The 57,671-nt window shown below is 43.6% G+C and carries 47 protein-coding genes and 5 tRNA genes (2 of these 52 cut by a window edge); 19 read left to right on the forward strand and 33 right to left on the reverse strand.

Annotation, left to right across the window (positions count from 1 at the left end):
* The 11 genes from PNC201_RS11620 to PNC201_RS11670 all read right to left on the reverse strand — a co-directional run.
* On the reverse strand, positions 1 to 1,896 hold the 5' portion of the coding sequence (locus tag PNC201_RS11620) for a SurA N-terminal domain-containing protein (protein WP_102057139.1). It extends 15 nt beyond the left edge of the window; the window shows 1,896 of its 1,911 coding nt (coding positions 1-1,896); the start codon lies at positions 1,894 to 1,896; its stop codon lies beyond the left edge, outside the window.
* Positions 1,897 to 2,069: 173 nt separating this feature from the next.
* Complete coding sequence (hupB, locus tag PNC201_RS11625; RefSeq protein WP_010371157.1) at positions 2,070 to 2,342, reverse strand: nucleoid-associated protein HU-beta; 273 nt, start codon at positions 2,340 to 2,342, stop codon at positions 2,070 to 2,072.
* 216 nt (positions 2,343 to 2,558) lie between these two features.
* A complete protein-coding gene (lon, locus tag PNC201_RS11630; RefSeq protein WP_102057140.1) occupies positions 2,559 to 4,916 on the reverse strand; it encodes an endopeptidase La in 2,358 nt (785 codons plus the stop codon).
* Between the two features lie 293 nt (positions 4,917 to 5,209).
* On the reverse strand, positions 5,210 to 6,493 hold the full coding sequence (gene clpX / locus PNC201_RS11635) for an ATP-dependent protease ATP-binding subunit ClpX (protein WP_010606725.1): 1,284 nt from the start codon (positions 6,491 to 6,493) through the stop codon (positions 5,210 to 5,212).
* A gap of 122 nt (positions 6,494 to 6,615) precedes the next feature.
* Entirely contained in the window at positions 6,616 to 7,233 is a 618-nt protein-coding gene (clpP, locus tag PNC201_RS11640) for an ATP-dependent Clp endopeptidase proteolytic subunit ClpP (RefSeq protein WP_010606724.1), read from the reverse strand.
* A 333-nt stretch (positions 7,234 to 7,566) separates the two neighbouring features.
* A complete protein-coding gene (gene tig, locus PNC201_RS11645) occupies positions 7,567 to 8,871 on the reverse strand; it encodes a trigger factor (protein ID WP_010606723.1) in 1,305 nt (434 codons plus the stop codon).
* A gap of 277 nt (positions 8,872 to 9,148) precedes the next feature.
* Positions 9,149 to 9,225: transfer RNA gene (locus PNC201_RS11650), tRNA-Pro, on the reverse strand.
* A gap of 21 nt (positions 9,226 to 9,246) precedes the next feature.
* Positions 9,247 to 9,323 (reverse strand) — tRNA-Pro (locus PNC201_RS11655).
* Between the two features lie 19 nt (positions 9,324 to 9,342).
* Positions 9,343 to 9,418, reverse strand: a tRNA-His gene (locus PNC201_RS11660).
* A gap of 24 nt (positions 9,419 to 9,442) precedes the next feature.
* A tRNA-Arg gene (locus PNC201_RS11665) sits at positions 9,443 to 9,519 on the reverse strand.
* Between the two features lie 41 nt (positions 9,520 to 9,560).
* Positions 9,561 to 9,637, reverse strand: a tRNA-Pro gene (locus PNC201_RS11670).
* A 419-nt stretch (positions 9,638 to 10,056) separates the two neighbouring features.
* Here PNC201_RS11670 and folD point away from each other — a divergent pair.
* Positions 10,057 to 10,911: a bifunctional methylenetetrahydrofolate dehydrogenase/methenyltetrahydrofolate cyclohydrolase FolD gene (gene folD / locus PNC201_RS11675; RefSeq protein ID WP_102057141.1), complete on the forward strand. Its 855-nt coding sequence runs from the start codon at positions 10,057 to 10,059 to the stop codon at positions 10,909 to 10,911.
* A 93-nt stretch (positions 10,912 to 11,004) separates the two neighbouring features.
* Here the strand turns inward: folD and PNC201_RS11680 are convergent, their stop codons facing one another.
* The 4 genes from PNC201_RS11680 to PNC201_RS11695 all read right to left on the reverse strand — a co-directional run bounded on the left by PNC201_RS11680 (position 11,005) and on the right by PNC201_RS11695 (position 15,380).
* Positions 11,005 to 13,494 (reverse strand): hypothetical protein, encoded by a 2,490-nt coding sequence (locus PNC201_RS11680; protein WP_158299118.1) that lies wholly within the window; start codon positions 13,492 to 13,494, stop codon positions 11,005 to 11,007.
* 61 nt (positions 13,495 to 13,555) lie between these two features.
* Positions 13,556 to 14,062 (reverse strand): hypothetical protein, encoded by a 507-nt coding sequence (locus PNC201_RS11685; RefSeq protein WP_102057143.1) that lies wholly within the window; start codon positions 14,060 to 14,062, stop codon positions 13,556 to 13,558.
* Positions 14,063 to 14,105: 43 nt separating this feature from the next.
* Positions 14,106 to 14,603 (reverse strand): hypothetical protein, encoded by a 498-nt coding sequence (locus PNC201_RS11690; protein WP_102057144.1) that lies wholly within the window; start codon positions 14,601 to 14,603, stop codon positions 14,106 to 14,108.
* Between the two features lie 18 nt (positions 14,604 to 14,621).
* The gene (locus tag PNC201_RS11695; protein ID WP_102057145.1) at positions 14,622 to 15,380 is read right to left on the reverse strand and encodes a hypothetical protein; all 759 of its coding nucleotides are present in this window, start codon (positions 15,378 to 15,380) and stop codon (positions 14,622 to 14,624) included.
* Between the two features lie 387 nt (positions 15,381 to 15,767).
* On the opposite strand from PNC201_RS11695, the gene PNC201_RS11705 reads away from it, so the two are divergent.
* Positions 15,768 to 16,223: an IS4/Tn5 family transposase DNA-binding protein gene (locus PNC201_RS11705; RefSeq protein ID WP_102057147.1), complete on the forward strand. Its 456-nt coding sequence runs from the start codon at positions 15,768 to 15,770 to the stop codon at positions 16,221 to 16,223.
* A gap of 85 nt (positions 16,224 to 16,308) precedes the next feature.
* Here PNC201_RS11705 and PNC201_RS11710 read toward each other — a convergent pair whose 3' ends face one another.
* The 3 genes from PNC201_RS11710 to prmB all read right to left on the reverse strand — a co-directional run bounded on the left by PNC201_RS11710 (position 16,309) and on the right by prmB (position 18,887).
* Positions 16,309 to 16,740, reverse strand: coding sequence for a hypothetical protein (locus tag PNC201_RS11710; RefSeq protein ID WP_102057148.1), 432 nt, complete (start codon positions 16,738 to 16,740; stop codon positions 16,309 to 16,311).
* A gap of 66 nt (positions 16,741 to 16,806) precedes the next feature.
* Positions 16,807 to 17,904 carry a chorismate synthase gene (gene aroC, locus PNC201_RS11715; protein WP_010606720.1) on the reverse strand — a complete coding sequence of 366 codons (1,098 nt, stop codon included), beginning with the start codon at positions 17,902 to 17,904 and terminating at the stop codon, positions 16,807 to 16,809.
* 47 nt (positions 17,905 to 17,951) lie between these two features.
* On the reverse strand, positions 17,952 to 18,887 hold the full coding sequence (prmB, locus tag PNC201_RS11720) for a 50S ribosomal protein L3 N(5)-glutamine methyltransferase (RefSeq protein WP_158299143.1): 936 nt from the start codon (positions 18,885 to 18,887) through the stop codon (positions 17,952 to 17,954).
* A gap of 96 nt (positions 18,888 to 18,983) precedes the next feature.
* Here prmB and smrB point away from each other — a divergent pair, with 96 nt between their 5' ends.
* Positions 18,984 to 19,535, forward strand: a complete 552-nt coding sequence (gene smrB / locus PNC201_RS11725) for an endonuclease SmrB (RefSeq protein WP_102057150.1) — start codon at positions 18,984 to 18,986, stop codon at positions 19,533 to 19,535.
* 236 nt (positions 19,536 to 19,771) lie between these two features.
* Complete coding sequence (locus tag PNC201_RS11730) at positions 19,772 to 20,014, forward strand: hypothetical protein (RefSeq protein ID WP_045990797.1); 243 nt, start codon at positions 19,772 to 19,774, stop codon at positions 20,012 to 20,014.
* Positions 20,015 to 20,432: 418 nt separating this feature from the next.
* On the opposite strand, the gene PNC201_RS11735 is transcribed toward PNC201_RS11730, so the two are convergent.
* The 3 genes from PNC201_RS11735 to PNC201_RS11745 form a co-directional block, all read right to left on the reverse strand.
* The gene (locus PNC201_RS11735; RefSeq protein WP_010371125.1) at positions 20,433 to 21,038 is read right to left on the reverse strand and encodes a peroxiredoxin; all 606 of its coding nucleotides are present in this window, start codon (positions 21,036 to 21,038) and stop codon (positions 20,433 to 20,435) included.
* Positions 21,039 to 21,358: 320 nt separating this feature from the next.
* Positions 21,359 to 22,072 (reverse strand): fatty acid metabolism transcriptional regulator FadR, encoded by a 714-nt coding sequence (gene fadR, locus PNC201_RS11740; RefSeq protein WP_010371123.1) that lies wholly within the window; start codon positions 22,070 to 22,072, stop codon positions 21,359 to 21,361.
* A 573-nt stretch (positions 22,073 to 22,645) separates the two neighbouring features.
* On the reverse strand, positions 22,646 to 24,403 hold the full coding sequence (locus PNC201_RS11745) for a winged helix-turn-helix domain-containing protein (protein ID WP_102057151.1): 1,758 nt from the start codon (positions 24,401 to 24,403) through the stop codon (positions 22,646 to 22,648).
* Positions 24,404 to 24,548: 145 nt separating this feature from the next.
* Here PNC201_RS11745 and PNC201_RS11750 point away from each other — a divergent pair, with 145 nt between their 5' ends.
* The 3 genes from PNC201_RS11750 (at position 24,549) to PNC201_RS11760 (ending at position 27,075) form a co-directional block, all read left to right on the forward strand.
* A complete protein-coding gene (locus tag PNC201_RS11750; RefSeq protein ID WP_102057152.1) occupies positions 24,549 to 26,048 on the forward strand; it encodes an amidohydrolase family protein in 1,500 nt (499 codons plus the stop codon).
* 199 nt (positions 26,049 to 26,247) lie between these two features.
* On the forward strand, positions 26,248 to 26,757 hold the full coding sequence (gene dsbB / locus PNC201_RS11755) for a disulfide bond formation protein DsbB (protein ID WP_102057153.1): 510 nt from the start codon (positions 26,248 to 26,250) through the stop codon (positions 26,755 to 26,757).
* A 12-nt stretch (positions 26,758 to 26,769) separates the two neighbouring features.
* On the forward strand, positions 26,770 to 27,075 hold the full coding sequence (locus PNC201_RS11760) for a hypothetical protein (protein WP_017216140.1): 306 nt from the start codon (positions 26,770 to 26,772) through the stop codon (positions 27,073 to 27,075).
* Positions 27,076 to 27,126: 51 nt separating this feature from the next.
* Here PNC201_RS11760 and PNC201_RS11765 read toward each other — a convergent pair whose 3' ends face one another.
* On the reverse strand, positions 27,127 to 27,435 hold the full coding sequence (locus PNC201_RS11765; protein ID WP_102057154.1) for a ComEA family DNA-binding protein: 309 nt from the start codon (positions 27,433 to 27,435) through the stop codon (positions 27,127 to 27,129).
* 270 nt (positions 27,436 to 27,705) lie between these two features.
* Between PNC201_RS11765 and PNC201_RS11770 the strand changes: the two genes are divergently transcribed.
* Complete coding sequence (locus tag PNC201_RS11770; RefSeq protein ID WP_010606713.1) at positions 27,706 to 28,020, forward strand: YebG family protein; 315 nt, start codon at positions 27,706 to 27,708, stop codon at positions 28,018 to 28,020.
* A gap of 94 nt (positions 28,021 to 28,114) precedes the next feature.
* On the opposite strand, the gene PNC201_RS11775 is transcribed toward PNC201_RS11770, so the two are convergent.
* From PNC201_RS11775 to PNC201_RS11790, 4 genes are all read right to left on the reverse strand, one after another.
* Positions 28,115 to 29,305, reverse strand: coding sequence for an amino acid aminotransferase (locus PNC201_RS11775; RefSeq protein WP_010606712.1), 1,191 nt, complete (start codon positions 29,303 to 29,305; stop codon positions 28,115 to 28,117).
* A gap of 179 nt (positions 29,306 to 29,484) precedes the next feature.
* Positions 29,485 to 30,150, reverse strand: a complete 666-nt coding sequence (locus tag PNC201_RS11780) for a GAF domain-containing protein (protein WP_102057155.1) — start codon at positions 30,148 to 30,150, stop codon at positions 29,485 to 29,487.
* A gap of 127 nt (positions 30,151 to 30,277) precedes the next feature.
* On the reverse strand, positions 30,278 to 31,936 hold the full coding sequence (locus PNC201_RS11785) for a fused response regulator/phosphatase (RefSeq protein WP_102057156.1): 1,659 nt from the start codon (positions 31,934 to 31,936) through the stop codon (positions 30,278 to 30,280).
* Between the two features lie 21 nt (positions 31,937 to 31,957).
* On the reverse strand, positions 31,958 to 32,263 hold the full coding sequence (locus PNC201_RS11790) for an STAS domain-containing protein (RefSeq protein WP_010371095.1): 306 nt from the start codon (positions 32,261 to 32,263) through the stop codon (positions 31,958 to 31,960).
* 143 nt (positions 32,264 to 32,406) lie between these two features.
* Here PNC201_RS11790 and PNC201_RS11795 point away from each other — a divergent pair, with 143 nt between their 5' ends.
* Positions 32,407 to 32,736, forward strand: coding sequence for a translation initiation factor (locus tag PNC201_RS11795; protein ID WP_017216143.1), 330 nt, complete (start codon positions 32,407 to 32,409; stop codon positions 32,734 to 32,736).
* 40 nt (positions 32,737 to 32,776) lie between these two features.
* On the opposite strand, the gene PNC201_RS11800 is transcribed toward PNC201_RS11795, so the two are convergent.
* Positions 32,777 to 35,740, reverse strand: coding sequence for a bifunctional diguanylate cyclase/phosphodiesterase (locus PNC201_RS11800; protein ID WP_102057157.1), 2,964 nt, complete (start codon positions 35,738 to 35,740; stop codon positions 32,777 to 32,779).
* Between the two features lie 371 nt (positions 35,741 to 36,111).
* Between PNC201_RS11800 and pheA the strand changes: the two genes are divergently transcribed.
* Positions 36,112 to 37,266 carry a prephenate dehydratase gene (gene pheA / locus PNC201_RS11805; RefSeq protein ID WP_102057158.1) on the forward strand — a complete coding sequence of 385 codons (1,155 nt, stop codon included), beginning with the start codon at positions 36,112 to 36,114 and terminating at the stop codon, positions 37,264 to 37,266.
* A gap of 314 nt (positions 37,267 to 37,580) precedes the next feature.
* Here pheA and PNC201_RS11810 read toward each other — a convergent pair whose 3' ends face one another.
* The gene (locus PNC201_RS11810) at positions 37,581 to 40,421 is read right to left on the reverse strand and encodes a discoidin domain-containing protein (RefSeq protein ID WP_102057159.1); all 2,841 of its coding nucleotides are present in this window, start codon (positions 40,419 to 40,421) and stop codon (positions 37,581 to 37,583) included.
* A 144-nt stretch (positions 40,422 to 40,565) separates the two neighbouring features.
* Complete coding sequence (locus PNC201_RS11815) at positions 40,566 to 43,550, reverse strand: TonB-dependent receptor (RefSeq protein WP_102057160.1); 2,985 nt, start codon at positions 43,548 to 43,550, stop codon at positions 40,566 to 40,568.
* Positions 43,551 to 43,934: 384 nt separating this feature from the next.
* Here PNC201_RS11815 and PNC201_RS11820 point away from each other — a divergent pair, with 384 nt between their 5' ends.
* Together PNC201_RS11820 and PNC201_RS11825 are read left to right on the forward strand one after the other, a co-directional pair.
* On the forward strand, positions 43,935 to 44,681 hold the full coding sequence (locus tag PNC201_RS11820) for a copper homeostasis protein CutC (RefSeq protein WP_010606704.1): 747 nt from the start codon (positions 43,935 to 43,937) through the stop codon (positions 44,679 to 44,681).
* Entirely contained in the window at positions 44,678 to 45,538 is an 861-nt protein-coding gene (locus PNC201_RS11825) for a BadF/BadG/BcrA/BcrD ATPase family protein (protein WP_102057161.1), read from the forward strand. Before PNC201_RS11820 ends, PNC201_RS11825 begins: the two co-directional genes overlap by 4 nt.
* On the opposite strand, the gene PNC201_RS11830 is transcribed toward PNC201_RS11825, so the two are convergent.
* Positions 45,518 to 46,252: an AraC family transcriptional regulator gene (locus PNC201_RS11830; protein WP_102057162.1), complete on the reverse strand. Its 735-nt coding sequence runs from the start codon at positions 46,250 to 46,252 to the stop codon at positions 45,518 to 45,520. The two genes, PNC201_RS11825 and PNC201_RS11830, sit on opposite strands and share 21 nt — an antisense overlap.
* Positions 46,253 to 46,409: 157 nt before the next feature.
* On the opposite strand from PNC201_RS11830, the gene PNC201_RS11835 reads away from it, so the two are divergent.
* From PNC201_RS11835 to PNC201_RS11865, 7 genes are all read left to right on the forward strand, one after another.
* The gene (locus tag PNC201_RS11835) at positions 46,410 to 47,570 is read left to right on the forward strand and encodes a Gfo/Idh/MocA family protein (protein WP_102057163.1); all 1,161 of its coding nucleotides are present in this window, start codon (positions 46,410 to 46,412) and stop codon (positions 47,568 to 47,570) included.
* A 7-nt stretch (positions 47,571 to 47,577) separates the two neighbouring features.
* Positions 47,578 to 48,633 (forward strand): sugar phosphate isomerase/epimerase family protein, encoded by a 1,056-nt coding sequence (locus PNC201_RS11840; RefSeq protein WP_102057164.1) that lies wholly within the window; start codon positions 47,578 to 47,580, stop codon positions 48,631 to 48,633.
* Between the two features lie 14 nt (positions 48,634 to 48,647).
* Positions 48,648 to 49,865, forward strand: coding sequence for an MFS transporter (locus PNC201_RS11845; protein ID WP_102057165.1), 1,218 nt, complete (start codon positions 48,648 to 48,650; stop codon positions 49,863 to 49,865).
* A 53-nt stretch (positions 49,866 to 49,918) separates the two neighbouring features.
* On the forward strand, positions 49,919 to 50,614 hold the full coding sequence (locus PNC201_RS11850; RefSeq protein ID WP_102057166.1) for a 3-keto-disaccharide hydrolase: 696 nt from the start codon (positions 49,919 to 49,921) through the stop codon (positions 50,612 to 50,614).
* Between the two features lie 2 nt (positions 50,615 to 50,616).
* Complete coding sequence (locus PNC201_RS11855; RefSeq protein WP_010606697.1) at positions 50,617 to 52,296, forward strand: GMC family oxidoreductase; 1,680 nt, start codon at positions 50,617 to 50,619, stop codon at positions 52,294 to 52,296.
* Positions 52,296 to 53,045, forward strand: coding sequence for a gluconate 2-dehydrogenase subunit 3 family protein (locus PNC201_RS11860; protein WP_010606696.1), 750 nt, complete (start codon positions 52,296 to 52,298; stop codon positions 53,043 to 53,045). The genes PNC201_RS11855 and PNC201_RS11860 overlap by 1 nt, the downstream gene beginning before the upstream one ends.
* Positions 53,046 to 53,113: 68 nt before the next feature.
* The gene (locus PNC201_RS11865) at positions 53,114 to 53,971 is read left to right on the forward strand and encodes a sugar phosphate isomerase/epimerase family protein (RefSeq protein ID WP_102057167.1); all 858 of its coding nucleotides are present in this window, start codon (positions 53,114 to 53,116) and stop codon (positions 53,969 to 53,971) included.
* 953 nt (positions 53,972 to 54,924) lie between these two features.
* On the opposite strand, the gene PNC201_RS11870 is transcribed toward PNC201_RS11865, so the two are convergent.
* The 3 genes from PNC201_RS11870 to PNC201_RS11880 form a co-directional block, all read right to left on the reverse strand.
* Positions 54,925 to 55,788: an AraC family transcriptional regulator gene (locus tag PNC201_RS11870; protein WP_102057168.1), complete on the reverse strand. Its 864-nt coding sequence runs from the start codon at positions 55,786 to 55,788 to the stop codon at positions 54,925 to 54,927.
* Positions 55,789 to 56,009: 221 nt separating this feature from the next.
* Positions 56,010 to 57,329 carry a tetratricopeptide repeat protein gene (locus PNC201_RS11875; RefSeq protein WP_233525167.1) on the reverse strand — a complete coding sequence of 440 codons (1,320 nt, stop codon included), beginning with the start codon at positions 57,327 to 57,329 and terminating at the stop codon, positions 56,010 to 56,012.
* A 253-nt stretch (positions 57,330 to 57,582) separates the two neighbouring features.
* Positions 57,583 to 57,671, reverse strand: the end of a protein-coding gene (locus PNC201_RS11880) for a tetratricopeptide repeat protein (RefSeq protein ID WP_102057169.1). It continues 109 nt past the right edge of the window; 89 of the gene's 198 nt are visible here — the last part of the coding sequence; its start codon lies beyond the right edge, outside the window; the stop codon is at positions 57,583 to 57,585.

A 57,671-nucleotide genomic window follows, 5' to 3' on the forward strand; every position in this document is an offset into this window, starting at 1 on the left:
GACCTGTAACTGTGGTCTTTTCACTTCAGACTTAGCTTCAAGTGCTGCTAGTAGCTCAAGATAGTTTTTGTTTGCATAAGAAGCCGTGATTGACTGCTTCTGCTGCGCATCAACTTTGCCATCAACTTCAGGCGTGGTTACAGACTTCAGCACCACAAATGCCGAGTCACCATTACCAAGCTCTACAAGTGCAGATTCTGTTTCTGCTACACCAGGCTGAGGCAATTTAAATGCTTCTGCTGCGATAGCTGGCGGTACGTCGTAGCTACGACGCTTAAGCTCAGTCACGCTTTTCACTTCGATATTTTGTGCTTTGGCAATCTCAGCTAAAGTAGAACCACCTTGTAGTTGCTCAAATAGTGACTGTGCTTTCTCTGCAATTAATGTCGACGCTTTTTCATTGCTCAACTGCGTTTTGATCTGCGCGCTGACTTCCTCAAGTGGCTTCGTCGCTGCCGCTTTATGCTCAGCAACACGAACCACCACGATATGCTCTGGTGCAACTTCTAACACTTCAGAGTTTACGCGGTCTTCTAGCAGCTCTGGCGTGAAGATAGTATTGCTTATCGCTGGTGAATTCAGTGGCTCAGGAAGCGCATTACGACTTACCAGCTCAGTTGATTTGATTTCAACGCCAGCGGCTTCAGCAGCGTCTTGTAGCGAGTCAGCCATTTCAAAAGCAAGTTCAGCTACACGGGTTTGCTTTTGATAGAACGCATCGATCTTAGCTGCTTTTTCAAGCTCTGCACGAAGGTTGTCTTTTACGTCTTCAAAAGATTGCGCTTGTTGGCGTTGAATGTCCGTTAGCTTGATAATGTGAAAACCAAACTCAGATTCAACCACTTCAGATACATCACCTACCGCGGCAAGAGCAAATGCTGCATCTTCAAACGCCGGATCCATCATGTCCCTTTCAATCCAATCTAGATCACCGCCAAGCTCAGCGCTCACCACGTCGTCAGATTTTTCTTCTGCAACAACGGCAAAGTCAGCACCGTTATTCAATTCAGCCAGAATTTCATCTGCTTTTTGTTTAGCGGCTTCAGCATCTTCGCTTGCATCAACAAGAATGTGTGACACGCGGCGTCTTTCAGGTTCAAGATATTGGTTTTTTTGCTCTTCGTAATACGTTTTTAACGCTTCCTCAGTAACTGGTTCTGCAGGCGCTAAATCTTCAGCTTTTAGCTCGATATAGTTAACCGCCACCAATTCTGGAGCTTGAAACTGAGTTTGATTCAAGTCGTAATAGTTCTGAACTTCTTCATCTGATACTGACACTTCATCTTTCACCAACTCTTTGCTTAATACCGCATAGTCGATAGCACGAGTTTGTTGCTGTAGCGCAATAGATTGCTGAAGTTCGTTTTTCAGTACAAAATCAGTGCCAGCAACTGCAGAGATTAACTGCGCACGAGTCATCTCGTCACGAAGATATTCACGGAAGCTATCTGGCTGGAAGTTCATTTGACGGATAACTTGTAAGTAACGGTCGTTACTGAATTCTCCACCAATTTGAAAATATGGCATTTCAACAATCGCTTTTTTAACCTGCTCATCGCTCACACGAAGACCAAGCTCTTTAGCTAATTGAGTTTGTAATTCTTGTTGTACTAATTGATCAACAACACCTTGGCGAATTTGCGCCATATAATTAGGATCGGCTGCAATCTGTGCAAAGTATTCGCCAAACTGTTGCTCTAGTCGTGCGCGTTCATTTGAGTAAGCACGAGAAAACTTGGTTTGTGAAATCTTTACTCCGTTCACTTCTGCGACAGGCTGCTCTGTGGTTTGACCTAGGTAACCACCGATCCCTGCTAACGCAAAAGATAAGATGACTAAACCTAATACGATTTTAGCCGCCGGGCCTTGCGAGCCTTCTCTGATCTTTTCAAGCATTTATTGTTTCTCTTATCTAAGTCAAAGCACTAAAGCACTTTGTGTTTGCTAGATTTGGGTTAAGCATTACACCAATCAGATTAGTGATGGTATAAAAAAAGCGTATCTTAGCAGATACGCCTTTTATCTTGAAGCAGTTCGCGATGACTCTGCACCGCCTAATTCAAATTGAATTAGTTTACTGCGTCTTTAAGCGCTTTACCCGCTTTGAAAGATGGGATGTTAGCTGCTGCGATTTGAATAGTCTCACCAGTTTGTGGGTTACGACCAGAACGTGCAGCACGCTCGCGCACTGAGAAAGTACCAAAACCTACAAGTGCAACAGAGTCACCGTCTTTTAGTGCACCCGTTACAGACTCAATGAATGAATCTAGCGCACGACCAGCAGCCGCTTTAGAAATGTCAGCATCAGCTGCGATTTGATCGATTAATTGAGATTTATTCACAATATCATCCTCTTCCATAGTTATTGTCAAAAGTTACTTCTTACTGGTAACTTTTGCTATTCATTTAGAGACATCACAGCGACTCTCTAATTCTCGAAATCTTTCTCAAGCCTAGTGATTACGGGGCTTCCGAACCAGTAGGCTTGAATACAGTGCCTAACTTAACACACCTTTTAGATTTGAAAAGCCTTTTCACTCAATTTTTTGGCTTTTTTCTTAGTTTTTTTGCGATTCCACACTAAAACTGTCTATTGGGTGCGCTAACGCCAGTGATAATACCTCATCAATCCATGACACCGCATGAATATCAAGCCCTTCAAGAACATTCTCAGGAATTTCCTTTAAGTCACGCTCGTTCTTTTTCGGTATTAAAACTCGTTTAATTCCACCACGGTGCGCTGCCAATAATTTCTCTTTCAGACCACCGATAGGCAGAACTTCACCACGCAAGGTTATTTCACCTGTCATCGCGACATCTGCACGTACTGGATTGCCAGTGAGGCTTGACACTAAGCCCGTTACCATCGCAATACCGGCGCTCGGACCGTCTTTCGGCGTTGCACCTTCAGGAACATGAACATGAATATCACGTTTCTCGTAGAAATCGTCATTAATGCGTAGTTTGTCAGCACGGTTGCGCACAACCGTCATTGCCGCCTGAATTGACTCTTGCATCACATCGCCCAGCGAGCCGGTGTAAGCAAGTTTGCCTTTACCTGGTACTGCCGCACATTCGATAGTGAGTAAGTCACCCCCTACTTCCGTCCATGCAAGCCCGGTAACTTGACCAACTCTATCGCCGTCTTCCGCCTTGCCGTAATCGTGACGTTGTACACCTAAGAAGTCTTCAAGATTTTCTTGGTTAATCGCAACTTGCTTAACATTTTTATCTAGCAAGATGTTCTTAACGGCTTTTCGGCACAACTTAGAAATTTCGCGCTCTAGATTACGTACACCCGCTTCACGCGTGTAGTAGCGGATAATGCCAATGATCGCACTGTCTTCTATATTGATTTCAGACTCTTTTAATCCATTGCGTTTCACTTGCTTTGGAATTAAGTGCTGCTTGGCAATATTTAGCTTTTCGTCCTCGGTGTAACCAGAAAGGCGAATGACTTCCATACGGTCTAATAATGGACCTGGAATGTTAAAGCTATTAGAAGTCGCAACAAACATAACATCAGACAGATCGTAGTCCACTTCTAAATAGTGGTCTGCAAAGTTGCTATTTTGCTCTGGATCTAACACTTCTAGTAGAGCCGATGCAGGATCGCCACGCATATCCGATGACATCTTATCGATTTCATCCAACAAGAAAAGCGGGTTCTTTACGCCAACTTTCGACATGCTTTGGATCAATTTACCCGGCATTGAGCCAATATAAGTTCGTCTGTGTCCGCGAATTTCAGCTTCGTCGCGCACGCCACCGAGCGCCATACGTACGTACTTACGGCCAGTCGAACGCGCGATAGATTGACCTAAACTGGTTTTACCAACGCCTGGAGGACCAACCAAGCATAATATAGGACCTTTAAGCTTATTGGTGCGCTGCTGTACCGCTAGATACTCGATAATGCGGTCTTTCACTTTCTCAAGACCATAATGATCGGCATCTAGTATCTTTTGTGCACCAGCTAGGTCTTTTTTCACCTTTGAGCGTTTTTTCCAAGGTACATTGATCATCGTCTCAATGTACGAGCGCACAACTGTCGCCTCTGCAGACATAGGTGACATCATTTTAAGTTTGTTAAGCTCTGAAAGCGCTTTTTCTTCCGCTTCTTGCGGCATATTCGCTTCGCTAATACGCTTTTTCAGGGCTTCAAATTCGTCAGGAACATCATCCAGCTCACCAAGCTCTTTCTGAATAGCTTTCATTTGCTCATTCAGATAGTACTCTCGTTGGGATTTCTCCATTTGCTTTTTAACGCGTGAGCGGATCTTCTTCTCTACTTGAAGTAAATCGATCTCGCCTTCCATCAACGCCATCAAATACTCGAGACGCTCAGTCACATCGTTAATTTCTAGCACCTTTTGTTTTTCAGGTACTTTAATTGGCATATGAGCAGCCATCGTATCCGCTAAGCGTGCAGCTTCATCGATACCCGATACCGAAGTTAGTACTTCTGGTGGGATCTTTTTATTTAGCTTCACATAGCCTTCGAACTGGCTAATTGCGCTGCGAACTAATATGTCTTGCTCTTGCTCATCCACATCCTGAGATGGAATGTACTGAGCTTGCGCCAAGAAATATTCGTCTGTAATTAGAAACTCATCTATTTTTGCGCGTTGAGTACCTTCAACTAGCACTTTCACTGTGCCATCAGGTAGTTTGAGTAACTGTAGTACCGTTGCAATGGTACCAGTCTGATAGACATCATCAGTGCTTGGGTCATCAACTGAGGCGTCTTTTTGCGCAACTAAAAAGATTTGCTTGTCATTGTCCATCGCAGCTTCTAGGCATTTTATTGATTTTTCTCGACCTACAAACAGCGGGATCACCATATGCGGATACACCACTACATCGCGTAGCGCTAGCACAGGAATTTCTACTCGATCCGTTCTTTCAAGCGTCATTATGTTCTCTTCGCACTTCAATTAATTTTGGGAATACTGAGCTATATGGGGATAACGCAGATAAAGTTCAATAGTTTATAGTAATCCGCATCAAGTAGAGATCAATTTAACGTATAAAAAGCTTAGTTTTGACACTCAATTTACCGTGGTGAAATGTATGAAATATTCACCCTAAAAACTTGTCTCGCTATTGCCCTTTATTGTTATAGCAATTTGACTATATTGGTTTCTATCTGATGTGGACTAAGAAATAAAAAGGAGCGCTAGGCTCCTTTTTTCAATCTCATACTGAGCTATTCAGACGCCGCCTTTTCTTTACCGTTATTTTCGTAAATCATAATAGGGTCTGATTCGCCTTTGATCACCGTTTCATCAATGACGACTTTACTCACTTCTTCTAGTGAAGGAAGCTCATACATAGTATCAAGCAGTACGCCTTCGACAATCGAACGCAGACCACGGGCACCCGTTTTACGCTCCATCGCTTTATGAGCAATCGCTCGTAGCGCATCTTCACGGAATTCAAGGTCAACACCTTCCATCTTAAATAGCGCCGCGTATTGCTTAGTGAGTGCATTTTTCGGCTCATTTAGGATTTCAATTAGTGCTTCTTCGTCCAGTTCAGTCAAAGTTGCAACTACAGGCAAACGACCAATAAATTCAGGAATTAAGCCGTACTTAACTAAATCTTCAGGCTCTACGTCTTTAAACGTTTCGCTTAATGAGCGCTCAGAGTCTTTAGATTTAACTTCAGCACCAAACCCAATTCCGGTATTTTTTGTACTGCGCTGCTCGATGACTTTATCTAAGCCTGCAAACGCACCACCACAGATAAACAAGATCTTAGAAGTATCTACTTGTAAAAACTCTTGTTGCGGGTGCTTTCTACCACCTTGTGGCGGAACAGATGCAACCGTGCCTTCAATCAGTTTTAGTAGTGCTTGTTGTACACCTTCACCTGACACATCACGGGTAATTGATGGGTTGTCAGATTTTCTTGAAATTTTGTCGATTTCGTCAATGTAAACAATACCACGCTGTGCTTTCTCAACGTCGTAATCACATTTTTGCAGAAGCTTTTGAATGATGTTTTCAACATCTTCCCCCACATAACCGGCTTCGGTTAATGTCGTTGCATCTGCCATGGTGAACGGAACGTCAAGTAAACGTGCAAGCGTTTCCGCTAGAAGGGTTTTACCACTACCCGTTGGACCAATTAGTAGAATATTACTCTTGCCAAGTTCTACATCACCTTTACCACCTTGGTTACGCAGGCGCTTGTAGTGATTATAAACCGCAACAGACAAGACTTTTTTAGCGTGGTCTTGACCTATCACATAATCATCTAAGTGATTTCTGATCTCTTTTGGCACAGGTAATTTATCAGACGCGTCATGCTTAGGCGCAATATCTTTGATTTCTTCCCTAATGATGTCGTTACAAAGTTCAACGCACTCGTCACATATATAGACAGATGGACCGGCAATTAACTTACGAACTTCATGCTGGCTCTTACCGCAAAATGAGCAGTAGAGTAGCTTGCTATTCTTATCGCCGTCTGTTGGAGTGTCTGACATTCAGCTACCTCATTCAATTGCTGTTATCTCTAGATAACATCGTATTTCTTTTAACTATACCAAAGAAATTTGGCTTTGGCACAGTAGAAGCCAATGAATTCAATTCATCGGCTAATTCATAATCACTTAAGCTCTCGACGAGAGTGAACCGCATCAATCAGACCATATTCTAACGCTTGATCTGCAGTCATAAAGTTGTCTCGGTCTGTGTCATGCGCAACCACATCATAAGGTTGACCGGTGTGATCCGCCATTAAGCGATTCAATTTTTCTTTGATCGCCAAGATTTCACGAGCATGAATTTCAAAATCAGAAGCCTGACCTTGGAAACCACCTAAAGGTTGGTGGATCATCACACGCGAGTTCGGCAAGCAATAACGTTTACCTTTAGCACCGCCAGATAGCAAAAATGCTCCCATACTCGCAGCCTGACCAACACAAACCGTACTAACGTCAGGCTTGATAAAGTTCATCGTGTCGTAGATTGACATTCCAGCAGTCACAGAACCACCTGGCGAGTTGATATACAAGAATATATCTTTGTCAGGGCTTTCTGATTCCAAGAACAGCATCTGCGCCACAATTAGATTGGCCATATGGTCTTCGACTTGACCTGTTAAGAAAATAATACGGTCTTTTAACAGTCGTGAGTAAATATCATAAGAACGCTCGCCTTTAGCCGTTTGCTCCACGACCATAGGTACTAACGCATTGATTGGATCGATCATACCATCATTCATGTTTTTTATTCCTTATTAGCACAGAATCTATTGCCTATTCGCAGCAACTTTCATTGGACTTAGCGCGGTCCATAAAAACATTCTGTGATCGGTGTTTAGGCTAATACTTTTTTGAGCGAATTGAAACGAGTAGATATAACTGTATCAGTAATACTCAACGAAACCTGACTCGTAAAATAAGTATAGCTAATAAAATAAGCCATGCCTCAAGATATAAGTACTTAATGCTTCAATATCAAGGCTTAAAAACAAAAATGGCCCGAATTCTCTATTAGAGTAACTCGAGCCATTTAAACTTCAGCTTAGCTGTAAGTCAATGATTTCTTCAAAGACTTATTGAGCAGCCTGTGGATTCATGATGTCGTCGAATGACTTTTCAACATCAGAAACAGATGCAGCAGCAAGTACAGCTTCAACTGCTAGCTCTTCCATCGCAACGTTGCGCATTTGCTGCATTAGTTGATCGTTTGCTTTGTAGTATTCAACTACTTCACTTGGATCTTCGTATGCAGAAGCAACTGTATCGATTAGTTCAGCAACTTTATCTTCATCAACTTTGATGTCGTTCGCTTTGATCACTTCACCTAGTAGTAGGCCAGTTTTCACGCGAGTTACCGCTTGCTCGTGGAATAGCTCTGCAGGAAGCTCAGGCATGTTTTGAGCGTTGCCGCCAAAACGTTGTGCTGCTTGTTGACGAAGTGCGTCGATTTCTTGGTCGATTAGCGCTTTTGGCACTTCAACTTCGTTAGTTTCTAGAAGACCTTTGATCGCTTGATCTTTCACGTTAGCTTTAACCGCTTGGTTTAGCTCACGCTCCATGTTCTTCTTAACTTCTTCTTTAAGTGCGTCAACACCACCTTCAGCAACACCAAACTTAGTTGCGAACTCGTCAGTTAGTTCAGGAAGCTCTTGAACTTCAACTTTCTTCACAGTGATTGTGAATTGAGCCGCTTTACCTTTTAGGTTTTCAGCGTGGTATTCTTCAGGGAAAGTTACGTCAGAAACAACTTCTTCACCTGCTTTTTTACCAACGATACCGTCTTCGAAACCTGGGATCATACGACCTTGACCAAGCTCTAGAGGGAAATCTTCAGCTTTACCGCCTTCGAACTCTTCACCGTCGATTGTACCAACGAAATCAACCGTTACACGGTCTTTTTCGCCAGCTGCAGCATCACTCTCAGTCCAAGAAGCGTGTTGCTTACGAAGCGTTTCAAGCATGTTCGCTAGGTCTTCATCAGTGACAGAAACTGCAGGTTTCTCAACCGCGATTTTGTCTAGATCTTTAAGTTCAACTTCTGGGTATACTTCAAAAGTTGCATCGAATTCTAGATCTTTACCTGCTTCTAGTGACTTAGGAGCAAAAGATGGTGCGCCTGCAGGGTTGATTTTCTCAGCAATGATTGCTTCGATATAGTTACGCTGCATCAGATCGCCAGCAACTTCTTGACGTACAGCCGCGCCGTAACGCTTAGTGATGATTGACACTGGAACCTTACCAGGGCGGAAGCCATCGATACGCTGTGTTCTTGACAGTTTTTGTAGGCGTTTTTTAACTTCAGTCTCAACGTTCTCTGCAGGAACGGTGATGGTCAGACGGCGCTCAAGGCCTTGAGTCGTCTCAACAGAAACTTGCATGATTTACCTCAATCTTCATTTTTGGGCGACAAAGCGCCTTCCTTACTAACAAGACAACCATCATGCTTTTTATGGGCCTTCGGCTAAATTGCCAAACTCTCCGTTGCATGTGACGCTTGTTGCCTGCCCTACGGGCACTACGTTAATTAATAGACGCGGCATTATAACCTATTCAACGACGGAGTCGAGCAATCAGGTTAAATAATTAGGCATATTGGTGCTAATTGATTAAAAGTTAGTAAATTTGAAATAAAGGACTGAAATACTAGAGAGAAAGTGGTCGGCGATGCAGGATTTGAACCTGCGACCCCTTGGACCCAAACCAAGTGCGCTACCAAGCTGCGCTAATCGCCGAACATATATATTTTGTAGAAGTGGTCGGCGATGCAGGATTTGAACCTGCGACCCCTTGGACCCAAACCAAGTGCGCTACCAAGCTGCGCTAATCGCCGACTAATTTTGGTATGTAGATGGGGCGACTGATGGGACTTGAACCCACGACAACCGGAATCACAATCCAGGGCTCTACCAACTGAGCTACAGCCGCCACTACATGTGGATTAAAATAAGATGGCGCACCCTGAAGGATTCGAACCTTCGACCGACGCCTTAGAAGGGCGTTGCTCTATCCAGCTGAGCTAAGGGCGCAAACTCGTAAACATCTTCATGCTACATTCTTATTTTAAAAGTGGTCGGCGATGCAGGATTTGAACCTGCGACCCCTTGGACCCAAACCAAGTGCGCTACCAAGCTGCGCTAATCGCCGACTGTGACCTTGGAGAACTAAGAACCTTTTTATCGGTGAGTCCTCGTTGGCAACGGGGTGCATAATAGTGATTTGCCCGAAGTAGGTCAAATATTTTTTTTAGTTTTTGTTTCAACTGCCTAATTTTGCCACAAATTGTTGATAAAACAGCTGACTTAAACAATTTTTGAGCGGTTCTTGTAGAACCGATCATGAAAACCTTTGCTTTTACGCAATGCAAACTTGGCGGGCTGGCTGTTTTTTGAGAAAATAGCGGGCAAATGTCCTCCTTTGTTGTAACTAAAGGGACATATAAATAGAGCGACCCCATTTTCATCTTTATTAAGCAATCATTTCATCAATACATGAAAGTGCTTGTATAGAAGAATTTAAAGGCTCTATCATCGTTCAAGTTTTTTAACCCTTAATATAGGTCAATCATGACGGCAAACATCATTGATGGCAAAGCTATCGCGAAACAAGTTCGTTCTACTGTTGCACAACGAGTTCAAGACAGACTAGCGCAAGGTCTAAGAGCGCCAGGCTTGGCTGTGGTATTAGTAGGCCAGGATCCCGCGAGCCAAGTTTATGTTGGTTCAAAGCGTAAAGCCTGTGAAGAAGTCGGATTTGTTTCTAAATCTTTCGACTTACCAGGTGACACAAGCGAAGAGCAATTACTTGCGCTTGTTGATGAGCTTAATGCAGATCCTGAAGTTGATGGGATCTTAGTACAATTGCCGCTACCTGAAGGCCTAGACGCAGAAAAAGTGTTAGAGCGTATTGATCCTCATAAAGACGTCGACGGCTTTCACCCATATAACGTAGGTCGTCTTGCCCAAAGAATGCCAGCACTGAGACCTTGTACGCCAAAAGGGATCATCACCCTACTCGACTCTACCGGTGTGCGTTATAAAGGCATGCATGCTGTTGTGGTTGGTGCTTCAAACATCGTTGGTCGTCCTATGTCGCTAGAACTATTACTTGCCGGTTGTACTACAACCGTTTGCCATAAATTTACGCAAGACTTGGAAGCTCACGTTCGTCGCGCCGATCTATTAGTTGTGGCGGTTGGTAAACCTGAGTTTATTCCAGGCGACTGGGTTAAAGAAGGCGCGATTGTCATCGATGTAGGCATTAATCGCTTAGAATCTGGCAAACTGGTAGGTGACGTGCAATACGACATCGCAGAACAAAACGCGAGCTTCATTACCCCAGTGCCAGGTGGTGTGGGCCCAATGACCGTCGCGAGCTTAATCGAAAATACGCTAGAAGCGTGTGAAAAATATCACAGTTAGCATATGTTAAAATAGCACTTAGCCGCCATAACTGTGCGGCTTTTTATTATTCAATGAAAACTAGCCACTCTAAAAATAACACTGACAATACTCTTATTTTTCCGCTTCAAACAACTTAATCTGAGCTAAGTAAACAATATAATCCTGTGCCAAGTTTGTATCAATCACTTGTTCACAACCGCTGCATTGTAAATCTTGATCTTGTAAATACTGCTCTGGCACCCTCATTAAGTACTTCCCCTGCTTCAATCGGTCAATAATTATGAAGCCATCTTGTTCTGTAGATACTTTTCTAATCATCTTACCGTCATTGATATCAACGATTTCCATTGGTACGTATCCGCTATTTCTTTGCTTTATTCCATTCACTGAATATTTCAATACTTCACCTTCGGCTTCGTAGACTTGATAAAAAGGTAAAGCGACGTCAATAACTCCACCAGGGTGGGACTCTAGCTGCACACTTGGAAAAGCTGATACTAAAAAAGGATTATCTAGCGCTTCCGCATCCACTTGAAATAAGATTGGATCATAAGCATCAATGCCCACTAAGTATGATTTCTCTCCGTCAAAAAATTCTTTTGGTCGCTGATTTGCTGTTCTAAGCTTTACTCCGTTTAATAAAGGTTCTGATAACTCCTTATCCCATAAGCCGTTATAGTTTTCATCTAAAAATGCAAAGTTGTTAACCAGGCTACCTCGTCGTAGTGAAGAACTACTCAAAGTTGCGATCGGATCTTTCCCATGGAACGAAAATGAAAGGCTTAATGTTGCAACTGTGTCTCCTTGAGTACTATGGGATAACGCTAGACTCAACGCCGCAGTATTAAACGATTTTGCAACTCTAAATTTTGCAGTCGTATCATGTCGATTACTATCGTGACGGAGTGAGGCTGAAATATTATAACCTTGCATATAGCGATTATAGGACAAAGTAAGCTGATCATTGGCCTGATTTTGAAACTCTCTGCTAGCCGAAAGATTAATAGACCCCAAACGGCTACTTAATGAAGAAACGAATGACACTTTTTCTGCCTTAGAGCCGCCTATTTGATTATTCCAACTAAATAAGTGGCTCGATGTGTCTGTCGAGTAACCTAGTTTCATCTCCACAGTTCGTTCTACGGTGTCAAAATTATTGCTTTTTCCTTCATAGTAGGAACTGTCAAACTTAAATGTACCTTCAGTGTACGTGTAACTGTATGATTGGCTTTGAATCGTATCTTCGATAACTTCCTTGCGACTACGATGCATATATAACATATGTTTATCCAGCGCTAAATTTAGCTGAGTGTCGTAAACAAGCTGCTCGCCGTAGCCTAATTTACCAATAAACGCTGACCCCTCATTACTGCGCCATTCTATATCTGAAAACGGTAGTACTCTATTTTGACTTTCATCATGAGTCCATTCCGATCCGAAGCGCATCAAAGTAGACTGATTAGCAATGTAAGTTGCGTTTGCCATCGCAAACTTTTGCCCTGTGTTCGTTCTCTTTTCTCCTATCAAGCGTGTACCAGAATCAATCATGGTAAATTCAGAACTCCATTGCCCCGCTCGAAGACCCAGCCTACTGGGACGTTCAATATCCCTTCTTTCTTGCTGGCCATCAGGGTAGGTAAAGAAAAGTTGATAGCGCACCCGACTGTCTCTAAAATTAAGTTCTTTAAACTCGTAAAACCCATCATCGTTTGCCACCATAAAGTCTTGTAGATAATCATTTTGATATAAGGCCACCTCAGTACCTGGCATAACATACCCGCTGATATTTTCCCTAAGCTTTTGACTACTTCTTTCATCTTGTCCAAAATATACCCCTACACCTTTTGATACATTGGACGAAAATGTCGCTTGAGAAACTCGCATATCGCCGACCTTATATGTCATAGGCACAGCATTTATTTGTAACTTTCGGGATAAAAGCGCTTCACCTCTCAGGTCACTTTCAGCGCTGTGGCTTAACTGGATATCCGCCTGATGAAATAGGATGTCCTGAGAAAGTTGAGTATATACCTGATGGTTAACCGTGTTTTTATGTTTCAATGCAAGGTTTATATCTATGTTTGGCAAAGTGAAAAGTCGGTAATCATTATCTTTTATCAACCTAGACTGTCTGTGCTCTTTTATCGCCGCAATTAACTCTTTTCGTTGCTGAGCGATTAGCTCTTGCGTTTTGGGATGTTTACCATGTGTTGTAATGCGCAACCATTGCTTTGCTTGGTTAAATTTATATTCCAGCGACAAGATTCGTAATGTTTCGATCGATACGTAAACATCCCCATCTTCTATAGTAAATAGATTTGGTTCAAGTAACACATCTATTGTGTTCTGCCAAAATTCGCCGTGTAAGCGTCCCTCTTTAACATCAAGCTCTAACGTACACGCCAATTGCTGATTAAAGGTATCTAATAATATATAGTAATGTTGGTAATCTCGGGTAACTAGCTCTATTTCACCTTGCACTAGACGCTCATCTATTTTTAGATCAGCAAAAATATAATCTATCTGCTCCTGAGCAGGGCTCACTGATATATAAAGTATGCTAATTAGTAGCAGAAGAGAACGTAATGTATTGGATTTCAAACGCGCACTATTGAAGACAAAGAAGATATGCTAGCTACGACTGTAGCTAGCACTTATAGATTTACTGATATGCCGCGATAATGTCATAAGTGAAAGATTTTTCACCTGCACTTTGCATCGCTGCAGCGTGATCAATCAGTGTGATCTTGCCAAATTGGCCTAATGCCAAGTTACCATCTGCGCCCAACTTTTGATGTTCAGGGTGAGTTGAAGAGGTCAACTCGTCAACAGTAAAACGCAAACCGTCTAGCTCTTGAGATTGCGCTGGAACTGTCCATGTAACATCGGCATACGGTACACCGCCTAAATTAAAGTGAGCATATGTACCTCCACCACTACATAATCTATCTTCCGCAGAAACACGCCCAGGCTGACGAGGCTGTGAAGTACAAAATGCGCCTAAATTCGTTGCACGAGTTACAACAAGCTCTGGAAATGCCATTTGTTGAGTTTGTGTTATGGTTAGTGGCAGCTCTTCCTTTTTCAAAGTGACTTGCACTGTATATTGTTCAGCGCTCGCGGTTGCAGAAAGAGCAAGTGCTAAGGCAAGTGTCGATAGCTTTTTCATATATATTTCCTTTTTAAGTTATATAGTTAAGAGCAGTTCTTCATTATTGATATGCAACAGAGATATCAAAGATAAAATGATAGTCATTTGATTTCGCAGTACTTTTATCTACCAACGTAATTATGCTTTGCGCGACATAGCGTGCTTTGCCCGAAGCATTCAATTGCAGCGTTCTAATGATTGGCGCCGCCTGTTCATTTGTAGATAGTCGCAAGCCATTAATTGTATGATCAGCGCTATGCGTCAACACGACAGTAGCATTAGCAGCACCAATAATCTCATAAGTTCCTGGCTGTCCGATAAGGCCTGGACACAAAGACTGTACTGAGCTGCTAGGGTTAGGCATGCCTGAGGCTTTGCAGCTGGCTCCTTCTTTAGTACTGCCGTCGGATAATAATTCTGGGAACTCTAGTGCCTTGACTTCGACAATTTCCAAGGCTGACTTTAAAGATTCATAAGTTACCGACAAACCAAACTCTTTTGCATAAGCACTGATAACAGGAGTGATTAAAAATAACGCAAAAAAAATAGATTTTTTCATAAAAATTCCATTTAAAATTTATATTTTGGTTTGGTACTGCAAACCTACATCTTCCTCTAAACTTTCCATTAAAATAGATAAAGTACCACTTACCTGCTCTCGCTTTAGTTCCGTTCTAAAAACTCTTTGATTTAACTCAGGGTAAATACTGATTTGATTGGCACGATATAGCTCCTTCCCTTCCTCATCTTTTATTACTAAGTTCCCACTAAATGAGCCAAGTCCCTTTCGTAAGAAAGTTAATTTTAATTTGCCATCAGCATCATCAAAAAAATGATTTTTGAGCGCCACGCTCGCTCTCTCCTCGTCAGAATAATTGCGTATAAAAACAGGAATGATATATTTTATATTAGGCTGAACAAATACTCCAGACACTTGCTTAACCGTTTCTGATGTTAAAGATTCGACTAAAACATGTGAGCGAAACTCGCCTTTTTCTCTTACACTCTTTTTTATTAATCTAATTCGAGCAAAGCTTTTCGGAGGTATATCACGCGCGATTCTTGGTCCAATTCGCAAAAATTCTTTCGCAGATAGAGGATACTCATCTACCATTTCTAAATGGCCTGCTTCATGCATTTGCATTTCAGTCAAATTGACTCTGAAACTTTGTAACTTATCTGAGTCATTATAAATTCTAAATTCGGCTCTTCTATCATTTTTTTCAAAAACAACCCTCGTTTTATCTAGCTTAAAGCTCGCACTCTCAACTTGTAACGCAAAGAAAGAAAAAAAAACAAAAAAAGTACTTTTCAGTATTTTATTAAAACCACCCAAATCAGAACTCCAAATAGAAATTTACCGTATTTAAACCCAACAAAAAAACACAGTCAACACCAAAATAAAAAAACAAAAAATTAACACTTAAAACAAAATAAAAACAAACAAATCTGGATTATCAAATAAAAAACAGCAATAAAAATACGGAACACATAAAATATAAAGTAAAACACATAATAACTATAAAAGCCTTGGTTAAGGAAAAGCATAAAACCCAGAAATTTCAAAAATAAAAAATTGAAAAAAACACAATTATAAATAAGAAAACAAAGGCATCAACAGACTGTCTTTCATACACAAATCTCTCGATGAAAATCGGGGATTTTTTGAACTTAGCTGATTGTTCTCGATCTGATCTGTTTTGATATAACTACGAGGTTAGTTATGGTATTTTCAAAAAGTTCAGAGCAATGGGCATCAGAAACATTTTCTCAAGCAAAGTTAGGTGATATTCGCAGAGCAAAAAGATTGATTGTATTGGCCTCTAAACTTCTAACTAAGTTAGGGCAACCTCTCGTGCAATCACCTACTTCTCCAGCAGATATTGAAGCGGCTTACCGTTTTACTCGCAATAAAGCAATCAATGCCCAAGCCATAGCCGAGGCAGGCTTTCTAGCGATAGCAAATTGTGTTAACCACTGCGAGTGTCTGCTCGCTTTAGAGGACACCACTTCGCTTAAATTCAAGCATCAAGCAGTATGTGACGAAATGGGACACACGAGTTCGAACAAGCATTCGCATGATAAGCATGCTTACTCAGTATTGCTGTTTTCACCAGAGCAGAAACATGTCGTTAGTCTCATTGAGCACATGAGAAATCAATTTAAATGGCCAAAATAATCGTCATGCAAGCCGAGTAAATGAAAGCAAAGAAAGCTACAAGGGGGGCTGGCATCAGAAGCGATGTTGACTCGCCTTGGCTGTACTAACTCATTAGCGTGTCCTTGTTCGCTTTGTTTTCTTCCTGAGTTACCGCTTCTCTCATCGCTTCTTGTAAGGCAGCCATCCGCTCTTCTAATTCTTCAGGTGAAATCTTCCCCTCAGCCGCAAGCTTTTCAAGTTCTGCCATTTTCTCTTTTAATTCGTCTATTTTCTCTTTATTTGCCCCTAAGCGGCTAAACATTACCGCTTCTCTCATTTTTTCTAGAAATGACTGATTACGCTCCACCACTTCATATTTATATGGCTCGTCGGCTTTATTATCCAGTACAGGGGATGATTGGGTTGCGATGTTAGCAGCCGCGACATAGTCTTGCTCCTGCGCAGCGGTATTAGCTCGTTTAGTTTGGGCAAGGCTTTGCTGCTCCAAAACAGACTCAGTGGTACGAATTGCGGAGTGGGTTTGGTAAGTGATCATGATTGCTCTCCTTGATTTGTCCAAGAAAAGCAATCACTGTGCCAAAATTAGCTTACTCGCTACTGGCTAGATATGACCAGGAATTGGCTTATGCGGCAAATTGACGTCTTGGTTTTGACCACGGTGACGTAATAAGTGATCCATGAGCGTAATAGCCAACATGGCTTCTGCGATTGGAATGGCACGAATACCAACACAAGGGTCATGGCGACCCTTAGTCACAACTTCTTGTGGTTGGTTGTGGGTATCAATACTCTGCCCCGGTACCGAGATACTTGAAGTCGGTTTTAGCGCAATTGATGCGATAATATCTTGCCCTGTAGAAATACCCGCTAAAACGCCGCCTGCATGATTAGAAGTAAATCCCTGTGGCGTTAGCTCATCTCTATGCTCAGAGCCCTTTTGCTCAACCACATCAAAGCCATCACCAATCTCTACACCTTTTACGGCATTAATGCTCATCAAGGAGTGCGCTATCTCAGCATCCAGACGGTCAAACACTGGCTCACCTAAACCAACAGGCACATTTTTCGCCACGACTTTTACTTTCGCGCCGACTGAATCACCTTCTTTTTTCAGCGTACGCATATATTCATCTAGCGCTTCTAGCTTAGCTTCATCGGGAAAGAAAAATGGATTGGTCTCAACCGCTGACCAATCATAATGCTCGGCTTTAATCGGGCCTAATTGAGAAAGACAGGCATTGATTTCGATGCCGTGGACTTGCTTGAGATACTTTTTCGCAATTGCACCTGCTGCAACTCGAATGGCAGTTTCACGTGCCGACGACCTACCACCACCGCGATAATCTCTATGCCCGTATTTGTGCCAATAGGTATAGTCGCCATGACCCGGGCGAAACAAGTCTTTGATGTTTGAGTAATCTTTTGAACGTTGATCGGTATTTTCAATCAACAATCCAATGCTCGTACCTGTGGTCTTGCCTTCAAACACACCCGAGAGAATTTTTATCTCATCGCCCTCTCGGCGCTGCGTTGTGTAGCGGCTTTGGCCTGGTTTGCGTCTATCTAAATCGATTTGTAAATCAGCTTCAGTGATCTCAAGCCCTGGTGGTACACCATCCACCACGCCACCAAGCGCGGCGCCATGGCTTTCACCGAAGGTCGACACCTTAAATAATTGGCCAATGCTATTGCCTGCCATCGTTTTTCCTCATTCCTAAATAGACGATAGAGAGCATTGGCTCCCTATCAGTTTTTAAAGTATTCAAATAGTTGTTGTTTGGTTACGACAAAGACCCCTAAACCACCATGCTCAAAGTCTAACCAAGTAAATGGCGCTTCAGGAAATTGCTGCTCCATATGTACCATAGAATTGCCAACTTCGACAAATAACAAACCATCATCATTTAGATGATCGGCCGCTTCTGCAAGTAGTGTGCGGGTCACATCAAGGCCATCTTCTCCTGACGCCAAGCCAAGCTCTGGCTCATGATGGAACTCCTCTGGCAGATCTGACATATCTTCTGCATCAACATAAGGAGGGTTTGCTACGATTAAATCGTACTTTTGACCCGGTACACCACTAAATACATCAGACTGGATAGCAAAGACTCTGTCTTGCATCATATGCTGATTAATATTGTGATCAGCCACTTCTAAGGCTTCAAAAGAAATATCTACTGCGTCTACTTGTGCGCGCTCAAATGCTTTGGCCAATGCAATCGCAATACAACCAGAACCCGTACACATATCTAAAATACGCGTTACTTTATTCGGTGCAGCTACCCAGGGGGCAAAATGTTTTGCGATTAACTCTGCAAATGGTGAGCGTGGTACTAATACGCGCTCATCAACATAAAACGGCATACCAGCAAACCAAGCTTGATTGGTTAAGTAGGCGACGGGAATACGCTGCTCGATACGTGCTTTGATAAACTCCATCAGATGCGCTTTTTCACTTTGTGTCATACGCGCATGCATGATTTCTTTGGGGGCATCAATTGGCATATGCAACACCGGAAGCACTAAACTGACCGCTTCGTCCCAAGGATTATCCGTACCATGACCAAAAAACACCTCGTTACTCACAAACTGGCTCGCTGTCCAGCGTACCCAGTCCTGAATGGTATGTAAGTCTTGAAAGGCTTCAACGGCCATTTCTTCGGTAATAAGTGGTTGCGACATTTCCGTCATGATGACTCTCTAAAGATCAAACTATATGGCGCTATTGTAGCGGTTTTTAAGCTAGGTTTTTATGCTTTTTTTATTTAAAATGCCATCATGAACAGAGAATCTAAAACTAATGCTGACCTAAATGACGATTTCGCGATGTTTCGTGAGTCTTTGAATGGTGTAAAACCCCTCAAACAAGATCAGGTGCAGCTCAAACAAAAGAAAAAAATTCAGAGCGTTGAGCTGAAGCAACAAATCAAGCAGCAGCAATCTGAGTTTTACTTTTCTGACGAGTATATTCCTGATATTGATACCTCGGGAACCATCAATTTCGTAAAGCCCGGGGCTGATCGCTATTTAGCAAAGCAGCTAAGGCGTGGTGACTACGCGCCCGAACTCATCTTAGATTTACACGGGCTAAATAAAGAAACGGTAAAACAAGAACTGGCAGCATTAATTCATGCTTGTAAGAAGCAGCATATTGCTTGTGCGTGCGTGGTGCATGGAATTGGTGAGCGTGTGCTTAAACATAAAGTACCACAGTATCTTGTCCAGCATCCAGATATACTGGCGATGCACCAAGCACCTTTAGAATATGGTGGTAAAGGGGCGGTATTAATCTTGGTTGACCTACCTGATGACCCTAACTTTGGCCGTTAATTCGGCCCAAACATTGTTTTTCATCCTTTCTTACTTCGCTTAATCCAGCCTTAATAAATTTAACTAAATCTTAGCCATTTCACCCATTTTTCACTGGTCAAATTCACCATTTCACTAATTCCCCTGTGCAAAATAAAAATTAAAGCACATAAAAATCAATAAGATAAAATTTAAATTCATTTTGGCACAACCTTTGTAATAGTTATTGCGACTAACAAATTACAAGGAAACTTATTATGACTACTTTAGCGAAAATCACCATGACAACTTTATTGTTTACAGCAAGCATGACAACAACAGCTGCAGAAATTGATGCTTCATTACTTCAAGAAGTAAAAACCAAAGTAACGCAAGCTATCACTGAGTCAATCAAAGCGAATCTAGAAGAAATAAAAATTGAGACCAAACAGTCTTTAGAGAAAGCGTTTCAAACAACCAATAACAACGAGCAAGAAAAAAAGGAAGAGACTAATGATTAATGAACTCGAATTTCTGAGTCTGCTCGCAACTCCCGTGATCAGTTTATTTGCCGCTTACCTAAGCATTCAACTGATAAAATCACTGGGTCAGTTTATCAACTTTAACTAGCATGGCACTTGCTAAAGTAGGCAAGGTAGCCGAGTAGTCAAAGTATCATACCAATTGAATTAATTTTCTAATCAATTTGAAGGATGAAATAGCATATTAGCGTCGTTAAAAATTTCTCATTTAGAACAACTAAATAGCAAAATTTTTGCCTAGCTACTAAAGCTATTTCTCCGCTTCAAATAGCTTATTTGCTAAATACATTTGGTATTACCCTGAGAAAGCTATTGAGGTATCAGTAGCCATTAAAAAACCCGCCAATTGGCGGGTTTCTTTTTGATATCAGCGAGATATCACAAAGTCGACACTAAATTATAGTGCGCCTTCGTTTTCAGATAGGAACTTAGCAACACCTTCAGGGCTTGCATCCATACCTGCTTTACCTTCAGTCCAACCAGCTGGACATACTTCACCGTGCTCTTCGTGGAATGCTAGTGCATCAACCATGCGAAGCATTTCATCGATGTTACGGCCTAGTGGTAGGTCGTTAACTACTTGGTGACGTACATTACCTTCAGCATCAATTAGGAAAGAACCACGGAAAGCAACACCAGCTTCTGGGTGCTCAACGTCATATGCTTGACAGATTTCGTGCTTAACATCAGCGATTAGATCGTATTTAACTTGACCGATACCGCCTTCGTTTACTGGAGTGTTACGCCATGCGTTGTGTGAGAATTGAGAATCGATAGAAACACCGATCACTTCAACACCACGCTTTTGGAACTCTTCGTAACGCTTGTCGAACGCGATTAGCTCTGAAGGACAAACAAACGTGAAATCTAGTGGGTAAAAGAAAACAACCGCTTTTTTACCTTTAATACGCTCGTGCAGGTTGTAGCTATCTACGATCTCACCGTTACCTAGTACTGCTGCTGCTGTAAAGTCTGGTGCCTTGCGGCCTACTAATACACCCATTTTTATCTCCAATAGTTAGGTTTATTTCCAATCTTATTTGGTATCTCGTGTCGAGACCAAAATATCTTGTTCATAATATTGTGGCGTGCTTATGAAAAAACAACCCTAGCTAGATTCATAACCAAAGTCTCTTTGTCATTCTCATCGCCAAAAACTGCGCCTAGTGTATTTGGCAAGTGCCATAATTAACAATCGAATTTACCGATAGCACCAATCTATAAATTCGATGAGACGCAAATACCTCCGCTCAATATGCCATTCGGAGATCAAAAAAGGCTTCACGAAGAAGCCTTTTTAAGATGTCTATCACTCAATGGACATTAGTCCATGATATTTTCGGGCATATCACCGCGGATCTGCTGCCAAATTTCACCCGATTGATGACCATACTTACGCATTAATGAAATAGCACCATCGTGTTCTTGATTTTCTGCCAGTTTGGTTAAATCTGCATAGAACTGTCTCGCCAGTCCTCGTGTTCTTGAATCAGAAAAGTAATGGCAACCAATTTTTGAGTATAAACCTCTGAAGCCATTTAAAATCAGCACATAAATTTTGTTTTGCCCAGCCCCTGCCAGCTCATGGTGAACTTGGTAGTCATAATCGGCAAACGCTTCTGCGGTGTCTTCTAGCTCTTCATGCTTAGACAAAATATCGATAACACGCTGCGGATTGAATTTTATCGCCGCACGCGTATAGATAGCACTAATATTGGTACGCGCTGACAGCAGCTGATCGGTCAACTCAGGCATCTTATCTTCATCAAGACGCGCTAAGGTTTCTAATATATTAAGCCCTGACGTTTCCCAAAAGTTATTTACTCGGGTTGGCTTACCATGTTGGATAGTCAACCAGCCATCACGAGCTAGCCTTTGTAATACTTCGCGCAGTGTTGTTCTTGTTACACCAATGAGTTCAGAAAGCTCACGCTCAGCAGGTAGAATGGATCCCGGAGGGAATTCGCCGTTCCAAATTGACTCAACAATATATTCTTCAGCAAATCCAGCTGGGCTCTTGGCTTTGAAAATTCTCATCTCACACCACTTTATTATTACATCAATGCCTTGATTGGCAGGTTGTGCTTGTTAATCCACTGATTGTACCAGATGAAGCTCAACTAACAAGCTACAAATCACCCTAGCTGAAAATAGCCATGTTTAATGCAGATGAGATTGTTACGCGGTGTGAGGCTTCGAACTCACTTAAGGCGATATAGACTTGGCCATAACAGGCTCATCTTCGCTAAACACTGAGCTGTTAATGTAAACAAATTGCTCCCCATCAGACCATCCTGCCTCTGCTTTCATTTTGTATAACTCAAATGCTTCTCCTTAAAGTGCACACGAAACGACTGCGAAATAAACAGACAAAGCGGCATGTAATAATGTTATTGGACATCTTTTGCAATTTACTTTTGAGCGTTGCTTGCAAACAACAAAGCAGCTTAAGGAAACCAAAACTCACAGGCAACAAAATCAAACCCTTTTTTTAAAAGCCAATATCAAAGTCTGCCGAAACACAGAACCCCTATTCAAGGAATCACCAAAAAAATTCGCTCCCTATTTTTAAATCACATAGCGAACTTTATACCTGAGTAACCAAACGTATTAGAGCTCGTTTTGTCCGCTTTCAAGCTTATTCAGCCATGCTTGTTTAAATTCGTGGTCTGATGTCAAAGCGAGATATAGATCCGTAGCAAAAAAACTATCATTGTAGTCGGGTAACCAACCTGTGTTGAGCAGCTGCGTTAGCGCTTGTTTCGTTTCTGCTACGTCATTGTTAAGTGCAAACCAGTAAGGAGATAACGCTGCATCTAGCTGATTTCCTTGATTAAGGTATTGTGCCAACAACTGTGTTACTCGCTTGAGCTTGCTTTGTTCACCTGTACGTTTCAGCATCAGTGCATAAGTAAGGTATTGCCCTACATTGCCTGCCTCTGGCAATTTAAGCGCCGCGATATCAGCAAAATGCTGTTCAAAAAGTGTTAGCGCAGGTTGTATTCTCTGCAGTGCAAGTAAAGCAAGAATATAAGGCATCACATAATGATTACCCTTTGAGTCGAGCTCGTATCGCTGTTTTAAGAGTTCTTCGGCCTTTTCGAAATCGCCTTGTCGCCATGCGATCCCGGCTTCAACATAGAGTCTAAATGCTGTAGAAATTGAACCTAAATTTGCGGCTTGCTGATATTTTTCCTCAGCTTCTTCTGCTCGCCCTAAACTCAATAACACCAATATGTGGCTCAACTGCTGCGCGGGGTACAATTTACTATGACTGATGTGATTGTTGTGGTACCACAGCAAATATTGTCTTGCCCTATTCTGGTTAAGCGGATAAAAGTCTAGCGCATAGAGCGGATTGTTTTTGGTGTGAGGGGCTACGGCAACGCTACGATCAAAATATTTTCGAGCGAGTACTAACTCTCTAAAATTCAAATAGGCATAGGCTAACCCTCGGATAATAACCGCATCGTTTGGTGCTAACTGATACGCTTGTTTATGCGCAGCAATTGCATCGGGTATTTTGTGTTGGTCCCGAAGAAATCGACCATACCAATGCCATAGGCGAGCATGCTTGGTTGAGAGCTCAAATCCGCGCTTAAAATAATCCCGTGCTTGCTCAATTTCATTCTCCATCACCGCAAAGCGCGCAAGAGAGGTTATCACTTCAATATTTGTATCATCTAAGATCCGTGCTTTTTCTAACAATGGTCGACACAAAGCAAGCGATTCATACTCTGACACCGCGCCATATACGCTAAGCCCCATAAAGACATTGCATAAGCCACTGAGTGCCTCGACATTATCACTTTGTTTAGATAACACTTGTTGATAAATCGTTTTCGCTCGCGCTAACTCCTCCACCGCTGTACTTCGGGATAGGTGTGTGGCAAGAGTGATCTCATCAAAATACGGGTTGTTTTGTGTCTTGTGCTTTTGATCAGTTTGAATATAAAAAGCAAAAAAAGCGATGAGAGCGAGCAACGTAATAGTGACACCAAGCAGCCAAATTCGCTTTATGCTCACAGGCATCACAGCCACTTTATGCTCTCTAAGCGCAATGTTTGGATGAATGCGGTAGCCTTGAGCTGATATTCTTTCTATATATTCTTCGTATTGCGGATCTGTGTTTAAAATCTTTCTTAACTGCGCAACAGCTTGATAGACCGAATTGTCAGACACCACCTTCGGGTGCCAAACTAACTCGACGAGGTTATCAATACTCAGAGGCTCAGCTTTCGCTTCGACCAGCACCAACAGTAATTTCATCACTTTTGGGGTGACGGTATATTCACGGCCAGCCGGATACTCCACAATCTGGTTCAATCTAGGCACAACAAGCCAATTTCCCAAAAGCAAATTTTTCAACCCAAGAACACCTTATATTATTGATTATTATAGTTTTAATTAAATTAAGAAAAATTTCAGAGTTAATTTATATGAAAATTAAAACACAAAGTATCTCGCCAGTTATGCTCGAAGGCATCTAATACGACACTAACTGGTTTTCATTATGAAAAAACAAACATTAATATTTGCGGCCTGTTGCGCCCTGTCTTCTCATGCATTATTTGCAGCAGTGGACCTTCGTATCGACAATGCTACCATTTTAAATCCTATTGATAAGCACCAAGTCAATATCATTTCCAATCATTGGCTCGCCATCCAAGATGGCAAAATTATACAAGTCTCTGACTCAAGTCAAAAACCGGATGCAGCACAGGTCATTGATGCTCATGGTCAATACCTCATACCAGGGTTAACCGATAGCCATGTCCACCTAAAAACTATGCCGGGGTTGCTTAACACTTCTCCTAGAGCTCGCCAAATGCAGGCAGCATTTTTACAACGGCAAGGCGCTAATTATCTTTACTATGGCGTCACGCAAGTTATTGACCCGTCAAACACTGCAATCGGCATGACCGAATTTACAGCAAATGGCCCCGCACCCGACGCCTACTTTTGTGGCGCAATGCCGGTTTACCAAGGGTATAATGCTCAAGGCCTTAGTTACTCAAAGCTACATCAACATAAACCCTACTTTGCTGCACAACACAGCGATCCTGCTTATGAGCTGACGCCATCTCAAGCACACGCTCACCAAGGAGCTCAGCCCTTGACGCGAATGAAATCTGACGGTGCAACTTGTGCCAAACTGTACTTTGAAGATGGCTTTGGAGAAAACAGTGCAATACCGCTTATCAACCAAGAAACTGCCAAACAGCTAGTCGAGTCCGCAAACTCAATGAAGTTACCCGTAATGGCACATGCGAATGCCGTTGATATGCAACAACTTGCTGTAGATGCCAATATCAACGTTATGGCGCATGGACTTTGGAACTGGTTAGCGCCAAATACAGCCCCTAGCGAAAGCGAACTACCAACCAATGTAAAAGCTGTGCTGGATACCATCATCGAAAAAGACATCGCCTATCAAGCCACATTAAATGTGATGAATGCTCTGGCGAAAGTGACTGACAACACTTTCACCTTCTCATCTGAATATCGTACCGTATTACCTCCGTCTCAAATTGCTTGGTATCAAAGTGAACCTGGTCGCTGGTTTTCTCGAGAAATGGGTCAAGGCTGGGGTGAAATAAGTAATCAACAAAAGGTGGCTAAACTTGAGCAAGTTTTCTCACAAGGGCAACGAGCACTAAATTATCTATATAAAAATGGCGCAACCTTGCTGCTTGGCTCAGATACGCCACCCGCACCAACTTATGTCTCGCAACCTGGCTTATCGACTTATCAAGAATTAACGATGATGGATCAAGCCGGAGTAGGCCTCGTTAGCTTGCTATCTGCTGCTACCATTAATAATGCGAAAGCATTTGCGATAGACAACCAGTACGGCAGTATCGCAGCTGGGAAAGTGGCAAATCTATTACTTTTAAATAGTAACCCTTTGCAGTCAGTCGCGGCTTATAACGATATCGAATATGTTATCTTACATGGCTCCGCCATTGAACGTGCTACTTTTCATATCGATGCCCTCGAGAAAAGTGAGTGAGTAAATACGCCAGAATAGAAATGCTGATAATGTCGGTCTCACCTCAATTGACTTAATCAAGTGATCTATTCTGATATTTTCGAACTTCTGCTGGTAACAAGAGTCGAAAAATCGTCGCAAAGATAGCGCACACAGCCGAAGTAAGGTTGCTCTAACGCGGCCAGATAAAGCATAATAAAACAAAAAGGGTTTCTCTATAATGAAGATTTCATCTTTTCATCTCTCTAGGCAATCTTGGGGATTGCTAGCACTATCCGCTGCTATTTTTGAAGCCGTTGCACTGTATTTCCAATACGGTATGGGTTTAGAGCCCTGTATTATGTGCATCTATCAGCGTTTTGCTATGTTGGGGTTATTAGCAGCTGGTTTAATCGGTATGATTTCTCCTCGCTCTTTCGCACTGCGTAGTCTGGCATTTGTTTCGTGGGGTGTAGGCAGTATTTGGGGTTATTTTATCGCCCGTGAACATATCAATATGCAAACCACAACGGATCCATTTGCTTTTACCTGTGACTTTGTACCAAACTTTCCTGCGTTTATGCCGCTGCATGAATGGCTGCCAAGCTTTTTTGCTGCAACGGGTGACTGCGGCAACATAGATTGGTCTTTTGCAGGATTATCTATGCCTGGATGGATGGAAATTATCTTTGCATTTTATAGTGTTGCATTTATTCTTTTCTTATTTTTCCACGTTACCAAAAGAAGTTGAGATATCACATTCATGCATTTTAGGTTAAGCCAAATTGAGCAACTGAGAGCGTTTAAATTACGTGACAAGCAGATGATCTTACGTCTTGCACTTAGCCACCTTGATGCAAAAACAAAGGTCGTGTTAAGAATAGCCAAGTTGCTACTGCTCACACCGTTTTTTGCCTCATTGGTCGTATTTGAAGGCTGGCTGTTATTACCTGTCTTACTCGTGGCAGGATTAATTTATCCGCTACTGACCACACCACTGGAAATACAATTTGGCAAACCCAAGTTAGCTCAGGCAATCGCTGAGTTTAACGCCTCGAATAAGCCCTGATCTTCAATCTACCTGTGTGCGAGCAACTAAGCTCGCACACAATAACTACGACTAGACTCTAATTTTCCCCTCCAGTTTTGCCAATATTCCTTTCCCAATTCCTTTTACTTCCAGCAACTCCGTTGTTGTTTTAAAGCGCCCCATTTTCTTACGGTACTCTACGATGGCTTCAGCTTTACGAATACCAATCCCTGGTAAACTTGAAAGCGCCGAAGCGTCAGCGGAATTAATATCGAGTACAGCACTTTGCTGCTGTGTTTGATAGACAGATTTTGCTTGATCCGTAGGTTTTGCGAGCACACTTGAACAGCTTAAACCTAGCGCCAATAAAATAGAAAGTATGGTGGGTTTATTGAACATATATACACTCCTTGTGCGTAAAAAGTATCCAAAGCTTACTGCATTTACCTCGGTGAGTGATTGCAGAAGCTTTTTAAATAAAGATTGGAATATTGACTTTGTCAAAAAACATTCATTCTTTCAAAAATCAAAATAAACATTAAGCTTTTGTTTTTAATGAATTTAATTAATTCTACTTCACTCAACAGCACTTGAAAAATTTTCAAAATAACTTGCTTAATCACTCGATTCGATTTACTGTATAAAAAAACAGTGACTAGGGGAATAACCATGGCCGTTATCATCAAATATGTTGTTGAAAGAAATGGAGTCGAGCGTATGACTTTCACGTCTAAAAAAGAAGCTGATGCTTATGATAAGATGCTAGATGTAGCTGAAGCATTGGAAGACATGCTAACGAAAGTTGACGTGCCGCTAAGTGAACAACAAGTTGAATCCCTAGCGCTTGAAATTGCAAAACAAAAAGATGACTTTGTGTCTGTGTTAAAAGGTGGCAAAGTAGCACCAAAGGCCAATACCAAAAACAAATCTGAAAACGAAAAAGCGTCAGATCCAGATAAAGTGACCAAAATTAAGCAAGCCTAAATGATAATAACCACTTACTTCAGTGGGTGGTTTAGGCTGAAAATAAAAAACCGCATGTTCTGCGGTTTTTTATTTTGTGCTGTGTAGCGTGGTATTATTTAATCACGCTTGCCACTGCGTCAGCAAAGTAGTCAATATTGTCTTTGCTTACGCCAGCTACGTTAACGCGGCTAGAGCCTACCATATAGATAGCATATTCAGTGCGTAGTCTGTCAATTTGCTCTTTGTTAATACCCAAGAAAGAGAACATACCGTGCTGACGGTCAATGAACGAGAAGTCTTGCTCAACACCTTTTGCAGCTAGGCTTTCTTTGATCAACGTACGTAGACCATTGATACGACCGCGCATTTCGTCAAGTTCGTCGTACCACATTTGCGTAAGTTCAGTACTGCTTAGAATGGTATTTACAATATCAGCACCGTGTGCTGGCGGCATTGAATAGATACTACGAACCACACTAAGTAATACTGAGTTTGAAACATCAGCAGTTGCACTGTCTTTTGCAATGATTGAACACGCACCGATACGCTCGCGGTATAAACCAAAGTTTTTAGAGCAAGATGAACAGATGATCATTTCATCAACTGTATCCGCAACCGTTCTAAGGCCTTGTGCATCTTCTTCAAGGCTAGTACCAAAGCCTTGGTATGCAATATCAATTAATGGCGTAAAGCCTTGCTCTTTTGCAAGTTCAGCAACCACTTTCCATTGCGCTTGATTTAAGTCCATACCACTTGGGTTATGACAACATGCATGAAGTAGTACTACATCACCTTTAGGTACTTGCTTCAGCGCATTGATCATCTCATCAAACAACAACCCTTTGTTTTCGTAGTCGTAGTAAGGATACTCTTTAACTGTTAGACCAGCTGCTTCAAATAGGCTGATGTGGTTTGCCCAAGTTGGAGTCGTAACCCAAACAGTTGCATTGGTGTTGCAACGTTTAATAAATTCGGCAGCAACACGTAATGCGCCAGTACCACCAGGTGCTTGCGCCGTACGTACGCGATTTGCCAATAATGTACTATGCTCTCCAAGTAACAGTGTTTCCATCTTTTGACAGAAGTCTAAATTACCAGCCAAACCAATATAAGATTTTGTCGTTTCGTTTTCTAAACGAAACGCTTCCGCTTTTTTAACCGCTTTAAGTACCGGCGTGTTTCCCTGCTCGTCCTTATAAACACCTACACCAAGGTCAATTTTGTTTGGGTTAGTGTCCTGTTTATAAGCGGCCATCAGGCCTAAAATAGGATCTGTTGGAAGTGGTTTTAGCTCTGAGAACATGGCTTATCTCTTTTATTTTAATTAATGCAAACTCGAGCGGCTGACGCCCGATTCCAGTAGACTTGATGGTAACATAGAGACTTGCATCTCAGTTACCATATTTATCTAGAATTTTATTCATTTTTGTAAACTTGGCAGCACCACAAAGGCGTCAAGTTTACAGCCGGACATTCCGATAATTATTTGGGTAAATATTCAGGGATTCTCGTACATGCTGCTGCAAGCAATGCTAAAATTTCTTCGTTGAAAAATGACTCAGAAAACGCTTCTGCATCAATAATTCCAATACAATTTTGAGCATCATCGAATAATGGCATACAGGTTTCTGCTTTCACCTTTGGATCGCAAGTGTAGTACTCTCCACCACTGGCGACATATTGAGGGATGTCATTAATCACTCGAGCTTTAGCACTTAATACCGTTTGAATATTATTTGACGTAGCGGCAAAAGCCTCCGTTATTGGGAATAGCGGTCTACTCGGCGCGCCAGAGTACGCTAATTTGAGAAGTTGTTTCCCTTCATTTGTCGCTCTTGCTTGGTATATGCCAAACCAATCAACAGCTGTAAATTCAACTACCGCTGACACTATCGTTTGTAGCTTAGCAAGCGATTGCTCATTCACCGTGTTCTTTTCAACGTAGTCACTCAACAAAAAAGGCGCTTCCTGAAGGTGCCCAAACAAGCTACAAGCGCCTCCTTCCCCAAGCTCAGGGATCTGATATGACCACACAGAAAGGCTTGAGTTTTGCTCAATATAAGCATCTAGTTTTTCTAATTGCAGCAAAAGCAATTCGCGGGAGATAGATAATCCACTCAATGAAATATAATCTGACATTTTAGCCATCTAAACATCTAAAGTTAATACAACTTTACCACGCTCTTTATACCTTGCCAACACTAAAAAACAGGTACATAGAGTAATAGGAATAGATATTAAACTAAAGCAGAGGTGAAATGCGCTTGAGTGGAATTTAGACCGATTTGGAGGTGAGTGAATAAATCATTTCTACTTCATTTCCAGCACTGTTGTAGCTAACGCTTTGGGCAATCTCGTTAAGTAAGCTAACACCTCGACCGTGGCTATGCTCTTGCTGCGCTTTATTGCGCTCGCTTGATTCAAAACCATTACCTGAATCACAAATGTTGAAGTATAGCTTTAGCTCTTCAGGGCTATAGCGCACAGAAATAATAATTAGCGCTTCTTTTAGCTCCTTCAAAACACTCTCTCGCAGACTATAGAACTCAAAAAACCCATCTTCTTTGTTTTTAATCTCAGAATCTAACCCCAGCACACCGTGATCTAAAGAATTATTGTAGGCCTCTGAGAGTAATAAGAAGATGTTAGAGCGATGCGCCGAAATACCGTCAACCTCACTAAGCAAATCCACCAGCTCAAGTACCGGATCTGTCGTTTTCATCTGCTTGGCATCTAAAGATAACGAAATATTAAACGGCAAACTTGAATAATGGTTAGGCACAGAAACAATTGAATCGCTAGCAACGCAATTAACAATCGCGATACTTAAGTCATCTTGTTGCTCTGTATTGCCAGAAAACTCGCGAACTTCAGAGATAATTTGATCCGTGGAAATATGCTGCCGACTCGCCAGCAAGCGCTTTAACCGTCGTTCGCCATACATTTCCCCCCGCTCAGACTCAGACTCGATGATACCGTCTGTCGCCATTACGAGGCGTTGGTCGGGGCTAACTTCAAAATGCAGCAGATTACGTTCAAACTCATCGACTTCTAAAATGCCGAGTGCCATATGTTGGCTCTCAATGGTTTTAATAAGGCTACCATTTTGGTCAACCAGATATAAATCTGGCAAACCACCAAGCCAAGCAGAAACACTTTTCCCTGAGCTGCTCAATTCAATGATTGCTGCTGCACAAAACATATGACCGGGTAATAACTCATTAAGGGCGGTATTGAGCTCAACGGCTATATCACTAACCGCCATCCCCTTTTGCACCATAGTATAGAAAATGCGCGACGCAGGAAGCGCGCCGACCGCAGCTGCTAAACCATGGCCAGTAAAATCACCAAGTAAACAATAAAAGCCACCCATCGGGCTCTTGGCCATTAAAAACATATCGCCATTAAACATTGACGCGGGTGACAAGTGATATTCACAAATCTCAGGATATTCAGATTGTTGTGCAAGCGCATTACTAAAGATGTGCTCAACAATCTCGTGCTCTCGCTCTATTTGGTTATAGTGATATTCTAGTTGTCGGCGTTGTTCGTTGCTTTGTTGGCTGAGCCTACGAGTCCTCGCATGCGCTTTGATTTTGGCTGATAAAATGACTTTATCAAACGGCTTATGAATAAAGTCATCGCCTCCTACAGCGAGACACTTTTCAAAGCTGCTTTGATCTTCAAGTGCAGTGATAAAGATGATGGGGAGGTATACGTCGCCCGCATATTGCTTTATTTTGGGGGCAGTCTCAAAGCCATCCATTACGGGCATGACAACGTCTAGCAGCACGATGTCGATGTCCTGACTTTCGAGAATTTTTAATGCATCACGACCATTGTGCGCACAAAAAACGGTATAAAATTGTTGCTCAAGCATCGCCTTGAGCAGCTTACAGTTTAATACCTGATCGTCGACTACCAAGATATTCATGAGGGGCTAATCTATCGGCGTTCAGTCAATATCAAACTTCTTATCAAAACGAGAGATCTGGAGGATTTTCTTAAGTTGCGGACGACAATTACTAATTTGAATGCTAGAAACTGAGCTTCCTAGTGTTTTTTTCATATTTAACAGCATACCCAAAGCGGAGCTGTCCATATAGTCGGTTTCACGCAGGTCAACAACAACCTTTTCGGTTTGATCATTCACCTCCGCATACGCCTGACGAAACGATTGCACCAAATTAAAGTCGAACTTGCCTCTAATTTGAATGGTTAGTGTCTTACCGTCAGCAGAAGCGTTTTTACTCAAGCTCATCATTAAGCTCCTAAATTATTTTGATTTGTTTCCCCTCACCAATTTAAATATAACGCTTAAAAATCATTTAGCAAAAAATAAAAAACATCTAATCTGCTTTTTGCTATGATCTCTGCAAAGAACCCGTAAGAGGACCAAAATCAATGTCAGAATCAAGACTTGTGTACTCCACAGATGTAGGCCGTATTGACACCAAAGAGCCAAAGCAAGAAGTTCAAGGGAAAGTTTTTAAGGACGGCGCCGTTCGTATTGAAAGACAAACTAAAGGGCGCAAAGGTAAAGGTGTTATGCTTGTTGTTGGCATCGATAGTGAACAGCACGATCTCAAGAAATTGGCAAAAACGCTTAAATCTAAAATGGGTCAAGGTGGTGCAGTTAAAGAAGGCGTTATTGAAATTCAAGGCGATGACAGAGAAAAGCTTAAGCAATTATTAGAAGGCCAAGGCTTCAAAGTGAAAATCGCTGGTGGTTAAGCGCTTATTATTTTCAGCCCCAAGCTTTGGGGCTGAGTCGCTATACCGCTGGGGCAAACCGCAAAATCTCGGCTTCACTTAACGGCGGGCTGTAGTAATAACCTTGTACAATATAGCAGTTATTTTTCGCCAAGAACGTCATCTGAGCCTCAGTTTCCACCCCTTCAGCAATAACCTGCAAATTTAATTTTTGCGCCATCGCAATGATAGCTGCAGTGATTTCCATATCGTTCGGATCTTCAGGGATATCCTTTACAAAGGAGCGGTCTATTTTGAGTATATCAACTGGGAAACGCTTAATGTAACTCAAAGACGAATAGCCTGTACCAAAGTCGTCAATAGACAGTGAAACACCAAGCGCTTTGATATCTTTAAGTTGTATGATTGCCGCTTCCACGTCTCCCATCAGCATACTCTCGGTAAGCTCAAGGTGCAGTAGAGTCGGCTCCATCTCAGTTCTGTCTATAATATCTGACAGCGTGCTGATCAATTGTGCATCTTTAAACTGCCTCGCAGAAAGGTTGATGGATATGTTGGCAATCTTCCCCGCGGCTTTTAAACGACGAGAAAAATGGCACGCTTCTTCTAACACCCATGCACCAAGCTCTACGATTAGGCCTGTCGCTTCAGCAATTGGAATAAACTTACTTGGCGGAATAGTTCCCTCGCTCGGGTGGAACCAGCGAATAAGCGCTTCATAGCCTACAACTTCTCTACTTTCACTGTTCACTTGTGGCTGATAATGCAAGGTAAATTGTTGCGCTTTAATTGCTATACGCAGCTCGTTTTCTATATATAGGCGCTCGTTAGCAGCTTCGTCTAAATCTTGGCTATAGAAATGGTAAGTGTTCCGCCCTTTTGCTTTGGCCTGATACATTGCCAAATCTGCATGTTTAAGCAGCTGCTCTTCTTCTTTACTGTCAAACGGAGCCATGGTGATACCAATACTTGCACTGACGATCACTTCGTTATTCCCCAGTTTTATTGGTTCTGCCAGTGTCTTTTGAATGATATTGGCAACTTCCATGGCATTTTCTCGCTCATTGATGCCACTCAGTAACACCGCAAACTCATCCCCACCCAATCTGGCAATGGTATCTTCTGCACGGAGCCGCTTTTTCAATCTCGTCGCGACTTCAAGCAATAAGCGGTCACCCGCGTCATGTCCCAAGGTATCATTGATGCGTTTAAACTCATCTAAGTCAAAGTAAAATAGAGCAAAGGCGTAATGACCACGTTCGGCAAGCGCCATGGATTTACGTAACTGCATCCTGAAAAACGTTCGGTTGGCAAGGCCAGTTAAGGTATCAAAGTAAGCCAATTCTTCCATTTTACGCTGGCTTTCTTTTACAAACGAAATATCTTGGGCTGAGGCGACATAACTTGAAATTGCGCCGCCTTCTTCACGGATCGGCGACACGCTCAAACTGACCCAAATAGGCGCCTCTCTGTTACCCGCCAACATGGTATCCCCGCGCCAATGATTGCGACTGCGTAAGTCAATATCGATATCATCAATGAGAATTGCCATGTCTTTTGAAATAATACTCAAAAGCGGAGAGCCAATAAAATGCTGTTCATCATAGCCCGTCATTTCCTGCATTTTTGGATTGACGTACTCAATTTGAAAATGCTCATTGGTCAATACAACGCCTGTACCAGAGAAAGCCACAGCTTTTGACAAACGGTTTGCCGCCTTTTCAGCGATTTCCTTTTCTGTAATACGTTGATTTAGGCCATTTACAAGCTGTTTTATCTCAACACTCATGTCATTAAATGAGGCGTTCAATTGACCTATTTCGTCATCGGTATGCGGCAAGGTTGGCGTATCCCACTGCCCTCGGCCAAATCCCTTCACTGCTTTAACAAGCGCATTGATGCGTTTGAGTACTAATTGATATAGAACCTGATGCAGTAATATCGCAACAAAAATGGCATACAGAATAAACAAACCAAAGAACTTAACTTTAAGCTCTTCAATGGCCGAGATAGCCGACGCCCGCTTCTTGTAGATCCCAATGTACCAATCTAAATTGGCAATATGGGTCACGTGCATAATATGCCAGTTGTCTTTATACCTAAATTCATCTTGGATATTTGGTAGCTTAGTAATAAGTGCAGTTTGTACTATTTTACTCAAGTCTTCAGGTAGTTTGTTGTGGTCCAATAGCTGCCCGGTCGTAGCGGTGGTTTTAAACAGACTGGGAGCTGCCAATAATCGACCCTGTTTATCAAAAACGATGAAGCCTTGCTGATGGTCAGATTTAGGTAATTTTTCGAGTAAGGTGGTCAACTCTATATCGCTACCCGTTAACCCAAGGTATTTATCATGTAAGTATAAAGGCACCAAAATACTCACCACCCACTTGTTCCAAACCCTATCAAAATACACGCCCGACCAAACCGCTTCCCTCGTTGGGTTTTGTTCAGCGTGTAAAACAGGCAAGTTATGAAGCTGATTATTTACCAGCCTCGGGTCTTTCGCTAATAAGGCATTAGGAGGTGCAACACGAACAAAGCCATCTTTTGTAGATAAGTAAAAATTAAAGAAATCTTGTAACAGTGGAGGCGCAAGAATGTTCCAGAGCAATTCAGATTCAGAAAATAGCTTTTGCACTGACTGCAATTTTAAATTGCCAGTATACATAGCTGCAGAGAGGCCATTTTTAGCTGTACTCGCTAAGTTTTCGCCACGCACGTCAACGCTCGCTTGTGCGCCAGATAAATCTTGAACACCGTAAAGTAAGTGTTTGGAAACCACTGAGTTGGCTTGTTCGGCCAAGTTGGCTTTAAGATCGAGGTAATTTGAGAACTGATTGTTCACCTGCGCACTAAAACGCTTGAGCTCATCATACTCTTCATAGATTAACTGCTTTTCTTCAGATTTTAGCATCAATGCCGCAGCAAAAACCCCCGCGATCAAACACACGGCCGAAATCAACATCGACAGCTTTACACTTAAAGAGCTTGCACCATATCTTGATGGGGGACGACGATTGCCCACAAGTTAACCTATTCTTTTATTTACAGTGGTGGTGTTGCCTGAATATACCAGAATATTTTTCGACTCGCCAATAAGTTACGTTTGATTAACGTACTTAACTCACTGAGATTGGACACTTATCTACCAAATAACATAGGTTTTTGCGCATACGTCCAAAGTAGTACTTGTTTTCTCGTTTAGTTCTATGCTAATAATGTATTCAGTTTCAAAGTAAGGTTTGAATAAATGAATTTCATCACACGCAACAGCAACACATATTTCTTTTTTAGCTTCTTTAGGTGAAGAGGCTTGACTGTTCGCGAGTGAAAAAGAATAGCTAAGCCTCCCAACTTCGGGAGGCTTTTTTTTTGGCTAAATGGGAGTGAGGACCTATGACACAAAATACATTAGATGCCCTTAGGCATGACATCAATGAGATAGATTCAGAATTACTGATTTTACTGGCAAAGCGACGTCGCATTAGTCATGGCGTGCTGGAATATAAGATTACCAACAACAAACCTATCCGTGATGAAGCACGTGAGCAGGCATTGCTGGAGAAACTGATCCGATATGGTAAATCTCTGGGTCTTGATGCCTTTTATATAAACAGCGTTTTCCAAACTATCTTAGAAGACTCTGTATTAAACCAGCAAGCCATGCTGCAAAAGAACTTAAACCCCGATGCCGTAGGTGATACACACCGCGTTGCCTACTTGGGTGGACAAGGCTCTTATAGCCAGCTTGCTTGTCATAAATACTTCAGTCGTCGTCCCGGTAAGCTTGTGGAAATGGGTTGCCAAAGCTTTGAGCAAATCACCGAGCAGGTAGAGAAAGGCCAAGCTGACTTTGGTATCTTACCTATTGAAAATACCAGTTCAGGCAGTATCAACGAAGTATTCGATTTATTGCAACATGCGCAAGTATCTATTGTGGGCGAAGTAACGCATACCGTAGAGCATTGCCTCCTGGCTTTGCCAGACACAGAATTACAAGCGATCGACAAAATTTATGCGCACCCTCAACCTTTTGCCCAGTGCAGCCGTTTTATTCAAGGTCTTGGGGATATTCAGCATGAAACTTGCGACTCAACCTCTAGTGCATTAAAGCAAGCTGCAGAGCACCCAAATAGTGCCGCGATTGGCTCTGCACAAGCTGGTAAAAATATGGGTCTAGAAGTGGTGAAGTCTGGCCTTGCGAATCAGACCGAAAACCATAGCCGCTTTATTGTGGTAGCAAGAAAAGCACTTCAAGTGTCTACTCAAATTCCAACGAAAACCAGTTTAATTATGGCCACCAAACAGCAAGTAGGCTCACTTGCTGACGCGCTGATGGTATTTAAACAGCACAATATCAATATGGTTAAGTTAGAGTCACGCCCAGTACCTGGTAACCCTTGGGAAGAAGTCTTTTATGTAGATTTGCTTGCCAATATTGCAGACTCACAAGTCCAAGTAGCACTTGAAGAATTAAAAGACCATACCCAGTTTGTACGCTTGTTGGGCTGCTACCAAAGCGAGTCTTTGCAAGCAGTAGAGGTATTATAATCCCAATTTGACTCAATACTTGCTCAATTTGAGGGATTAAATCTGACGCTAGCTGCGTTAAAAATTTCTCATTTAGAGCAACTAAATAGCAAAATTTTTGCCTTGCCTACACGGAGGTAGGTACCTTGGCGATAGCAGGACGCGGTAGCGGGGCTATCGACAAGATTTTCTTGCCTCAAAATAGACCACTTAATTAAGTAAATTGGCATAATAAATCATACTAAGTCACTCTCATTGAGAAAAATAAAAAGCCAGAGCGCAAATCGCATTCTGGCTTTTTTGGTTGAGATTTATTTAACCTTAGGTTATTCAGGCTATTTGCCGCTAAGGCCTAGGAGCTCGATTTCTGAGATCTGTACTAAGCCATCGTTATTCGCATTTTTGCTAATATTTAGACGATAACTGCTATAGGCAAAAGCATTGGAGAAAGTAAACGCTCTTCGTTGTAAGCGCTCATCCCAGCTTTCTCCCACCCAAACCGCAACTTCTGTCCACGTCTCACCGCCATCATTAGAACCCAGTAACTGGAAGTTTTCGGGATCGCGTTCTGGTGCATCATTAGCACTGGTGATAGCCAAACCACTCACAATCTGTGGCGCAGTAAAATCGGCTTGGATCCAAGATGGTGATTCCTCTGTTGGCGGGCCTTGCCACTCATTGTGATCTAGCCATTTTGTCTCGGTATCATTATCAAACGCTTTTTGTTCACTTTCTGCATCTCCAATACGATTACGCGCGGTGAAGCTTGTTCCAGCCAAGTCAGACAAATCTTCAAGTGCATACTGAGGTCCAGCGAGTTCAATTTCGGCTATTTGCACTAATCCATCATTGTTCGCATTTTTACTGATAGACAAGCGATAATGTGAGTAAGCCAAGCCATTAGCAAACGCGAAGGCACGACGTTCAAAACGCGATTCAAACGATTCCCCTACCCAAGTATTTAATACTTGCCACACTTCCCCATCGTGAGATGCTAAAAGTTGGAAGTTTTCAGGGTCACGCTCCGGTGCATCATTGGCGCTAGTAATGTACAAAGTATTTACCGCTTGCGCTTGCGGCAAGCTAACTTGAACCCAAGCCGGATTTTCAACAGTGGGTGGCCCCTGCCAGTCGTTGTGATCGAGCCATTTAGTCTCAACATTTTTATCAAATGCTTGCGCTGCGCCCTCTGAATCACTAATGCTAAAACGCGCCGAGTAACTCGCACCTTGTACTTGTGCATGATCTAATCCAGAGATTTCTGGCCCGATTAATTCAATCTCAGCAAGCTGCATCAGGCCATCATTATTTTTGTTCTTGGTTATCTCAAGACGATAGCTTTGGTATGGCAATTGATTCGCTACCGCAAAGCTTTGGCGCTCCCCTCGCGCTTCAAAAGATTCACCAACCCAATTACTCAACTGCTGCCATGTAACCCCGTTATCGTTAGAGCCAAACAAAGCAAAGTTCTCAGGATCTCGCTCTGGTGCATCATTGGCGCTCGTTATCGCAAGCTGATTAACCGCCACCGCCTCATTAAAGTCTACTTGGATCCATGAAGGCGCTTCGACGGTAGGCGGGCCTTGCCAATCATTATGATCTAGCCACTTAGTAGTTGGATCGTTATCAAATGCCTTATCCTGGTTTTCCCCCTCACCGATACTATTGCTTGCCGTGACCGCAAACGTCTCAGTATCCGTATGGTCAACGCTCGGATAAACCGGCCCAACAAATTGAATTTCTCCAATTTGCAGTAAGCCATCGTTATTTTTGTTCTTTGTCACTGCAATTCGGTAGCTTGTATACTTTTGCGCATTGCCAAATACAAAGCCTTGACGTTCAAAGCGCGCTTCAAACGACGCCCCGACCACATTACCCAAATTAACCCAACTCGCGCCCTCATCGTTAGAAGCTAATAAAGAGAAGTTTTCAGGGTCTCGCTCTGGGGCATCATTAGCACTGGTAATGTAAACACCGCTAATTGCTTGTTGAGTGGGAAAATCCACCTGGATCCAAGACGGCGCTTCCTCAGTAGGTGGCCCCTGCCAGTCATTGTGGTCAAGCCATTTAGTTTGTGTATCGCCATCAAATGCTTTGTCTGCACTCTCAGCATCACCAATAGCATTTCTTGCTGTGATAGTGGCACCTGATGTCACGACTTGCTGCATCGGTCCCGTGGATACCGGTTCATCAAATAATGGTAACGCTAAGTCCATAATACTATCGGCACTAAGATCTAGCTGCGCAGTTAATGGGTGAGCTTGAAGCGCGTTGTAAATTGGCAATCGAAGCGCTTCAAGTGCAACTTCATCACCGCCAAGTGCGGCGCTAAGATTGCTAGCTGAGTCGCTTAAGACGCCTTGCAAAGAACCTTGCTCGTCAAACTGTGCAAACGCGGCATTGAATAGAGAAAGCTTTTGCACACTTTCGGAAACATATGTCATCTCGCAACTTTGCTCACCAGAGTCAGAGGTTGCGCAAGTTTCTCCTAATTCAAAATTCGTTAATTGATCAGCGCTAACCACAGGTAACTCAAAAACATTGATGTTCCCGGTTTGCCAGCCAAGGGCCCGAAGCAATAACGCAGACATCTCCACTTTTGCCAATGCCATTAATTCGGGAGTAGAGACATTACGCCCCTCAGCAATTTGCTGCTCTACCAGCATGGTTGCTAGTGTCGTCAAGGCGTTGATTTGTATGGTAGCATCAGCACTGCCATCGGCATTTGAACCAAACGGCACGGCGACATGACTCAAGGTAGCCAAAGTCACACCAGCAATGTAATCGCCACTTACCTGCTCCCCAATTCCTACTGAGCCACAGCGACTGGCGTCGCAGCGCATCTGCGAGCCTTCACTCGTTGTGGCGGTCACTTTAATGGTGGAATTAATGCCAAACCCGGCTTTACCCGTCAGTTCAATAAACAACTCCCCCGATTGACTGGTTGCCGAGTTCTCATCCATCATCATGCTAGAGCCATTGAGCGCCGTCACCGAAATGCGGGCTTGGCTCAACGCGCCTTTTATCACTGAACCTGATACTTCTGCCGTCGTCACAGCAGGGGTTACTGGCACTTCTTCAACTTTTGGGTCATCGCTCCCGCCGCCACATGCAGCCAATAAACTGCTAACGGCAATGAGCGGGATCGCATTTCTTATTTTATTTAACGTTTTCATATTTATCCCTTCTTACATATCAACCAACTCGTGTGACTAGGCTGATATAAACGCACCACAAGCAGGTGATAACCCGTGATATTGTTTCTCGTTGTGCTGACACGACTTCACCCTGTTTGCATTACTTTATGGTTATCGCCAAAGTTAAAATCGATAGGTGATCCCGGCATAGTAGCGCTGCCCGGTGTAGCTGCTGCTGCGCAATCTCGCTTTAGAATCTTCACCATAAAAGGTTCTCGGTTCTTCTTTGGTTAGGTTGATCACAGACGCGGTTAGGATCAGGTTTTCCATCAAGTTATATGAAGCGTTCACATCAACTTGTTGGTATGGTTCCTGATATACAGTGAGCCCGTCAGCAAGCCCCAAAGCGGTTTCTCCTCGGCGGTTATATGATGCTCTGACACTAAAGGTGTCATTCTCGTAATAGGCGGAGAAGTTAAATTGATTATCGGCACTGCCAACAAGCGCAGACTCACCGACCTTTTCACCGTCTACGCTAATGTCTGCCTGATTGGTATCGTTTAGGGTGTAGTTAACGTTGAGACCAAAGCCATTGTCGAAAGCATGTTGTGCAAACAGCTCTACTCCCCGAGAGGTTGCGTTTGTACCATTGGCGGTGGTGGTAAACGGCGTGACGGTAATATCACCCGGCGGTACAATTTCAACACCGGTAAAAGGGTTATCAAAGCCCTCAAACGGCCTTACTGAGGTAATAATCAAGGGCACGATAAAGTTATCTACGTCTTTGTTGAATACCGCAATGCCAACCGCAGATCCTTCGCCATAATAATACTCCGCAGATAAATCCATCTGTACCGATTCAAATGGTTTTAGCGCCTTGTTACCACCTGAGCCGCGCCATCCTGGCTCCACAGGGTTGCCTCTAAACTCGAGCCTGTCGTCTGCCCATTCTTGAGAGATAAAGGTCAGCTGCTCTGGTGCCCCCATGTCGTTGAACGGAGCTCGAGACATCGTTTTGGCGATAGCACCACGTATGACAAGATTGTCGCTGGCATCCCAAACAATATTGAAGCTAGGCAAAAATTGCGAGTCGGTTACGGTACGCACGGTGGTGGTTTCAACGTCAATAAGGCGCTCATCACCTAAAATATCCTCTTCGGTGACATCATCAATGTCATCTAAAAAGTAGTTAATTTTATCCGACGACATAATCTGCGTTTCGGTCTCGACATAGCGTACCCCGATGTTTCCTCTAAAATCTCCAAAAGAAAAATCGGCCTGTAGATAGGCGGCCATGATCTCTTCTTCTATGTCGAACACAAAATCAGGCTCACGGCGCGTGTGCTTAACATATTCACTGGTCACGATTTCGCGGTATCGATCCCAATTGATCGTGGGCATCGCATTCACTTCAAAACCGCCTGGGATATTTTGTTCAGACGTTGCATTCAAAATATCCTCCAGTTTTGGCATACCCCCAATCCACTGATAAGACACTTCATCAATGGCACCTTGACTAAATGGATCTAGCTCGCCACTGGCAATTCTGTCAGCCCCATCTTGAGTAATGAAGAAGGTGTTGTTGGTTTCGCGGTGTAGTGTTGCTTTACGATATTTAGCACCGACGCGCAGCGTATCAACGATGCCGTACCCGACGCGATAATCAAGGTCTAACTGAGCATAGTCCTCTTCTAAGTCACTGACGACAAAGCTTGAACCTGTCGAACCCGGATCGGGATCGCCGGCAATACCAGCCTGAAGGTTAGACAACAAAGCGGGATCAGCGTACAGCGACACTCTGTCACCTAATCGCCACCCTGCAAATGAAGCGGCGTTTTCAACCTGCCCGGAATCGCTGCGACTCGCAGGTTGGCCGCTTTTATACGCCGCACTCCAAGATTCTGAAGGGCCACCGCTGGCTTCAGTGTGACCAAATTTACCGCGTAAGTCATATAAGTCACCGGCATACTCAAAGGCGAAGTCGTAGGTATCCGAGGTATCTTTTTCTACCGTATAACTACCAATGATCCAAGGAAATTCAAGATTCCCTTCAGTGCCACCAGCGCCACTGGTAAAGTCCATGCCAGTCACAATCGTACCGGTTTCGTCTAGAGTAATACCGGTAAGATAATCTGGGTTGTACTTCCATTCTGGGATCCACATTTGTGACGTGGTGCGATTTTGCCCAAGCTCAAAATGAAAATGATTGAATGTTAAAGATAAATCGTCTATTGGACGCCATTGAATGGTGGCTTGTAGCCCCTGACGTTCACGTTTTTCTTTGGTTACCCCAATACCTGCAACTTGCGGTGCCCAAACACCATCATAAACGTTACCATAAGCATCTTCTAACGCTGCAAATCGACGTGTACTATCAGCAATCACATTGCCCGCCGTGTCCGTTGCTTGCAAGTCTGAACTCGTTGCCCAACGCCAACCGCCACCGCCCGACATATCACCGCCTAAAGAACGGTTGGTACGGTCTTGTTTAGTATAACCAATTAGCAAGCCAAAGGTTTCTTCTTCGTTCTTCCAAGAATAAACGCCGCTAAAATTAGGCTCGTACTCTTCAGTCACATCAGCGTAGGTATATTCAACATTCAACGCCCCAGAATTTGCCTCCATATCCAGCGGTTTCCGGCTGTGTAGAATAACCGTGCCGCCAACCCCACCTTCATCTAAACGCGCCTCAGAAGACTTAAACACCTCAACCGATTGCACCATGGTAGAAGGCAACAAAGAGTAACTAAAAGAGCGCGACGGCGAGCCCGGAGAAGACGCGATAAAGTTGCCGTTTAACTGCGTAAAAGTAAGATCAGAGGAAAGACCACGAATACTGACGTTTTCCCCTTCCCCGCCACTACGAGAAATCACCACACCGGGTACGCGTTGCAGTGAATCCGCCACATTTTTATCGGGAAACTTGCCAATGTCTTCTGCTGTAATGGCATCCACAATCGCGTTTGATAAACGCTTAATCGCCAAGTTTTCGGCCATAGATGCGCGGATCCCACGCACCTCAATCGTTTCGATTTCCTGCGCTTCCTCTTTTTCGGTTTCTTCAGCCATTGCCCAGTTAGTAGCTGATAACATAGCGAGGACCAGTGCAGACTTGCTAAATTGCCGTGACCTTCCTGTCACATGGCGTCTGTTATTATTATTGGCCATTCCTATCTCCAAGTTTTTTATAATTTGTAAAGCCACGACGTCCCTTGCTGCTCCATGACGCATGACTTTGTGACGACCCTTTTTTGTTTCCCTATAGGGGTTAATGGTTTGTGAAACACTCGTTCAGAATAGGAGCGCTCTACAAAAAGTGATAATAGAATTTCGGTTTGCACTAAGACAAAATCGGCGTTTAGGTCAAAAAAAGATCCAATTTCAATTTCCTTGGTTTATAGTCTGATTAACATAAAAACTCATTATTAGTTTCTATATTAGGCAATTTAAAAACGTTCCAAACACGTGTAACCAAATGTTTTTATTGAACTAATTAAATATTCAAAACCAAGCATTTTAAACTTTAAAATTATTCAACTTCAAGAGTGAAATATGAATTCGGCAAACTATTCAGGTAAAAACTTGGAAATATGCCTCAGCAGCGATAATCCTCATTTGTTGCAGCGAAATGCACAAATTGCTTTTGCATCAGGTGCAACAAGGATAGAGCTCTGTGGTGTTCTGAGTTGCGGTGGCTTGACCCCAAACCCGACGGCGATAGCGGCAGTTGCCCAGTATTTACCAAGCTTTGGCGAATGTATTGTGATGTTACGCCAAGCACCGCATTTTTTTATTGATGACACCATGCTCTATCAGTTACAAAAAGAGATAGATGGCATTGCTTGCGCGGGTGCAACCGGTATTGCGCTTGGTTTTATCGACGACAATCAGGAGATAGCGGCTGACCACTGTAGCGCACTCATTGCCACGGCAAAATCCTTAGGCCTTTCTGTCACCTTTCATCGCGCCTTTGATGCCGCTGCAAACTGGCAGCAGGCAGCCGAGACGCTGCTAGAGTTAGGCGTTGAGCGGGTCTTAAGCGCCGGCAATACATGGCAAAGTGGTAAAGGCGCAGCGTTTGGTACCAGTCAGCTCATTGCCTTACTGAAAAAACTCAATGCTGAAATCGAAGTGGTGATCGGTGGAGGGGTCAACACGAAAAACGCCGCGGATCTTTGGCTTTTAAGTGAATTTGGTCCACTCTCTCTACATACTCACTCTGGCGTGCATCATGGCGATGAAGTTTGCCCAAGGCTAGTTAATGCAATACTCACCGGATCAGAAAAGGCAATACAATGACAGCATCGAAGCTATTTTTAGGGATTGATGGTGGCGGTACGAAATGTAAAGTCCGCCTCGAGGATCAACATGGACAGCTCCTTGCCGAGGCCACCAGCGGCCCTGCAAACATAGCAACATCAATACATCAGGCCCAAGAGTCAATGTTGAGCGCAACAATGACAGCGCTGACAAACGCAAAAATCCCCCACCACGATATTGCCAACATCAGTGCTTTTGCAGGACTTGCCGGCGCGAATGTCACGACGGCTTGTGAGGCGATGCAGCAATGGCGTTCCCCTTTTGCACGTTTTCAATTTTCAACCGATGCACACATAGCTTGCCTTGGTGCGCATCAACACGAAGATGGCGGTGTAATCATTCTTGGCACCGGATTTTGCGCGGGTCTGGTGACGCATGGACAATTTAGGGAGTTCGGCGGCCACGGATTATTACTCAGTGATGGTGCAAGTGGCAGTTGGATCGGTTTGAGTTTAGTGAAGCATGCCATCGAGGTGCTTGATACACTGTCCCCTAGCAGTCTGATGATTGAGTCGTTTTTGGCTGCCATGAATTGCCACAGTACCGAACAGCTAGTCAAACTCACGCTAAACGCCACTCCCCAGTATTTTGCCCAGTTTGCTCAACATGTTTTTGCTACGCCAAACGATCCCTATGCTGAGCAAATCTTAAGTAGCGCGGCACGGTTTATTGAGCGTTATGTCCGTCATTTGCAGAGCTTAGGGGCACATAAAGTCGCGTTAGTTGGAGGCATTGCCACGCCCATTCGTCCATGGTTAGCTTCTGAGTACGCAGATACGCTGGTGACACCGGCATTACCACCAGAAGTCGCAGCGTTAACGCTCGCTCGACGTTAATTCCTTACGTAATTGCGACGGGATTTCACCAAATAAACGACGAAACTGCTTGCTAAAATAACTTGGCTCTGAAAAGCCACACTGATAAGCGACTTGTGATACTGGTAAACGTGTTTCGACCAATAATTTACGGGCATTTTCCAATCTCACTTCGTTGATAAATTGATTGGGAGTTTTGGCTAAATGCTTTTTAAATCTACGCTCCAGTGCGCTTACCGACAGGTGAGCAAGTTCCGCCAATTCTTCGATACAAATATGACGATGGTAATGTGCCCGAATAAATTCAACGGGCGCTTCAATGGCTCTTACGTGAGACAACGCCTTTGACGTTTTCGCTAGATGTCGTGTAACACCATAAGTGCCCATAATCGCATTCTCGCCATCAAGTAACACTTTTTTTGACGTGGAAAACCATGCCAATTCCCCATTTGCGGTTTGATTGAGTTCTAATCTATCCGTCACGATAAAGCCTTCCATCACTCGTTTATCATCGTTAACGTATTGGAATGCCAAGTGTTGCGGTGAAAAGTCAAAATCGGTTTTCAGTAAGATTTGATCTAGGGTTTTATAGCCCTGATGTTCAACAAAGTGTTGGTTCGCATACACTATTCTACTTTTTGTATCTTTGACCCAAAAGAGGATGTCTGGGATCAGATCAAATGCTGCAATCAATTGATTTACGCCAGCTTTATTCAATATTGTTTGCTCTTCCATTGCCCTACTTACCGCCTTTTTATAATTATAATAATTTATTTTAAACGCCGATTTTATTGCATTGTCAACCGAATTTTTATTATCACTTTGGCGCCTCTGTTACCTATTATCAATAACATCAGATTAACTTACCTCGATAACTCGACGGAGCTAAACGATGGACAATAACAAAATCCGCATGGCCATGATCGGTGGTGGAGAAGGCGCTTTCATAGGTGCAGTGCACCGCATAGCCGCGCGTTTAGATGGTCAAATTGAACTTGTTGCAGGCGCATTTAGCGCCGATCCAAACAAAAGCCTAGCAATGGGCCAGCAACTCGGGCTTAACCCAACACGTTGCTATGCCAGCTACCAAGCACTCTTACAACAAGAGGCGGAACTACCAGAGTCGGAGCGCATCCACTTTGTTGCCATCGTGACCCCAAACCATTTGCATTTTCCGATTGCCACAGCCGCGATCGAACACGGCTTTCACGTCTTGAGTGACAAGCCAGCAACGCTCAATTTATCTGAGGCCCAGCGTCTACAAACACAGCTTCAGAAGAGCAATTGCTTGTACGGATTAACACACACCTATACCGGCTACCCAATGGTGAAAGAAGCACGCCACCGCATCGCAAATGGCGAACTTGGCAAAATACGCAAAGTCGTCGTTGAATATAGTCAAGGATGGCTTGCAAGTGCTGATGACGAAAACAGCAAGCAAGCCAGCTGGCGACTAGATGCAAGTAAGTCTGGCGTGAGTTGTTGTATGGGCGATATCGGTGTACACGCAGCGAACCTCGCCGAATATGTGAGTGGCTTGGAGATAGAGGCGCTTTGTGCGGATTTAAACACGGTTGTGTCCGGCCGACAGCTCGACGATGACGGCACAGTGTTACTGCGCTTTGGCAACGGTGCAAAGGGCGTGTTGATGGCAAGCCAAATAGCACTTGGCGAAGAAAATAATCTCACCTTAAAAATCTATGGTGACAAAGCCAGTATCGAATGGTCGCAAATGGAGCCTAATAGTTTGTGGTTACGTGCGGCAAACGCCCCAGCTCAGTTGATCCGCACAGGAGTGGGTTCACTTAGCCAAGCAGCCATTAGCGCAACTCGTGTGCCAGCCGGTCACCCTGAGGGATATCTGGAAGCATTTGCAAATATCTACCTTAACTTCGCCAGCCTTATTCGTGCACACCAGCTGCAACCCGATGTGCAGCACGAAGAATTTGACGTGCCAAGTATTAACGCTGCAGTCCGTGGCATGGCATTTATTGAAAACGCGGTCGCAGCTAGTGCAAAAGACACTAAGTGGCACCCCTTTACCATTGGATAAAATAAGAATGAAGCAAATTAAAGGACCCGCTATTTTTCTCGCGCAGTTTGTCTCGGACGAGGTGCCATTTAACAATTTTAATAGTATTTGCCAGTGGGCAAGTAACCTAGGTTATAAAGGTATTCAGCTACCAAGTTGGGAACAGCGACTGTTCGATCTGCAAAAAGCCGCTGAAAGCCAAGATTATTGCGACGAGATCACTGGTATTGCTGCAGAGCATGGCCTTACTATTTCAGAGCTATCAACCCATTTGCAGGGTCAATTAGTGGCGGTGCACCCAGCTTATGACCAAATGTTTGACGGCTTTGCACCAGCAAAAGTGCATGGCTCGCCTCAGGCTCGTATGGAGTGGGCAACCGAGCAGCTAATGTTAGCGGCCAGTGCCAGTGCTAAGCTTGGGCTAACTAGTCACGCAAGCTTTTCTGGCGCCTTGCTCTGGCATACCTTTTACCCCTGGCCACAACGTCCAAATGGCTTGGTGGAACAAGGGTTTGAGGAGCTCGCAAAACGCTGGTTGCCTATTTTGAACCGCTTTGACGAGGTTGGTGTGGATGTCTGCTACGAGCTTCATCCAGGTGAAGATCTACACGATGGCGTGACTTTTGAGCGCTTTTTAGCGGCGACGAATAATCACCCGCGAGCCAATATTCTTTACGATCCAAGTCACTTTGTTTTACAGCAATTGGACTACTTAGCGTTTATCGACATCTATCATGAACGTATCAAAGCGTTCCATGTAAAAGATGCCGAATTTATCCCCAATGGCCGCTGCGGTGTTTACGGCGGATACCAAGGATGGCAACAACGGCCAGGACGGTTTCGTTCATTAGGTGACGGACAGGTCGACTTTAAGAAAATATTTAGTAAGTTAACACAGTACGGTTTTGATGGTTGGGCTGTATTGGAATGGGAGTGCTGTATTAAGCACCCTGAAGATGGGGCCAAAGAAGGTGCCGAATTTATCAAACAGCACTTGATAAGACCAACCGAAAAAGCCTTCGATGATTTTGCAGGAAGTAGCACCGATACCGAACGCAATAATCAAATCCTCGGCATAAAATAAACAGGACTACGACCATGAATAATAATAATCATAATCGGACCGTGTTTCAGCTCTGTTGCCTTGCACTGGTCGTCACATCAATGACGTTCGCTATTCGCGCAGGCATTTTGGGGCAATTAGGTGAGCAGTTTGGACTCTCAGATACAGAACTTGGTTGGGTTAACGCCATGGCATTTCTGGGCTTTCCCGTTGCAACCATGTTAGGTGGCGCAATCTACAACGCCATTGGCGCCAAAAAGCTAGTTGCCCTCGCCTTTATTTGCCACTTTGCAGGGTTGGTTTTAACCATTACCGCTGATGGTTTTTGGTTACTGCTGATCTCGACGTTTTTAATCGGTTTTGCGAATGGTTCAGTGGAAGCTGGCTGTAATCCACTGATTGCCGAAATGTATCCGAAAAACACCACGACCATGCTCAACCGATTCCATGTCTGGTTTCCAGGCGGCATTGTGATTGGTGCTCTAGCATCGAATGCCATGACTGCATCGGGCTTTAATTGGCAATGGCAAGTTGCTTTGATATTAATTCCAACGCTGATTTACGGAGCAATGATGGTCAAGTCACGGTTTCCTGAATTTGACCGCACAGATCATTCTACCACCAGCAATCTCAAGCACCTGTTTTCTCCGCTCTACCTATTTTTAATTTGCTGTATGACATTAACAGCAACAACTGAACTTGGTACACAACAGTGGATTGAACGCATACTGGGAGCGTCAGGCGCCTCTCCTATGATGATCCTCGCACTGATCACAGGCTTGATGGCATTAGGTCGCTTCTTTGCCGGCCCAATAGTCCACCGTTTTAATCCAACAGGCGTGTTACTCGGCTCTGCGGTATTGGCAACCGCGGGGATTTTCATGATGAGCCAAGCACAAGGGTCAGCAATCTACTTGGCTGCAATATTATTTGCCTTGGGTGTCACTTATTTTTGGCCAACCATGCTGGGCTGTGTTGCAGAATATACCCCAAAAACAGGCGCACTTGGTATGTCTTTAATGGGCGGTGCGGGGATGTTCGCTGTCAGCATGTGGAATCCAGTAATTGGTAGTTGGATTGATTCGGCGCGACTCGAAGCCCAAGCAGCAAACTTAACCGCGCAGCAATCAGAACTAGTTGCAGGTCAAGCGGTGCTTGAAAATATCCTGTTATTCCCAGCTATTCTCATAGCCGCTTTTATCGGCCTTTACCTTTATATCAATAAAAATAAACGCGTTGAGAAATACGCGTAATACCCTTTGTATTAAGTAGCAACAAGTAAAAAGTGAACAGACGAGGTTCCAATATGCTCAACTCTATAAAAATACTAACGCTGGCATTGGCTGTTAGTTGTGCGGCTTGCGCTAGTACAACTGACAACCAATTGAGCCCGCAAGAACAACAAGCCGGATGGCAACTGCTTTTCGATGGCAAAGATATGTCGCAATGGCGCAACTTTAAAAGTGACGGCCTAAATAGCCAATGGCAAGTTGAGGACGGCGCGATGACACTTACCCAAGGTGGTGGCGGCGATATTCTGACCAAAAAACAGTATCACAATTTTGAGCTCCAGCTCGATTGGAAGATTTCTAAAAAAGGCAACAGTGGGATCTTTGTATTGGCGGATGAAAAAGGTGGAGCTATATACTCCCACGCCCCAGAAATTCAAATTCTAGATAACAAAGAACACCCAGACAATAAAATAGACTCTCACCTTGCAGGTTCTATTTATGACCTGTTCGCAGCGCCAAGTACGGCACATAAACCTGCCGAAGCTTGGAACCAAGTTCGTATTAAGCTACAAGATAGCCACCTACAAGTTTGGCAAAATGGTGTAAGCACGACGAGTATCGTGATTGGCAGCACCACTTGGAATGCCTTGGTTAAGAATAGTAAATTTGCGACATGGCAAGGGTTTGCTGAAGGTAAAAAAGGCCACATCGGCCTGCAAGATCACGGCGACAAAGTCTGGTTCAAAAACATTAAGATCAAGGAGCTATAACTATGGCAACATTTGATCATAAAGTATTGGTCGTTGGCTCAGGTGCCGGTGGCGCAATGGCCGCTTATACACTCACTAAGCTAGGCCACAAAGTTTTATTGCTAGAAGCTGGCAGAAATTACGACCCAAAAACAGAAAGCCCGATGTTCCGCCGCAATAGCGAAGCCCCACTTATGGGCGCTGGTAATAAGGATAAGAACTTTGGTTTTTACGACGCGACGATTGATGGCGGTTGGCAAGTGCCAGATGAACCATACACACGCGCAGAAAACACCGATTTTTATTGGTGGCGTGCACGTATGCTCGGTGGCCGCACCAATCACTGGGGTCGCTACTCGCTACGTTTTAGTGAGCACGACTTTAAGGGCAAAAGCCGCGATGGACATGGCGCTGATTGGCCGTTTGAATATCAAGACATTGCGCCTTGGTATGACAAAACAGAAGAAATAGTCGGGATCTGCGGTACCAATACCGGCTTGGATGACATGCCCCCTTCTGCGCCTGGCGTGTTACAGCCACCACCAACACCAAGAGTACCCGAATTATTGGTTGCAGCTGCCGCGAAAAAAATGGGGATCCCAGCGGTTCCTATGCACAGAGCGGTGCTGACTCGTAATAAAGACGACCGCTTAGCATGTTTTTACGCCACACCTTGTGGCCACGGTTGCTCAATTGGTGCGGCATTCCAAACCACAACTTCGCTTATTCCGATGGCCAAAGCGACAGGAAACCTTGAAGTGATCACCGATGCCATGGTGAAGTCAGTGGCGGTGAATGAAGATGGCAAAGTAACTGGTGTGACTTATGTCGATAAAAAGTCTGCACAAGAACATGCAGTCAATGCTGATGTGGTAATTTTGGCGGCCAGCGCCTGTGAATCTGCACGTATTTTGCTTAATTCTAAACATGCAAAACATCCCAAGGGACTTGCAAACTCAAGTGGTCAGGTAGGTCGCAATCTAATGGACTCTACAGGTGCTTGGCTTGGTGCACAAATCCCTGCGTTAAAAGGCCGCCCGCGTTATAACGAAGACGGCCATACCGGTAACCACCTTTTTATTCCTTGGTGGGGACACAAAGCCCATGAGAAAGGTGAGCTTAATTTCCCGCGCGGCTATCACTTTGAAATTAGCAGCGGCTTTAATCAACCGGGCTCTGGCGTGTCTGGCAATAAACAAGGTTATGGCCCCAAATTAAAGCAGCAAGTGCGTGACGCTTATGGCTCCTATGTTGGATTTGCACTGCGTGGAGAAATGCTACCGAACAAAAATTCTTACATGGAAATTGACGAAAACGTCAAAGATAAATGGGGTATCCCGGTTGCTAAGTTCCATTTCAAATGGTCTGACAGAGAGCTCAAGCAAATCGAGCATGGTCTCAAAACCGCTAAGCAGATCCTTGAGAACATGGGTGCCAAAGTCGGCGAGCTACCGCCTGCGGAAAAAGCCATTTCAAAAGGCGGTGAGATCATTCATGAGGTCGGCACGACGAGAATGGGCAGCTCAGCAAAAGAATCGGTAACGAATCAGTGGGGCCAAACATGGGACTGTGACAATCTATTTGTGATGGATGCCGGCGTCTTTGCGTCTAACCCCCATAAAAATTGCACCTTAACCATTATGACCTTAGCGATGCGAAACTCCACCTGGTTGGCAGCACAAATTGATAAAGGAGCGCTGTGATGAATACACCTGTCCGCGTTGATTCTTATAAATATATTTCAGGCATGACACGTCGCGAGTCATTAAAGTGGTTAGGCTTGCTTGCTGCTGGATCTGCGGTGACACTCACCGCTGGTTGCAGTAAGGCCATTGAAGGTGAAACGGCTGCAGCTGGGCACTGGCCAGATATTGAAATAAAGCCAGTTAGCGCTCAAGGGTATGGCACCGATCCAAACATGATCATGCCGCCAGAATCACCTTGGCCGCTCACCCTCACCGAAGCGCAGCTCACGTTAGTTGCAGTACTAGCTGATTTTATTGTGCCAAAGGAAGGAAATCATCCATCGGCTTCTGAAGTACAAGTACCGAGTGTGATCGATGAATGGGTAAGCGCACCGTATCACGGACAACAAAAAGACAGAGTGACAATACTCCATGCGCTTGCTTGGATTGACGATGAGTCGACTTTGCGCTTTAAAAAGCCATTTATACAACTTAGCGCAACGCAGCAAAGTAAGATTATGGATGATATTGCTTATTTTAATGCACAAACACCAGAGCAATTTCAGCGTATAGGTAAAGCATTCTTGCGCTTTAAAGATCTCGTTCTCGGCGCTTACTTCTGCACACCTGAGGGCTGTCAAGACATAGGTTATCTGGGCAATATGCCAATTGCAGGTGATTATCCAGGGCCTACTGCCGAAGCCAAGGCGCATCTAGATGGCGTACTCGCAGAGCTTGGGCTAAGCCAGTATGCGTACCGCGACTAACCCTTGAGTCATTTTGTTATGACTAACCGAAGCAGAGTCTAGCTCTGCTTTTTCTTTAGGAGTAGATCATGTTTGTTGAAAACACCAACCGATTAAAGCAAGTAATGCTGTTCATTGCTTTAATTTTTATCTCGCCACTGTATGCACAGCCTTCCCTTCAACCTTTGCCCGTTAGCGTTCAACTGTGGTCGGTAAAAGATGAATTGGCAAGAGACTTCGACGGCACCTTGCAAGCACTCGCTAGTATGGGATTTGATGGCGTTGAGTTTGCTGGAAACTTTGGCAGCTATGCCAATAACCCAAGTAAATTAAAACAAAGGTTAGCCGAACTCGGCCTAGTTGCGAGCAGCGCCCACATCGGCTTTGACGCATTAGCTGAAGAAAAACGAGCAAGCACCCTACTCTTTTACAAAACCTTAGGCGTATCCACGCTCTTTATTCCTTGGGATGAAAGAGCATGGGATAAAAACCAAGTGCAAGCATTTGTAAAACAGCTTAACCAAGTGCACCAAATTGCCAAACGTTATGATATGAGGATCGGATTTCATAATCACGAGAAGGAATTTAACCCATACGCTAATAGCACGTTTTGGGATTATATCGCCACCAATACCCCTAGCGATTTCCCACTGCAGCTCGATGTCGGCTGGGTGATTTACGCAGGTAAATCACCCAGCGATTATGTTAAGCGATATGCAGGAAGAACCGTATCGACACATATTAAAATACGTACTCATCAAGGAGATGACAAAAGTCCAATCATTGGCGAAAACCACTACCCTTGGAAAACGCTCATCCAAACCATGCAGCAACACGGCGGTACACAGTGGCTGGTAATCGAACAAGAAGAATACCCAAGCGGCCTAACGCCGCTAGAAAGCGTCGCCCGCTCAAAAGCGAATTTAGATAAGATACTGAGTGAGTAACAAGCGGGAATATGTTTATCTGAAATAGCTAATAGTCACTGTCAGGTTTGATCGCGGGGTTCGATCGAACTTGACTGTTGAATGATGCGAGAGTGGGAAATGGTAAACGCCCTATTATGTGACGGGTTAAGCTTGACTACACTAGCGAAGAATGAGCGCTAGCCAAGCTTTAGACGTCCACTTCATAAACAGCTTGTTATTTACCGAATACAAAATATAAGCAAAGCAAAATAGAAACTGACAGCAATAGCGATATAGGCCTTTGAAATACTGTACCTGATAGTTTTTGAATACCATGTACCTTTGTTCGACTAAAAAAATTGAAAACATGTTCGGCACAAAACAATACAAATACGCCACCAAAACCTAATGCATAAAGTGGCTTTTCATATAATAAAAACCAACTAAAGCAAAACAAAAGTAGAACCCCAACAAACGGAATTAATACTCTCTCTAGTAGTTTGCTGATAATGAACTTCCTTAGGAAAATAACAGCCCATTAGCTTGAACGCTCGAGTATCTCACTTATTTTTAAGTAAAAAACCACAATTATCAAACTAGCTTTATTTAATAATTTTAGTAACTTATCAGTCAAAGGTTACAATTTCAACACACAAATCACTTGCTATATGCGAGGGGTGATCTATCCGGGTCTTCTGTTGGCTCGTTAAGTACACATAGTGTTTAGTTATCGCATTAAAACATGCTCAACTTCATATGTCGCAAGGTTATTTGTCGCCATAAATGGCGACCTACGTAAGATTACTGCGTAAAGTGTCAAAGCTAAACGGAAGGTTGGTTAGTCTTGATAATAAATGCTCAGACTCGGCTTGCAGCGCTGAGAACTTGCTTCGCTAGAGCAACAATGATTGCTATAACAAAGCAAACAAATATTAGTAACTTGCGTATAGGCAGATACATTAGCCATAGATGCAAACCAAGTAACGTTATCATCAATTTTGCAATGGCAGGTAAATATCGGTGATCAAGTCGCACTCATCCACTTGATGCACAAAATTATGATATTCAAAAAAGCAGCAATGCGCATTTGGCAATTCGCCACTGTCTGCTAGCCAGTTTTGATACAACCAGCGTATAGTTTGCTCCATATTGTCGTGACTCCCTAAATGCCTTACCTTGGCACAACGCATTTGTGGAATAACACCACTTTCGACGCCAAACCCGTTATCTGGTACTTCAGTGTTTACTGAGCCACACAATTTAAAACGAAATGCGTCTTCAGCCATGGCTTCAGGGTCGCCATTTGGCATGCCAAATGTTCGACTCGTATTAATTGGTGAAAGTCCGCTATTTTGTCGCCAAGCAATAAACTTGCCTGCACTTTCAAATATCAGTTTTGCTGACCCTTTGTGCTCTAAAAAAGCAATTTGAGTCTGTTCAAAGTTAATAATATCGACCTGCATTGTCTGCACTCCTAAATTTTGCGGTGAAAAATTAAAAACGTCATACCAACTAGGCCAATTTGCAGCTTGTCTAAACTGTGAAGGGCTTTGTTCAAAAGTACGTTTAAAAGCTCGAGAGAAGGCCTCAGCACTATCAAACTTTGCTTCGAGTGCAATATCAATAATTTTAATATCGCGCTCAAATGCTAGGCGAAAAGACGCCCGCTTTAATCGCGCCAGCAAAATATACTTACCCACATTCACGCCCATAAAAGCCACAAATACGCGATGAAAATGAAATTTAGATAAAGCAGCAACATCACTAAGCAAACTCACCGTTAATTCATCATCTAAATGTTGATTGATATAATCGCAAACGAGCGAAATACGCTGCTGTAAAAGATTGCTTTGCATAAAGCGCCTATGTGTTAGTAGAACTGCAGACAAGCTTAATCATATCAAAAGCAAGATACTTGATTGAAATTGCTCGATGTAAGAGAGAATGAGGAAATATCCATCCACAAAGATGGAAATAGCGAGGGGTGTCACTATTTTACCATTTAATCGCGCTATCGGGCCAGCTGGTGGTCGAACGCGCTAAACGCCCGACTACAGGCACAGAGGCCCCCCTCGCACTACTTATAAGCGCAGCGCGAGGGGTTAATATTCAGAGGGTTATCCTTGCGTCTTTCCAGCTGCGATTCAAACTTGCTGGCCAACTGGTGTCGCCAGTACGGTGCCATCATCTCTTTGTTCGGCGCTTTGGGGCCAAGCGTAACGTACTCAATTGGAGCCAGATGATCGTCTCTGTGCAGCTCCAGATATAAGCGCGGTGCTTTGCCATTTGCAAAGTCGGGATCTTCACTCTTTATTTCTTTTGCGCCATAGTCCAGATGCGTGACTATCACCCTGTGTTCCTGTTCGTCCTTATAGTTGGCATCTTTTAGCAGATAAGGCAGAGGGCCAAGTAGCCAGGCAAGCGTTTGTAATTTTTCAGGAGTGGGTTTCTTACCAACAAATTTATCAACTTCTTTTTTGAGCTTTTTAAAGTCAGCTTGCAGCTTAGTGGCACCCTGGCCCAGTATCTTAAAATTATCCTTTAGATACACAACCCGGTAAAAAGCAGCACTTTCCTGAGGAGACTGCCCGGTATTGGCAAATGAGGGCACTCGCAGCTCTTGCTCAGTGTGGTTGCCCTGATCTTTCATTAAACGATAGTCAAAAAAGCGCTCTGTATTATAGGTAATGGCGCAGCCGCAGGCATCGTCATTTAAGTGGTTTTTACTGTAAAAGCGCCACATATTTAGGCTGTCGCTGTCAGGTAAAAAACAACCAATAAACACGGGGTTACCCTCTTCCGGCTCGTAACCTAATTCCTGCCAGAGTAATTTTCCCTCATTAGGATCATTTACCGCGTTAATATGACCCAGCCTAAAAGGGCTTTTTTCTAACAAAATTGCTTGCCCAACATCGAAAGCGGTATAGTGAGTCATCGTACCATTGTTACTAACTTTCAAATGAGAGAGTATCTCCTCTCTTAAAGCGCTAATTGGCTTTGATTGTTCAAAACGCTCAGCTCTATCGTGAAGCTCATAGGCTTCAAAGCTGAGTAGAGGGTCTTTAAACACTTGTTCACACAGAGCTTTGGCCTCTGTAAAACTTTGAGTGACCCCTTTTCCCCGAAAGTAGCAATAGGCCAGAATGAATAGAGCCCGAGCGTTTTCTTGCTCAGTAGCTAACTGAAAATATTCAACCGCTTTCCCATCACTTTGCGCTACGCCTTTACCATTTATATACATAAGACCCAGGTTGCACTGACCGCGCGCATCTCCCTGCCCTGAGGCCAACTGGTAATACTTAACCGCTTTCTCATCACTTTGCGCTACGCCTTTTCCTCGCTCATACATAACACCCAAGTTGCACTGACCGAGCGCATTTCCCTGCTCTGCGGCCAAGTGGTAATATTCAACTGCTTTTCATTACTTTGCGCTATGCCTTGACCATATTCATACATGACGCCCAAGTAGCACTGACCGAGCGCATCTTCTCTGCTCTGCGGCCTGCAGGTAATACTCAACCGCTTTCATCACTTTGCGCTACGCCTTGACCATTTTCATACATGAGACCCAAGTAGCACTGACCGCGCGCATCTCCTGCTCTGCGGCCTGCTGGTAATACTCAACCGCTTTCATCACTTTGCGCTACCCTTTACCATTTATATACATAAGACCCAGGTTGCACTGACCGCGCGCATCTTCCCTGCCCTGCGGCCAACTGGTAATACTTAACCGCTTTCT

The sequence above is a fragment of the Pseudoalteromonas sp. NC201 genome (genome assembly GCF_002850255.1).
GTDB lineage: Bacteria > Pseudomonadota > Gammaproteobacteria > Enterobacterales > Alteromonadaceae > Pseudoalteromonas.

Excerpts from the sequence above, each read along its gene's own strand:
- lon (WP_102057140.1), bottom strand. The coding sequence starts at position 4,916 with ATGACGCTTGAAAGAACGGATCGAGTAGAAATTCCTGTGCTAGCGCTA.
- clpX (WP_010606725.1), bottom strand. The coding sequence starts at position 6,493 with ATGTCAGACACTCCAACAGACGGCGATAAGAATAGCAAGCTACTCTAC.
- clpP (WP_010606724.1), bottom strand. The coding sequence starts at position 7,233 with ATGAATGATGGTATGATCGATCCAATCAATGCGTTAGTACCTATGGTC.
- tig (WP_010606723.1), bottom strand. The coding sequence starts at position 8,871 with ATGCAAGTTTCTGTTGAGACGACTCAAGGCCTTGAGCGCCGTCTGACC.
- folD (WP_102057141.1), top strand. The coding sequence starts at position 10,057 with ATGACGGCAAACATCATTGATGGCAAAGCTATCGCGAAACAAGTTCGT.
- PNC201_RS11685 (WP_102057143.1), bottom strand. The coding sequence starts at position 14,062 with ATGAAAAAGCTATCGACACTTGCCTTAGCACTTGCTCTTTCTGCAACC.
- PNC201_RS11690 (WP_102057144.1), bottom strand. The coding sequence starts at position 14,603 with ATGAAAAAATCTATTTTTTTTGCGTTATTTTTAATCACTCCTGTTATC.
- PNC201_RS11705 (WP_102057147.1), top strand. The coding sequence starts at position 15,768 with ATGGTATTTTCAAAAAGTTCAGAGCAATGGGCATCAGAAACATTTTCT.
- PNC201_RS11710 (WP_102057148.1), bottom strand. The coding sequence starts at position 16,740 with ATGATCACTTACCAAACCCACTCCGCAATTCGTACCACTGAGTCTGTT.
- aroC (WP_010606720.1), bottom strand. The coding sequence starts at position 17,904 with ATGGCAGGCAATAGCATTGGCCAATTATTTAAGGTGTCGACCTTCGGT.
- prmB (WP_158299143.1), bottom strand. The coding sequence starts at position 18,887 with ATGTCGCAACCACTTATTACCGAAGAAATGGCCGTTGAAGCCTTTCAA.
- smrB (WP_102057150.1), top strand. The coding sequence starts at position 18,984 with ATGAACAGAGAATCTAAAACTAATGCTGACCTAAATGACGATTTCGCG.
- PNC201_RS11730 (WP_045990797.1), top strand. The coding sequence starts at position 19,772 with ATGACTACTTTAGCGAAAATCACCATGACAACTTTATTGTTTACAGCA.
- PNC201_RS11735 (WP_010371125.1), bottom strand. The coding sequence starts at position 21,038 with ATGGGTGTATTAGTAGGCCGCAAGGCACCAGACTTTACAGCAGCAGCA.
- fadR (WP_010371123.1), bottom strand. The coding sequence starts at position 22,072 with ATGAGAATTTTCAAAGCCAAGAGCCCAGCTGGATTTGCTGAAGAATAT.
- PNC201_RS11750 (WP_102057152.1), top strand. The coding sequence starts at position 24,549 with ATGAAAAAACAAACATTAATATTTGCGGCCTGTTGCGCCCTGTCTTCT.
- dsbB (WP_102057153.1), top strand. The coding sequence starts at position 26,248 with ATGAAGATTTCATCTTTTCATCTCTCTAGGCAATCTTGGGGATTGCTA.
- PNC201_RS11760 (WP_017216140.1), top strand. The coding sequence starts at position 26,770 with ATGCATTTTAGGTTAAGCCAAATTGAGCAACTGAGAGCGTTTAAATTA.
- PNC201_RS11765 (WP_102057154.1), bottom strand. The coding sequence starts at position 27,435 with ATGTTCAATAAACCCACCATACTTTCTATTTTATTGGCGCTAGGTTTA.
- PNC201_RS11770 (WP_010606713.1), top strand. The coding sequence starts at position 27,706 with ATGGCCGTTATCATCAAATATGTTGTTGAAAGAAATGGAGTCGAGCGT.
- PNC201_RS11775 (WP_010606712.1), bottom strand. The coding sequence starts at position 29,305 with ATGTTCTCAGAGCTAAAACCACTTCCAACAGATCCTATTTTAGGCCTG.
- PNC201_RS11780 (WP_102057155.1), bottom strand. The coding sequence starts at position 30,150 with ATGGCTAAAATGTCAGATTATATTTCATTGAGTGGATTATCTATCTCC.
- PNC201_RS11785 (WP_102057156.1), bottom strand. The coding sequence starts at position 31,936 with ATGAATATCTTGGTAGTCGACGATCAGGTATTAAACTGTAAGCTGCTC.
- PNC201_RS11790 (WP_010371095.1), bottom strand. The coding sequence starts at position 32,263 with ATGAGCTTGAGTAAAAACGCTTCTGCTGACGGTAAGACACTAACCATT.
- PNC201_RS11795 (WP_017216143.1), top strand. The coding sequence starts at position 32,407 with ATGTCAGAATCAAGACTTGTGTACTCCACAGATGTAGGCCGTATTGAC.
- pheA (WP_102057158.1), top strand. The coding sequence starts at position 36,112 with ATGACACAAAATACATTAGATGCCCTTAGGCATGACATCAATGAGATA.
- PNC201_RS11810 (WP_102057159.1), bottom strand. The coding sequence starts at position 40,421 with ATGAAAACGTTAAATAAAATAAGAAATGCGATCCCGCTCATTGCCGTT.
- PNC201_RS11815 (WP_102057160.1), bottom strand. The coding sequence starts at position 43,550 with ATGGCCAATAATAATAACAGACGCCATGTGACAGGAAGGTCACGGCAA.
- PNC201_RS11820 (WP_010606704.1), top strand. The coding sequence starts at position 43,935 with ATGAATTCGGCAAACTATTCAGGTAAAAACTTGGAAATATGCCTCAGC.
- PNC201_RS11825 (WP_102057161.1), top strand. The coding sequence starts at position 44,678 with ATGACAGCATCGAAGCTATTTTTAGGGATTGATGGTGGCGGTACGAAA.
- PNC201_RS11830 (WP_102057162.1), bottom strand. The coding sequence starts at position 46,252 with ATGGAAGAGCAAACAATATTGAATAAAGCTGGCGTAAATCAATTGATT.
- PNC201_RS11835 (WP_102057163.1), top strand. The coding sequence starts at position 46,410 with ATGGACAATAACAAAATCCGCATGGCCATGATCGGTGGTGGAGAAGGC.
- PNC201_RS11840 (WP_102057164.1), top strand. The coding sequence starts at position 47,578 with ATGAAGCAAATTAAAGGACCCGCTATTTTTCTCGCGCAGTTTGTCTCG.
- PNC201_RS11845 (WP_102057165.1), top strand. The coding sequence starts at position 48,648 with ATGAATAATAATAATCATAATCGGACCGTGTTTCAGCTCTGTTGCCTT.
- PNC201_RS11850 (WP_102057166.1), top strand. The coding sequence starts at position 49,919 with ATGCTCAACTCTATAAAAATACTAACGCTGGCATTGGCTGTTAGTTGT.
- PNC201_RS11855 (WP_010606697.1), top strand. The coding sequence starts at position 50,617 with ATGGCAACATTTGATCATAAAGTATTGGTCGTTGGCTCAGGTGCCGGT.
- PNC201_RS11860 (WP_010606696.1), top strand. The coding sequence starts at position 52,296 with ATGAATACACCTGTCCGCGTTGATTCTTATAAATATATTTCAGGCATG.
- PNC201_RS11865 (WP_102057167.1), top strand. The coding sequence starts at position 53,114 with ATGTTTGTTGAAAACACCAACCGATTAAAGCAAGTAATGCTGTTCATT.
- PNC201_RS11870 (WP_102057168.1), bottom strand. The coding sequence starts at position 55,788 with ATGCAAAGCAATCTTTTACAGCAGCGTATTTCGCTCGTTTGCGATTAT.